The organism is Coriobacteriia bacterium, assembly GCA_013334745.1.
In the GTDB taxonomy this organism is placed as follows: domain Bacteria; phylum Actinomycetota; class Coriobacteriia; order Anaerosomatales; family JAAXUF01; genus JAAXWY01.
Genome location: JAAXWY010000002.1, coordinates 56,886 through 114,556 on the forward strand (window position 1 = coordinate 56,886; position 57,671 = coordinate 114,556).

At 63.9% G+C, this 57,671-nt stretch carries 48 protein-coding genes and 2 tRNA genes (1 of these 50 only partly in view); 22 read left to right on the top strand and 28 right to left on the bottom strand.

Annotation, left to right across the window (positions count from 1 at the left end; all coding sequences use genetic code 11):
* From HGB10_01290 to HGB10_01300, 3 genes are all read right to left on the bottom strand, one after another.
* Positions 1–515, bottom strand: the beginning of a protein-coding gene (locus HGB10_01290) for an HD domain-containing protein (GenBank protein ID NTU70449.1). 1,570 nt of this gene lie to the left of the window's left edge; only the first 515 of its 2,085 coding nucleotides appear in the window; the start codon lies at positions 513–515; its stop codon lies beyond the left edge, outside the window.
* A gap of 135 nt (positions 516–650) precedes the next feature.
* Positions 651–914, bottom strand: coding sequence for a hypothetical protein (locus HGB10_01295; protein ID NTU70450.1), 264 nt, complete (start codon positions 912–914; stop codon positions 651–653).
* Positions 915–1,275: 361 nt separating this feature from the next.
* Positions 1,276–3,987 carry a hypothetical protein gene (locus tag HGB10_01300; GenBank protein ID NTU70451.1) on the bottom strand — a complete coding sequence of 904 codons (2,712 nt, stop codon included), beginning with the start codon at positions 3,985–3,987 and terminating at the stop codon, positions 1,276–1,278.
* Positions 3,988–4,293: 306 nt separating this feature from the next.
* Between HGB10_01300 and HGB10_01305 the strand changes: the two genes are divergently transcribed.
* The 8 genes from HGB10_01305 (at position 4,294) to radC (ending at position 12,564) form a co-directional block, all read left to right on the top strand.
* Complete coding sequence (locus HGB10_01305) at positions 4,294–6,477, top strand: ATP-binding protein (GenBank protein NTU70452.1); 2,184 nt, start codon at positions 4,294–4,296, stop codon at positions 6,475–6,477.
* Positions 6,478–6,538: 61 nt separating this feature from the next.
* The gene (locus HGB10_01310; protein ID NTU70453.1) at positions 6,539–7,129 is read left to right on the top strand and encodes a hypothetical protein; all 591 of its coding nucleotides are present in this window, start codon (positions 6,539–6,541) and stop codon (positions 7,127–7,129) included.
* A gap of 69 nt (positions 7,130–7,198) precedes the next feature.
* Positions 7,199–8,311, top strand: a complete 1,113-nt coding sequence (dcm, locus tag HGB10_01315; protein NTU70454.1) for a DNA (cytosine-5-)-methyltransferase — start codon at positions 7,199–7,201, stop codon at positions 8,309–8,311.
* Between the two features lie 12 nt (positions 8,312–8,323).
* Positions 8,324–9,391, top strand: coding sequence for a restriction endonuclease, SacI family (locus tag HGB10_01320; GenBank protein ID NTU70455.1), 1,068 nt, complete (start codon positions 8,324–8,326; stop codon positions 9,389–9,391).
* 268 nt (positions 9,392–9,659) lie between these two features.
* The gene (locus tag HGB10_01325) at positions 9,660–10,016 is read left to right on the top strand and encodes a YraN family protein (protein ID NTU70456.1); all 357 of its coding nucleotides are present in this window, start codon (positions 9,660–9,662) and stop codon (positions 10,014–10,016) included.
* Between the two features lie 158 nt (positions 10,017–10,174).
* Positions 10,175–10,627: a hypothetical protein gene (locus tag HGB10_01330; GenBank protein ID NTU70457.1), complete on the top strand. Its 453-nt coding sequence runs from the start codon at positions 10,175–10,177 to the stop codon at positions 10,625–10,627.
* A 261-nt stretch (positions 10,628–10,888) separates the two neighbouring features.
* On the top strand, positions 10,889–11,797 hold the full coding sequence (locus HGB10_01335) for a tyrosine-type recombinase/integrase (protein NTU70458.1): 909 nt from the start codon (positions 10,889–10,891) through the stop codon (positions 11,795–11,797).
* A gap of 143 nt (positions 11,798–11,940) precedes the next feature.
* Positions 11,941–12,564: a DNA repair protein RadC gene (gene radC / locus HGB10_01340; protein NTU70459.1), complete on the top strand. Its 624-nt coding sequence runs from the start codon at positions 11,941–11,943 to the stop codon at positions 12,562–12,564.
* Here the strand turns inward: radC and HGB10_01345 are convergent.
* Complete coding sequence (locus tag HGB10_01345; GenBank protein NTU70460.1) at positions 12,557–12,757, bottom strand: hypothetical protein; 201 nt, start codon at positions 12,755–12,757, stop codon at positions 12,557–12,559. The two genes, radC and HGB10_01345, sit on opposite strands and share 8 nt — an antisense overlap.
* A 103-nt stretch (positions 12,758–12,860) precedes the next feature.
* Here HGB10_01345 and HGB10_01350 point away from each other — a divergent pair, with 103 nt between their 5' ends.
* Positions 12,861–13,271 (top strand): hypothetical protein, encoded by a 411-nt coding sequence (locus HGB10_01350; GenBank protein ID NTU70461.1) that lies wholly within the window; start codon positions 12,861–12,863, stop codon positions 13,269–13,271.
* A 28-nt stretch (positions 13,272–13,299) separates the two neighbouring features.
* Here HGB10_01350 and HGB10_01355 read toward each other — a convergent pair whose 3' ends face one another.
* The gene (locus HGB10_01355; protein ID NTU70462.1) at positions 13,300–13,542 is read right to left on the bottom strand and encodes a helix-turn-helix transcriptional regulator; all 243 of its coding nucleotides are present in this window, start codon (positions 13,540–13,542) and stop codon (positions 13,300–13,302) included.
* Positions 13,543–13,688: 146 nt separating this feature from the next.
* On the opposite strand from HGB10_01355, the gene HGB10_01360 reads away from it, so the two are divergent.
* Together HGB10_01360 and HGB10_01365 are read left to right on the top strand one after the other, a co-directional pair.
* Positions 13,689–13,832 carry a hypothetical protein gene (locus tag HGB10_01360; GenBank protein ID NTU70463.1) on the top strand — a complete coding sequence of 48 codons (144 nt, stop codon included), beginning with the start codon at positions 13,689–13,691 and terminating at the stop codon, positions 13,830–13,832.
* Between the two features lie 46 nt (positions 13,833–13,878).
* A complete protein-coding gene (locus HGB10_01365) occupies positions 13,879–14,919 on the top strand; it encodes a hypothetical protein (GenBank protein ID NTU70464.1) in 1,041 nt (346 codons plus the stop codon).
* A gap of 51 nt (positions 14,920–14,970) precedes the next feature.
* Here the strand turns inward: HGB10_01365 and HGB10_01370 are convergent, their stop codons facing one another.
* The 4 genes from HGB10_01370 to HGB10_01385 all read right to left on the bottom strand — a co-directional run bounded on the left by HGB10_01370 (position 14,971) and on the right by HGB10_01385 (position 16,608).
* Complete coding sequence (locus tag HGB10_01370; protein NTU70465.1) at positions 14,971–15,111, bottom strand: hypothetical protein; 141 nt, start codon at positions 15,109–15,111, stop codon at positions 14,971–14,973.
* A 535-nt stretch (positions 15,112–15,646) separates the two neighbouring features.
* Positions 15,647–15,844 (bottom strand): hypothetical protein, encoded by a 198-nt coding sequence (locus HGB10_01375; protein NTU70466.1) that lies wholly within the window; start codon positions 15,842–15,844, stop codon positions 15,647–15,649.
* A gap of 47 nt (positions 15,845–15,891) precedes the next feature.
* Positions 15,892–16,047 (bottom strand): hypothetical protein, encoded by a 156-nt coding sequence (locus HGB10_01380; GenBank protein NTU70467.1) that lies wholly within the window; start codon positions 16,045–16,047, stop codon positions 15,892–15,894.
* A 27-nt stretch (positions 16,048–16,074) separates the two neighbouring features.
* The gene (locus HGB10_01385) at positions 16,075–16,608 is read right to left on the bottom strand and encodes a hypothetical protein (protein NTU70468.1); all 534 of its coding nucleotides are present in this window, start codon (positions 16,606–16,608) and stop codon (positions 16,075–16,077) included.
* 379 nt (positions 16,609–16,987) lie between these two features.
* Between HGB10_01385 and HGB10_01390 the strand changes: the two genes are divergently transcribed.
* The 3 genes from HGB10_01390 (at position 16,988) to HGB10_01400 (ending at position 19,412) form a co-directional block, all read left to right on the top strand.
* Positions 16,988–17,716: a phage Gp37/Gp68 family protein gene (locus HGB10_01390; GenBank protein ID NTU70469.1), complete on the top strand. Its 729-nt coding sequence runs from the start codon at positions 16,988–16,990 to the stop codon at positions 17,714–17,716.
* Between the two features lie 277 nt (positions 17,717–17,993).
* The gene (locus tag HGB10_01395; protein ID NTU70470.1) at positions 17,994–18,203 is read left to right on the top strand and encodes a helix-turn-helix domain-containing protein; all 210 of its coding nucleotides are present in this window, start codon (positions 17,994–17,996) and stop codon (positions 18,201–18,203) included.
* Positions 18,204–18,221: 18 nt separating this feature from the next.
* Positions 18,222–19,412 carry a site-specific integrase gene (locus HGB10_01400; protein NTU70471.1) on the top strand — a complete coding sequence of 397 codons (1,191 nt, stop codon included), beginning with the start codon at positions 18,222–18,224 and terminating at the stop codon, positions 19,410–19,412.
* Between the two features lie 49 nt (positions 19,413–19,461).
* Here the strand turns inward: HGB10_01400 and HGB10_01405 are convergent.
* Positions 19,462–19,537, bottom strand: a tRNA-Ala gene (locus tag HGB10_01405).
* 36 nt (positions 19,538–19,573) lie between these two features.
* Positions 19,574–20,797, bottom strand: coding sequence for a cation:proton antiporter (locus tag HGB10_01410; protein ID NTU70472.1), 1,224 nt, complete (start codon positions 20,795–20,797; stop codon positions 19,574–19,576).
* 347 nt (positions 20,798–21,144) lie between these two features.
* Here HGB10_01410 and HGB10_01415 point away from each other — a divergent pair, with 347 nt between their 5' ends.
* On the top strand, positions 21,145–22,701 hold the full coding sequence (locus HGB10_01415) for an ammonium transporter (protein ID NTU70473.1): 1,557 nt from the start codon (positions 21,145–21,147) through the stop codon (positions 22,699–22,701).
* The gene (locus tag HGB10_01420; GenBank protein NTU70474.1) at positions 22,701–23,039 is read left to right on the top strand and encodes a P-II family nitrogen regulator; all 339 of its coding nucleotides are present in this window, start codon (positions 22,701–22,703) and stop codon (positions 23,037–23,039) included. The genes HGB10_01415 and HGB10_01420 overlap by 1 nt, the downstream gene beginning before the upstream one ends.
* Before the next feature lie 492 nt (positions 23,040–23,531).
* Here HGB10_01420 and HGB10_01425 read toward each other — a convergent pair whose 3' ends face one another.
* Complete coding sequence (locus tag HGB10_01425) at positions 23,532–23,756, bottom strand: thioredoxin family protein (GenBank protein NTU70475.1); 225 nt, start codon at positions 23,754–23,756, stop codon at positions 23,532–23,534.
* A gap of 15 nt (positions 23,757–23,771) precedes the next feature.
* The gene (locus HGB10_01430; protein ID NTU70476.1) at positions 23,772–24,227 is read right to left on the bottom strand and encodes a rhodanese-like domain-containing protein; all 456 of its coding nucleotides are present in this window, start codon (positions 24,225–24,227) and stop codon (positions 23,772–23,774) included.
* 173 nt (positions 24,228–24,400) lie between these two features.
* Here HGB10_01430 and HGB10_01435 point away from each other — a divergent pair, with 173 nt between their 5' ends.
* Positions 24,401–33,244: a hypothetical protein gene (locus HGB10_01435; GenBank protein ID NTU70477.1), complete on the top strand. Its 8,844-nt coding sequence runs from the start codon at positions 24,401–24,403 to the stop codon at positions 33,242–33,244.
* On the opposite strand, the gene HGB10_01440 is transcribed toward HGB10_01435, so the two are convergent.
* The gene (locus HGB10_01440; GenBank protein ID NTU70478.1) at positions 33,241–34,053 is read right to left on the bottom strand and encodes a hypothetical protein; all 813 of its coding nucleotides are present in this window, start codon (positions 34,051–34,053) and stop codon (positions 33,241–33,243) included. The two genes, HGB10_01435 and HGB10_01440, sit on opposite strands and share 4 nt — an antisense overlap.
* Before the next feature lie 157 nt (positions 34,054–34,210).
* On the opposite strand from HGB10_01440, the gene HGB10_01445 reads away from it, so the two are divergent.
* From HGB10_01445 to HGB10_01460, 4 genes are all read left to right on the top strand, one after another.
* The gene (locus tag HGB10_01445) at positions 34,211–35,539 is read left to right on the top strand and encodes an NAD(P)-binding protein (protein ID NTU70479.1); all 1,329 of its coding nucleotides are present in this window, start codon (positions 34,211–34,213) and stop codon (positions 35,537–35,539) included.
* The gene (locus HGB10_01450) at positions 35,536–36,294 is read left to right on the top strand and encodes a DUF1365 domain-containing protein (protein ID NTU70480.1); all 759 of its coding nucleotides are present in this window, start codon (positions 35,536–35,538) and stop codon (positions 36,292–36,294) included. The genes HGB10_01445 and HGB10_01450 overlap by 4 nt, the downstream gene beginning before the upstream one ends.
* 1 nt (position 36,295) lies before the next feature.
* Entirely contained in the window at positions 36,296–37,495 is a 1,200-nt protein-coding gene (locus HGB10_01455; GenBank protein NTU70481.1) for a class I SAM-dependent methyltransferase, read from the top strand.
* A 193-nt stretch (positions 37,496–37,688) separates the two neighbouring features.
* Positions 37,689–38,975 (top strand): DEAD/DEAH box helicase, encoded by a 1,287-nt coding sequence (locus HGB10_01460; GenBank protein ID NTU70482.1) that lies wholly within the window; start codon positions 37,689–37,691, stop codon positions 38,973–38,975.
* A gap of 80 nt (positions 38,976–39,055) precedes the next feature.
* Here HGB10_01460 and HGB10_01465 read toward each other — a convergent pair whose 3' ends face one another.
* The 5 genes from HGB10_01465 to HGB10_01485 form a co-directional block, all read right to left on the bottom strand.
* Positions 39,056–41,662 carry a PAS domain S-box protein gene (locus HGB10_01465; protein ID NTU70483.1) on the bottom strand — a complete coding sequence of 869 codons (2,607 nt, stop codon included), beginning with the start codon at positions 41,660–41,662 and terminating at the stop codon, positions 39,056–39,058.
* A gap of 167 nt (positions 41,663–41,829) precedes the next feature.
* Positions 41,830–43,485, bottom strand: a complete 1,656-nt coding sequence (locus HGB10_01470; protein NTU70484.1) for a PAS domain S-box protein — start codon at positions 43,483–43,485, stop codon at positions 41,830–41,832.
* 197 nt (positions 43,486–43,682) lie between these two features.
* A complete protein-coding gene (locus HGB10_01475; protein NTU70485.1) occupies positions 43,683–44,972 on the bottom strand; it encodes a hypothetical protein in 1,290 nt (429 codons plus the stop codon).
* A 266-nt stretch (positions 44,973–45,238) separates the two neighbouring features.
* Positions 45,239–45,315: transfer RNA gene (locus HGB10_01480), tRNA-Ile, on the bottom strand.
* 62 nt (positions 45,316–45,377) lie between these two features.
* The gene (locus tag HGB10_01485; protein NTU70486.1) at positions 45,378–45,788 is read right to left on the bottom strand and encodes a YjbQ family protein; all 411 of its coding nucleotides are present in this window, start codon (positions 45,786–45,788) and stop codon (positions 45,378–45,380) included.
* 82 nt (positions 45,789–45,870) lie between these two features.
* Between HGB10_01485 and HGB10_01490 the strand changes: the two genes are divergently transcribed.
* Positions 45,871–46,368 (top strand): bifunctional nuclease family protein, encoded by a 498-nt coding sequence (locus HGB10_01490; protein ID NTU70487.1) that lies wholly within the window; start codon positions 45,871–45,873, stop codon positions 46,366–46,368.
* A 54-nt stretch (positions 46,369–46,422) separates the two neighbouring features.
* Here HGB10_01490 and HGB10_01495 read toward each other — a convergent pair whose 3' ends face one another.
* The 9 genes from HGB10_01495 to recF all read right to left on the bottom strand — a co-directional run bounded on the left by HGB10_01495 (position 46,423) and on the right by recF (position 57,668).
* Positions 46,423–47,628, bottom strand: a complete 1,206-nt coding sequence (locus tag HGB10_01495) for an FtsX-like permease family protein (protein NTU70488.1) — start codon at positions 47,626–47,628, stop codon at positions 46,423–46,425.
* Positions 47,625–48,410 (bottom strand): ABC transporter ATP-binding protein, encoded by a 786-nt coding sequence (locus HGB10_01500; protein NTU70489.1) that lies wholly within the window; start codon positions 48,408–48,410, stop codon positions 47,625–47,627. The genes HGB10_01495 and HGB10_01500 overlap by 4 nt, the downstream gene beginning before the upstream one ends.
* A gap of 96 nt (positions 48,411–48,506) precedes the next feature.
* A complete protein-coding gene (locus tag HGB10_01505) occupies positions 48,507–49,973 on the bottom strand; it encodes an efflux RND transporter periplasmic adaptor subunit (GenBank protein NTU70490.1) in 1,467 nt (488 codons plus the stop codon).
* Between the two features lie 126 nt (positions 49,974–50,099).
* Positions 50,100–50,804: an HAD family hydrolase gene (locus tag HGB10_01510; protein NTU70491.1), complete on the bottom strand. Its 705-nt coding sequence runs from the start codon at positions 50,802–50,804 to the stop codon at positions 50,100–50,102.
* An 11-nt stretch (positions 50,805–50,815) separates the two neighbouring features.
* Positions 50,816–53,440 (bottom strand): DNA gyrase subunit A, encoded by a 2,625-nt coding sequence (gene gyrA, locus HGB10_01515; GenBank protein ID NTU70492.1) that lies wholly within the window; start codon positions 53,438–53,440, stop codon positions 50,816–50,818.
* On the bottom strand, positions 53,441–53,959 hold the full coding sequence (locus HGB10_01520; GenBank protein NTU70493.1) for a hypothetical protein: 519 nt from the start codon (positions 53,957–53,959) through the stop codon (positions 53,441–53,443).
* Between the two features lie 30 nt (positions 53,960–53,989).
* Positions 53,990–55,951, bottom strand: a complete 1,962-nt coding sequence (gyrB, locus tag HGB10_01525; GenBank protein ID NTU70494.1) for a DNA topoisomerase (ATP-hydrolyzing) subunit B — start codon at positions 55,949–55,951, stop codon at positions 53,990–53,992.
* 77 nt (positions 55,952–56,028) lie between these two features.
* Positions 56,029–56,580 carry a DUF721 domain-containing protein gene (locus HGB10_01530; GenBank protein NTU70495.1) on the bottom strand — a complete coding sequence of 184 codons (552 nt, stop codon included), beginning with the start codon at positions 56,578–56,580 and terminating at the stop codon, positions 56,029–56,031.
* A complete protein-coding gene (gene recF, locus HGB10_01535; protein ID NTU70496.1) occupies positions 56,577–57,668 on the bottom strand; it encodes a DNA replication/repair protein RecF in 1,092 nt (363 codons plus the stop codon). The genes HGB10_01530 and recF overlap by 4 nt, the downstream gene beginning before the upstream one ends.
* Between the last annotated feature and the right edge of the window lie 3 nt (positions 57,669–57,671).

The window sequence follows — 57,671 nt, forward strand, 5'->3', positions numbered from 1 at the left end:
CCGTGCGTGGTCTTCACCACGAGAACCATGGTGAGGAACGTGTTCACGAGGAGCAGGAGTCCCAAGTCCAGCCCGTCGCTCCACTTGCGCAGGGTGGTCACTCCCTCTCCTCGAACCGACCACAGGGCCACGGGGATGAAGAGTAGGTACGCGACCAGTTCCATTTCCAGCAAGAAGCTGCCGTCCGGCGGTCCCACTGGGTCGATGAACGCGGCGTAGATGGACCAGTTGAACTCGACAGCCGTGAGTATGAGCACGGCGATGAGCGTCAGCGTCCACTCCCTGCGCAGGTGACCCGTTGTGCGTCGGGCCGCTACTGTGGCTGCGACCAGGGCGATCAGCACGGGCACGAGGTACAGGATGCTTTCCAGCGCCGAACGCAGCTGATCCCCCACTGGAAGAAGATGGACGCCAGAGTAGACCAGGCCGAACGCGACGACCAAGCCCGCAGTTGAAAGCGCCCGTCGATGAGCCACGGGTGCGCCTGATGACGCTTGCGCGATGCTTGCGTCCATTGCTGCCTCCCCGCAGCCGAGATGAGAGCGCGCCAACGGCGTCGTTCCAGCCGCCGATCAGACGCGACTACCACCCCGCACTCTCTCCTCGCGATAACGCGACCCCCGAGAGAGGAACGGCCCCTAGTGGTGTAGTTACCCCTTCTGCTCCCGCTCTCCCTGCTCTTCTCGCCATTCGGCCAAAGTCCGCAGGAAGCGAGTCATGCGGTGCTGCATCACATCGCGCTTCACCGTGGGAGCGGCGATCTCAGCGGCAGCGACGCAGACGCGCTCTGCGGCCTCCAGCCGGGCCTGGACGCTTTCGAGGTGGGCAGCGATGCGCTGCGCTGCCTCCGGATTGTGTTCGGCGCGCAGGAGGGCAAGGTCCTCACGCGCGTCTTCGCTGGTGTAGTCCGACATGTGGAATCCTCCGACGGTGCCATCGGCGTTTGTCGCCATCGTCGCGCTGCGACCCACCGCCGTCCAGCGCCAGACAGATGCGCAACGCAACAGGCCGGGAACTCAGTGAGTTCCCGGCCTGCATATTCGTTGGTGGAGACGAAGGGGCTCGAACCCTCGACCCTCGGCTTGCAAAGCGAACCGGGCGGTAGGACGTGATGGGACGTCATAGACCCTGAACTGCAGTTTCTCGGTTTCGCGTTGTACGTGATAGGACGCCGTAGGGCGGCCTCACTAAAGAGAAACTACAGAAACCACGTCCCGGCGTTCTGCCTGTCTGTGTCTCGGTAATGCCTCTCGAATGATAGCCCCCAGAGCGACCCTAATGCAGGTTGGGACTGCCTCGATCACACCATTGAATCTCGGCCAGGTCCTTCATCAGCCATTCGTAGCAGAGCTCCGTGATAGGGCGCTTCCCGTATACGTCCAGAAGCGTATGGACAACCGATGACGAGGACCTCTCGATCAGATCCGTTCGTGTACGTCGGGCGTCCGCTTGGATGGCCCAAAGCTCTTCGGGCGAGGGCTCCTCATCGACAAGGCTAACGCTGACTCGCGAGTCCTCCCCCTCGGGCAGGGGGACGAGGTGCCATATGCCGACAGGTTGCGATTCCCATCCTGTGCCCTCCCGAAAGTGCAAGTAGAACACCAGTTCAACCGGTGAGAGGGCCCAGGTCCTAAGATGTCGTGCGAGTGGCTGGAACAGTCCCTGTGCGAGGCGCTCGTAGGATCTCAATGCACCCTCGTAGACTCCCTCGACTCGTCGTCTAAGTTGCTCGGGTGAGTAGAAGTCCCAGACCCAAGCGCTACTACCAGACCCACGGAGGGAGAGGTCGACGTCAGGAAGGGGCCACGGCGGAACGAAGTTCTCTTCGCCAATAGCACGAAGTCGCTCGATTTCGGGCAGTACCAAGGCGAGTGGGTGCTCTAGTCCCTTCGGAGCGCCCGCGAAGACTATCTCTTCCAAGGGGCAGCCGGTGATGTCACCAAATCGTGCCTGAATGAGTTCTTCGAGTGCCTGCACCCCGATTGCGTCACGCGGTGCACCTCTCCCGAGTACGACGTTCGCACTGTTCCAGATGGCCTCATGCATGACCTCGTCGGCTTCGGGGAATGGGGCCCCGCTTCTGAGAAGCGCCGTCATCTGCTTGCGAACGTGCTGCTGCGCCGTACGCCAAGGCCAGGCCGGGGCTGGCCCCGGGTACAGGAATCCCGACTGTGTCCAGCGGTATCGACTCGGTCCATCCCAACGAATGTCGCCGGGCTTAGTCTCTATGACGTCACCGCTCTCGGGCCTTTCAGCCAGCCACGCGAAGTCCAATCGCGGCCCGTCGGTACTCACGCCCAAAGCTTGCACTTCGCCATCCGATGCGACAGGAACGAGCATGTCCCCCAGAGGACCGAGACCCTTGTGAAATCCGATCATTGCATGGCGCAACAGCGTTCCTGCCTTGTCGGCGTCAGGCATTGGAGTCGCCCGGTCTCTGTCGGCGAGGGGAGATGCACTCTCGCCGAGCAGCTCACCCACTAGGCCAGGATCGACCCGCACGAGCACTGACAGGAGGTTGTCCACAAACTCGGTGGGGGCGAGCTCCAAGAGCACTCTGAGGGCGCCCCTCCACCTGGAGAGCTGCTCTGGGGCCGATGCCAGTTCATCGGCATCGACTGCGCCCTTGAGGATCGCTCTCGCGGCGAACCATTCTTGGAGAAGCGCTAGCGGAAACGAAACCTGGCCGTCTCTTTGTTCAACGAGTCCAGAGTCGGTCAGTGAGGCAAGGTTTCCCGTGTGCGGCAGGTCTCTCGGAGCAACGGCCCGTGCGGAGGCAGTGGTGCTTACCGCGAGATGCATGAGCCATTCGTCAGCCTCAGAGTACCGACGCTCGCTGCCGGGAAGGCCTCGACGAACCAGATGCTGCACGAGTTCGCCGGTTGTTGCCGGCACCGCCGGATTCTCTCTGAGCCACAGACCCATCAGCAGAGCGAACAGCGGGAGCTTGGTTGCTTCGCGAATGCTCGGAGGCCATCGATTGACCTCCCAAGACCTCACCTCGCGATTCGCCGCCTTGGAGACCAAGGCTGAGGTTTCGCTCGGCTCCAGCGTTTCGATTGTGGTCCGCTCATCGTCGCCGAGATTCAGAGGCAGCGGCCGAGTTGTCAGCAGGCATGTGCTGCCGGTGATAGCGTTGAACGCACGTGCTTCGTTCAGAAGCCGCTCAGCATGCGACAGGTCGAGTTCGTCGAGACCGTCGACGATGACCACGGTTCCACCCGTTCCTCCGCCTCCGAGGCGCTTCTCGCGTTCTCCGACTTGCGTGTGGAGTGGTTCGTCGGTGAGCGTGTGTGAGTCGAGCCACACAGGCGCTAGGTCAACATCTGATGAAGCCAGTTGGATTGTGTACTGCAGCACGCTCTCTGCGAACGTGCTCTTTCCTGCGCCGACGGGAGCCACGACCACCTTCAGTGAACCCGAGCGGACCAGCCGCTCTGCCGCTTTCACGTGGAGTGACAGTAGTAGCGAGGCGAACGCTGGGGCTTGGGCTGATTCGACGCCGGCAGCAATACACCGTGTCGTCATGCGCTGATTGGAGCCATGAACTAGCTCCTGCAGTACTTCCTCGCGTGGAGTCGTATGCAGAGTGACCAGTGCCTCGGACGCTTGAGCAGCCTTGGTTGCCTCCCTCAGGGTGCTGAGCTGAAGGTCATACCGCTGTGCAACCCGGAACGCAGCTAGGTAGGCTTCCGCGAGTTCCGGAGAGTCATCCGGTCGGTTGTCGAACCGTGAGAGGTTGAGATCACCTGTAGTGAGTGCATCTGTGCGCAGGCTGAGGGCCTCCTCGACGATGAGAACCCAGTTTTCCTCCCAGGCAAGGAAGCTCTCGTCGACTGGCTGAATCGCGGACCATGACTCGCCTGCAGCCAACTCCGCGACGGCAGCATCATGAGCAGCGATAATCCTGGCCTGCGCCTCATCTCGGGGCGTCTTTCCCGGCAGCATGATCGGGAGAAGCGAGACTGCGAGTCCTATGGCTTCCATGATTGGCATGTCTCGCCCGTCATCCTCTGGGTTGGGCCCGCGACTCTGTGCATGAGGCGGGAGGGTACGCCTTACACAGAGTAGCGTCTCAACGGCCATGATCGCTTGTGAGGTTGGCTCGAATGCTGCCGACGAGGGCAGCCAGCCGGACAGGTGGAGGTCTTCATCCCACTGGTCCTCGCTTGCTGATCAACCAAAGCTGAGTCACGCACATGCTGATGTCGCAGCGAACCTGCATAATCCTAGGGGCCGCATATCCGAGTCCGCTCGGGTGTCGTATCTGCCGGGTGAGTCTGGGGGGTCTCCTTGGGACGCAAGACAAGAGTTATCACGTTCGTCGTGCTGGTCATTGCGCTGACCGCAGCGTTCTACATCGTCGCCGGGCAAGACTTCCTGTTGGACGTGCCGACCCTGGTCGTGTACACGTCGCTAGTGACCATGACGCTGGTCGTCTTCCTTGTAGAGCACTACTTCGGCACACCGTCCGGTGCGCTGGCGACCTCAATCTCCGGAGTGTTACTACTGATTCCCGCGTACGAGGGCTTGAGCGATTTGGGCCCGGTGTACTGGCTCATCCTTGTCTGGTGCGTTGGACTCGTTGCGTGCTCGAGCGCTGCCCTCATGATCCTGCCTGACAGGGAGGCGCACGGGGCGAAGGCCGAGAGGGCGAGGTCGACTTCGGCCCGCCTCAAGGGGCTGAGCGTTCAGTACGGCAGCGCCCGACTCGTCTTCGGCTCGATTGCGGTGACCACAGCGCTTGTATACATGATGGACGACCCGTACTTGGTGGGCCTGGTCTTCTTGTACGTCGTAGTGATCTTCGGGCTGGACACTCGAAGGCTGGGAGCCTCACGACCGCTGGAGACAACCGTGGTCGGCACAATCGTCAGGATTGAACCGAACAACGTGCTCCGCGTGACGGTCGGTAAGTACTCGGATCTAGTTGCTGGATCGAAGGTCGCCTACATTCTGCCGGGAGACGACGCGTCGGCTCGTCGCCAAGGGACGGTTGCGAAGGTCTATCGGACGATCGGTGGTCCGGAGGCCGTTGTCATTGAGGATGTCGGAGTCCTTGCACCAGCCGGGCCGGCGTTTGAGCATGGGGACGTCGCCGTCCTGCCCGAAGCGGCTACTGCCAGCGGTGTCGGTCTTGTGTCAGACAACTCAAGGATTTCATCAATCAAGGTGCAGACGTTGTCGCTCTCTGGTCTTCAGGAGGGCTCGTTACTAGCGGCGAACGTGGCCGCAGATGGCGACCAGACCGAGGTCATCTATCAGGTCTTTGACGCCGCAGTCCGGCATGAGGACGCACAGGCGCTGACAATCGCAGAAGCCGTCCAGTTGGGCGTGTGGAGCACAGCGGAATGCGGGCTTGTCAGATACGGCTGGGTTCCGCCAGTGAACACACTCATCACCCCCGTTGATGGCTCATGCAGCACGAGCGTTCCTGACGAGTCCATTCTTCTTGGCCACCTGCCGGGAACTGAGTACCCCGTCGCACTCAATCGTGACGCACTGCGGGGGACACACATCGCCATCCTTGGCGTCACCGGATGCGGCAAGTCCGTCACCTCACGCTACCTTCTGAAGGAACTCGCGACCGATCACTCTCGCGTCGTGGTCGTCGATCTAACCGGCGAGTACGGACGTCTGCTACGCGATCCGGCGCCGAACGCGATAGTGACCCAGGAGGTCCAGGGCAAGCTCATCGCGTCAATCGAGAAGCTCATGCTGCAGATGGCTGAGTTCCCCAACAAGCGAGACCAGAACCTCATTCGCGACTGCGAGGCCAATCTGGACAAGGGTTTCCGGCAGTCTCTAGGGGACTGGATCACTGCTGACGACGGGACCTATGCACTGCTGGAGCTGCCGAGCTTTGAGAACACTGCTACTAGTCTGGAGTACACGCGTTGGTTCTTGCGGACGCTCTTTGATATCGCACGGACTGACGGGCTTGCGGGCAAGAACGTCACCGTGGTCCTGGAAGAGGCTCACACGGTGGTTCCAGAGTGGAACTTCGCCGGCGCCAGAGGGGACAGGTCGGCAGAGGGCCTGCTGAACTCGATAGCCCAAATAGCATTGCAGGGCCGGAAGTACGGGATCGGGTTCGTCGTCATCGCTCAACGCACCGCCAACGTCTCCAAGACCGTCCTGACGCAGTGCTCCTCCGTGATTGCGTTTAGAAGCTACGACAACACCAGTGCCGACTTCCTGTCGAACTACTTGGGTGACGAACTGGTCAAGGCACTACCAAACCTCCCTGACCGACACGCGATTGTGGTAGGGAGTGCCTTCCGCTCGCAGGTACCGCTGATATGTCAGGTGCTGGACATCGACGAGGGCAACGCCGAGGACGGTACTGTCGGGACGGGGCTTGAGGCGCAGGAGTCCGCAGACCCCCTGCCGGATACGTTGGTTGGCGCCCCGTCGATTGGCGAGTCGAGTCACCCATCAGTTCCTTCAGGGCTCGACGACGACATCCCGTTCTGAGCCCATCCGGTTGCCTCCGCCGTCGTGTGATGTGATCCTGGCGTGACGGGGAGGTCAACCATTGGATCGCATACTTGTTCACCTTGAAGCGGGGCAGCTCGACGACATCATCTCGATCGGCGTCGACGGTTCTGTCGACGTGGATACCGAGGCTCTCGCACGCGTGCTCTCGAAGCCGTTGGGCCTCGTCGGTGTTCGCGTAGCGGTCGCCAATGCGGACTACCTGCAGCATGAGGACGGAAGCCCGGAGCCCGATACCCGGACAGTGAGTGGTATCTGGTGGCACCCGAAGGGTGATGACACTGCGCTCACCGGCGGATTCATTGTTGAGGGACACGTGCTCTCGATCACGACTGAGGGTGAGGGCGAGTCGCCGCTGGCTGAGGGTACCGAGGTTATCGAGCGAGCGACCAAGGCGATCGCTTCGCAGCACGAGGGTTCTGAGGTGCTGGAGCGGGGGCTGTTTCAAGTGCCGAGCCTGACAGGTGAGAAGCCGGTCCGTGTGGTCGTCACACGTGACTATCGGATACGTCGTCCGCAGGACCTCTTGGACGCGGACGAGCTGGTGACGTTCGACGCTGGTCGGCTGGCGCTGGCCATCGTTCAGATGATCGGCGGCGGAAAGGCACTGGTCATCAAGCACGGGATCTAGCCCCGCTGTGAGTGTCACTCCGTTACTCTATGGTGCGAACATCGACGCACACTCGAGGACGGATACTGCGTGTCGCAACTCCCTGTCATAAGCCTGTTCGCGGGCGCTGGTGGCCTTGACCTTGCCGTGCATAGATGCGCTGAGGCTCCGCTCGTGCAGGATGGGGCGGACGGCCCTCTGGAGACGGTTGTTGCAACGGACTGGGACAAAGCTGCACTTGCGTCATTTGAGCGCAACTTCCCGGGGGTGCCAACGCTCCAAGGCGACATCAGACAGATGACGTCCTCAGGCATCATGAAGGCGGCCGGCCTCAGAAAGGGTGACGCATTCCTAGTCGTTGGGGGCCCTCCGTGTACGCCGTTCTCCAAGTCGGGCTTCTGGCTCGAGGAGAAGCGCACGAGTACTGACCCCGACGCCTCGCTGCTCGACGAGTACGTGCGTGTCGTGCGTGACACTCAGCCCGCCGGGTTCGTGCTAGAGAACGTGCAGGGGCTAACCTACCGTACCCACGCGAGCCAGTTCGCGAGACTACTTGGGCAGTTCTCCGAGCTTGGCTACAACCCCCAGTGGAAGGTTCTTCTGGCCGCTGACTACGGTGTGCCTCAGCTGCGGCGCCGGGTATTCGTTGTTGGTCGACGTGATGGCGTGCCGTTCGAGTTCCCGACTCCCACTCACGGGGGTATCAGCGAACGTCACGACAGCAGCGATGAGAACCTGAGACCCTATGTGACTGCACGCACTGCGTTCAAGGGCCTTCGCACGAAGGCGGAGCCAGGCGAGATTGCTGACGGTGCGTACGGCGAGCTTCTGGCGAGTGTTCCACCCGGCCACAACTACTTGTGGCACACAGACCGTGGTGGCGGATCGCCAGTGTTCGGCTGGCGCAAGCGGTACTGGACGTTCTTGCTGAGGCTGGAGCCCGGTAGGCCGTCGACGACGGTGCAAGCGCAACCGGGCCCGTGGGTCGGTCCATTCCACTGGCAGAATGTGAGGAATGGGCAAGGTGAACTGCGGGCTCGGCGACTTCGGGTGCCGGAACTGCTAAGGCTTATGACCTTTCCTCCTACCTTCTATGCAGGCGAAGATCGCAGCACGGTCCAACGGCAAATAGGGAATGCGGTGCCCCTTGAGCTCGGGAAGGTCGTCATTCGCTCGCTATTGGAGCAGATGGGCGAACTCTAGTCGGGAGACAGCGTGAGAGTCGACAAGGTTCAGGCACGAGAGACCCTGATGAAGGCAGTGGCTCTTGCGAAGTCAGACACCGCACTCCCAACTGAGTGGGAGGCCCATTCAGTAGCGCTTCGTGCCGACGCCATGCCAACTACGTACACGCCGTTCGTCTTCACGGCATTGTTAGCGAAGGCCACCAACCCAGCTGTTGATGCTCTGTCGATCAAGGCGGCAGCGGGACCTCGTGGCTACTCCGCACGTTCGCTCGCGAAGGACGTTGTGGTGCCAGTGGCCCAAGAGGTCGGCATCGATCTGCGCACGAAGGGGCCGGAGCCGCTCAACAACCAGCCGTTCTTCGCCTACTCGAGGGTCGACGCGATTGACCGCTCCAAGGACTCGGGCGCACTCGACTACTTGCTCTCCGCACTTCGCCGCGTAGAGTGTCTGGACGCACCTCAGGCGCTGCTTGCCCTGGCCGCTTTCGTGCGAACTGGCATCAAGCACTTCGATGGAGAGCGGATCCCGTATGTGGTGGCCGCCCGAGGTCTTGCGCAACTTCTACCAGCGGTTGAGGAGTTCCTCGCGGAGAATCCCGAGGGCGGTCAACGGGCGCAGGCCGTGGTTGCAGCGGCCATGTCGTGCGTGTTCACTGATGTGCGCACAGGACTAGTGAACGACCCGTCGCGACACCTGCCCGGCGACGTGGTGGTCTACGGCCGTCGCGACAACCCGATACTGTCAATCGAAGTTCGAGCGAAGCTGGTAACGCCGGCTGACGCTGAGCGTTTCCGATCCCGTCTGATGGGTGCTGGCGTCCTCAAGGCACTCGTAGTCGCCTTGGCTGCACAGCAGGCACCCTTCGACTATGACTCGATTGTGGACCTCGGCACAGGGGAGACGGCCCCTACTCTGCAGGTTGTGGTTGGGCCCGTCGACCTTCTCGCAACAGCAGCTACCTGGAGCCCCACGTCGGTTGACCAGTTCGCCAGCAACTTCCCCAAGCATCTCGCGGAGCGGCTTCTGCAGGTTGGTGCTCCGAGATCCACCGTGTCGCGGTGGGCTCGCTTGACCTACGACTTTCGGGAGGGATAGGTCGCGTCTAGTGCCGGAGCGCAGCGACGGCCTCCTCGAATGGGGTTCGGGGTTCTGAAATCGGTCTACGGCTATAAGCGGGTCATAGTGTTAATGGATTTCGGTTTCGTCAGATAAGTGCCCCCTACCCCTCGAGGGTAGTGGTCTTGAGGCCCGTTACTTCGGTGGCGGGCTTCTTTGCGTTCTGGCGTCGGTAGATCTGACGACAGGAAAGGAGGTGGTGCCGCGTCCGTCTGCGTTGAGTCCATATAGGAAGGAGGTGATCTCTATGTCCAAGAAGTCGCTGAAGTCGAGAGGTGAGGATGCCGCCGCCGCGTACTTGGAGCGTTGTGGCATCTGCGTTGTCGAGCGTAGCTGGCACTGTGATGCCGGGGTGATCGACATCATCGCGTTCGACGTTGACACGCTGGTCGTCGTCGACGTGAAGACGAGAAGGGCGGCCCAGCAGGTAGGAAGCCAGGCCGTCACACCGGCAGTCACTCGTCGTGTCATTAAGCTCGCGGAGGCGTACCTCGAGTACGCCGAACTGCAGGACAAAGCGTGGCGCTACGACCGCATCGAGCTGCTCGTGATCTCCGAGGACCGGGCACTCCTACGTCACCATCGCGACGCACTGAACGCCTAGCACCACCACCGACGGGAGCCGATCTCCCATAGGTGCGCACCACCGAGGCCGTACAGGATCCCCTGTGCGGCTCTTCTTGTACTTTCAGTCCGAATAGCGAAGGGCCCTTGGTGCTCGTTGCCAGGGGCCTCTTCGCGTTCACGAGAAGGAGTCATGACATGACACCCGCCGAAGTGAAGTCCACCGCCAGCGCCGACCTCGTCGACATGCTCACCCACCTGCGCCCGTCAGGCGATGCGGTGGCATGGCTTGCCGCTGTCATCTCCGATCCTGCCGCTGTCGAAGGCGTGGCCGAGCTGCGCCGTCGCTATGCCCCTGAGCCGAGTTTCCCGGTCACCGGTTCCGGTCGCATGTCAGGTGCCACCACCGTCTTCATCGACCGTGGTCGCTGGAACGCGTTCTTCTTCCAGCGCCGCATCCCGCTCATGCACGTGGGTGCGCTCATGGAGCCTGAACTCTCGGAAGGCTGGGCCTCGGTCGTCGGTCACAAAGGACGTGCGGGCTTCGCGTCGATGGACAGCCTCGCCTGTGCACTCGACATGCACGTCGACGACTTGATCTGGCAGGTCGGCACTGACGCTGAACGTGAGCGTCTTGCCGCGTGCGTGTAGTTGTACTTGGTGCCCGTGAGTCGCTGGCGTCCAAGGTTCGCGTCTAGCGAGTACGGCTCTCCATGGATATTGAGATCTCGAGCCGTCGAGCTGCGTTCCTTGGTGCCAGCGTGTCCGCCGATGTGTCGAGCTTGGTCCGCTCCGTCGGGTCAAGCGTTCTCATCGGCAGGTAGGGCACCTCCCTCACGCACCACGCTCACATCTTCCATCCACTCGTAGGCATCCCATCCGGGGTGCCTTCTCTCCTTCAAGGAGGTAGTCATGCCGACAGGAGCAAAGCCGCCCCTGTTCTCCGAGTTCGCACTGCAGTGGCTTGCCACGCGTGCCGTCGTCGAGCTCAAAGCGTCAGCGTTTCGTGAGTACGAGACGATCGTGCGCCGGCACTTGATCCCCGAGTTCGGGTCCACTCCACTGCCGGAGCTTGCCCCTCAGCGCATCCAGGAATGGATCGCCGCTTCCATCGCCAACGGGGCTTCCCCTCGCACCGTGCGGAACCGCGTCATCGTGCTACGCCGGATACTCGACACGGCCGTCGACTACGGGGTCTTGTCTCGCAACGTCGCCCGGCTCGTGGGCTCCATCCACATCGAGCCTCGCGACAAGAAGTACCTCGATCCCGGACAGATCCGCCTGTTGCTGGACGCCACGCCCTCGTCCTGGCGCTTGTTGCTGGCACTCCCCGCACTCTGCGGACTGCGCAAGTCCGAGTGCCTCGCCCTCGAGTTCGATGACATCAGCCCGGGCAGCATGAACATCCGGATCACCAAGTCCCTTCGTGGCGGTGTCGTGACGTCCACTAAGACGACGTCTTCGGTCTCTTCGGTCCCGCTGCCGGAGTCTTTGCTCCCTTTGATAGAGCAAAGGCGTAGGCAGGCACGCGGCCACAAGCTCGTGTTCTGCAGGTCAGACGGCTCCCCGCTCTCGGACTCCACTCCGAACCGGGTGCTTTCCACCGCACTCGATCGGGCGGGGCTGCCACACATCCGTTTCCACGACCTGCGATCCAGCTGGACGATCGCCCATCTGCAGGCCGGCACCGACATCAAGACCCTCACGGCACTCGGCAGATGGTCCTCCCCGACCACGCTGCTCGAGACCTACGCCGCCTTCATCCCATCTGTCGGCACCGACGCAGTCCGGAAGGTGGATGCCATGATCAACGACCGATAGAGCCGGGTGATGGCGCCCCGAGGGGTGGGGCGTCCACCGCCAACCAGAGTCGCACTCGCGGCTTACCCAGTTCTTACTACCAAGCCAAAGAAGGCCGGTCTCCCGATGCGGAGGCTGGCTTTCGCTATTCCTGGAGGTACCTCATGAAGTACGCAACAACCGACCGGCTCTCGGACGTGGAGCTCGTTGCCACGATCCTGGGACGGCAGTCACACGACGAGGCCGTCACCCGTCTCGCGACCGTGCTCGCGGTCGATGGCTGGATAGGCGGAGCACCCCTGGTCGAGATCGCCCGTGAGTACGGCACCATCGGACCGAAGAGCGTCGCCAAGCTCGAGGCTGCCGTGGAGCTCGGTCGCAGGACGCTTGCCGCTCGTGCCGCTCGGAAGGCCGATGTTATCTCGACCCCCGAAGATGTCGTCGCCCTCATCAAGCCGCTCGTGATCGGACTCGACAGAGAGATCTTCTGGTGCGCCTGCTTGGACACAAAGAACCGTGTCCTCAAGGTCGTGGAGGTCAGCGTCGGCAGCCTGAATGCATCGATCGTGCATCCACGCGAACTGTTCAAGGAGGCCGTCATGGCTTCGGCCGCGTCCGTGGTGGTGTGCCACCAGCACCCCAGCGGAGATCCGACTCCGAGCGGTGCCGACATCCAACTCACCCGCAGGCTAGTCAAGGCCGGAGACGTGCTCGGCATCGAGGTCTTGGATCACGTCGTCATTGGGGGTGATGAGCATGCGTCGCTCAGAGATCTGGGACTCATGTAGCTGAGTCGCCAGGCAGCTTCACTTCGTTGCCATCCGCGTCGTAGAAGACGAGGGCTCCGAGCTCGAAGAGCCTCAACAGCGACTTCGCGAACTCCTGGCTCTCCGCCAGCGTGAGCTCATGGCCTTTGGCTGCCATGGCCGCTTGTATCGCTTCACCGAAGACGGGTGATTTCTGCTCGTCGTCTAGTTCCATGCAGGTTCTATTCGTGTCAGTGACCCCGATCGCCTACATGGGTGGTCGGGGTCTTTGTCGTTTCGGCAGGGATGCCGGAACAGAGGAAAGGAGGTCGGTCCTGATGACCGATCACTTCAAGACGCTTGGTCTCGAGCCAGGTGCGAAGCGGGTTGAGATCGAAGCTGCGTTCGAGGAGCAGCTCGCTGCCCGCAAGGCTCGTCGGCGCCGTACGTCAGATCTGCACGCCGCATTCGCAGTGCTCTCTGACCCGACGCTTCGTAGGGCGTATGAGTTGGCCCGGTTCGGGGAGGCCGCCAGCATCCGTGTCGCAGACGCCAAGGCCGTCACCATCGGTCGTGCCAGAGAGGTCGTCGCCCAGGTCGATGTGCAGGAGATCGTTCACGACGCACGTCGACTCGGTCTCAAGAGTCTGGTGTTTGTCAGCAGGTGTACTGCTCGCGTGGCTGACGTGACTGCGGATGTGTCCCGCTCGATCCAGGTTGCTGCAAGTAGGGCGCTCGAGAACGAGTAGAAGGACGGCCGGACAGGGAGCTGTGGGGTCAGTCCTGATCCACTTCTCCGGTCGGCGGCATCAGCAGTTCGGTGATGTCGACCTCGAGAGCAGTTGCCAACTTCTGCAGCGTGAGGATCGTCGTGTTTCTGCGACCTTGCTCCGCTTGCGAGATGTAGGTGCGCTCCAGACCGGCGAGGTGGGCGAGCTTCTCCTGAGTCAGGGAACGCTCGTCCCGCAGCTCCCTGAGCCGTTTACCGAAGTCCATGAGCTCTGCCTTCTGTTCTCGCATGGAGCGAGCATTGAGGCACTCGGTTCAGGGGTCTACGGTTCACAGGCAACGTGGTACACAGGCAACATATACTGATGCAACATCATTTCGCGTTCGTGCTGGTGAGATGTGGCATCTGCAACATCGTTGCGACGAGGGGAAGCAACGTGAAAGTTCTTCTCGGGACCCTGTTCATCGGCTTCGGGATCTTCTTGCTGTTCACGATCCCGCTATCGCCAATCAGCCTGCTGCCGGCGGTCTTCTGTATCGGCGGCGGCTTTCGAGTAATCACCGGGAGCGGGTCGCTTTAGGGCGGGTCGCTCCTCATCCCTTTCAGCTCTTGCGACAGGAGCGACTATGGATCTCTACTGGATTGACGCTGAGTGTGGCCAGCCCGAGCGCAGAGTGCGTGTGGGCGGCGAGTGGATGGGCGCCTATTCTTCGCTTACGGAGGCACTAGATGCCTGCTTGAACTGGTGGCGTCCGATGCATGAGAGTCGGTTGGGATGGTTCCAGTTGCGTGAGCGACACGGTGGCGACGTCGCCCTCGTCTGCGACATCAGCCCAGCAAATCAAGCCGCCCGCTGCGTCGTGGACGAAGGCGGCAGTTTCCTGGACTCCGGTCTGAGATTTCGAGAGACGAAACAGAGGTTCTGGGTTGTCCAGTTCTCGGAGGCATGGGCCACGGCGAATCATGACCGCTTCACCGCCTGGCTTAGACAAGGCTCCCCGTTCCCGCACAACGAAATCGACTTTGAGCGCACAAGAGTCCGTGCAGCCGAAGCCGCGAAGGCATTGGCATCAAGCGTTGCCGATCGCGACCAACGTATAGGCCAGGCGCTCGAGGCCTGGAGTAGCGCTGAGCCTGAGGACTCGGATGTGCTGTTCTGCGATGAGCTGCAACCATCGCTGACCTTTGCGACGAGGTCGGCGACAAGGACCGGCGATTGGAGCGTTGACGCTGTCACGCTCTCCGACTGGCACCTCGTGATCACCACGGCATGGCTTGCACTTGAGGACATCGACGCCGATTCACCCGAGCTCCGCACGGATGTCCGAGCTGTCGGAGAAGCCCTGCTCTGCATGTTTGCGCTATCGGGCGATTCGGCTGCAGCAGCAAGAGCCGCGTGCTCACTGGAGGCGCTTTGCTCGCTCAAGTGGATGAATCCGCATGTGCGTGATTCCCTCAGTGCGATCTTGCCGCACTTGAAGGCCAGTGATCTTCCAGGATGCCGGCAGCACGCAATCGAAGCACTGGGCCACTCGATAGCGGTGAACGACTCCGGGGATTGGTTGTGGTGCAGCAACTGCGAAGGCGATTGGGAGGGTGGCGGCTGGCCAAAGTGGCCGCGATCCTGTCCACTTTGTGGCGTCAGCTTCTACGACCCACGGACATGAAGCGGATTGCAGTCGGGGTGCAACCGTTCGCCCAACGAACAGGAAGGCCAATCAGGCGGTGCCGCCGATGAACGGATCACTCATCGGGTCGAAAGGCGCATCACTCTCGCCGGCTGCATGCTGCTTGCCGAGCAGGTACATCTCGATGGCACGGAGCTTCCCGCCCGACAGATATTCTGCTCGTTTCCGCATCCGGTCGACTCCTGCTACCAACTCGTCTTCAAGTCGCCTCTGACGGCCTCTCAGGCGGTCTAGATACAGGTTCGCGAGGCGGCTCTCCCGCGTTGCTTTCGCCCACGAATCGCGTCCTTGCATCATCAGCAGCATCGAGTGGTTCAGCCGAGTGATGCACCTCGTTCTCTGCAGATCGATGTTGAGCGCTTCGGTGGCGAGTGCATCGAAGTCCTCCACGTCCGGCCATATCTTGAGGGCGGCCCACGTCTCGTGGAACTGAGCCAGGAATCGGCGGCTGAACTCCTGTTCCCAAGGACAAGGATCGCCGACAGTTGTGGAAGGGTAGCCGGCATCGCAGTAGCGGTAGTGGCAGCGACCGGTCCCTGGGCATGGGATAGGCCCTTCGAGGTGCGTTGCGTAGTTGACACTGTTGAACCTGCTGAGGCCGTAGTTGCCGGCCGGTTCGTGTCCAGATCCGCTATTTCGCTCCGATACATTCAGTGTCCCCGCACACGGGGAGGTGTTGTCCTGATGTGTGGCTGCGCCCATCGACCTACTCCTCGGCCGAGTCTTGATGGCACATCGTGCTGTAGCCCGGGCACGTCGGCGCTCTTCGACAACGTAGGTCGGTCGCCGAATCGCGACTCGGTTCGGAGGCTGAACCGTACGCCATCTCCACGATCTCGTCGGCGATCGCCAGAAGGAAGCTCCTTGGCTCGGACTCGGTGCTCGCGTTCTTGGTGCCGCACATTGGCTGCTCCCTTCGGTCGGCGGTCGGCCAGGCCATCTCCGACGCCTCTACTGCAGCACCGCCAATGCGAGTACGAGCAGGTTCAACGCGATCAGGAATGCGATCAGCTCGATGGTCAGCCGAGCGGTCCTGTCGGCCATCTCGATTGCGAGCTCGAATCGTGCGTCGGCTTCTTCCATCGACTGTCGATGCGTGTCAGTCACGGAGTCTCCTTCACTTGGCGCCGTCACCTAACGAGCACCGACCTGAGCCACAGACAGAGTGCGGTCAAGCACCGAAGTCCGCACCGACGGATCTGAGGCCCGCGTCGCTACATAGAAGTAGGCGCCGGGATCGGCCGGGCCACCCTTCCAGATGCCATGCGCAGAACCCCACGCTTTGCCGATCGCTCCTATGTTCTCGTCCCAGTCGCAGATGGCGTGGACGTGGATGCCCCCGTCGTCGTGGTTCTGGTGCGCTGTGGCGAAGAAGTTGCCCGTGTATCCGGCATCTCGGATGCACTTCTCGAAGTCGTCGAGTACGACGTCGGCTGCGGCCTTCCCCTTTGGTGCTTTGCGATACGTACCGCTGAAGAAAAGAGCCGCCGGCATTCGGGCCATCAGATGATCCTCGGCCAATCGCACGATCCTCGTGTCGGTGATGAAGTAGCGGTCGGCGTCCACCCTGTCGGGGATCTCCTGCGACTCATACGGATACAGCCGCGATATCTCCCGGTGGCGTCGCTTGATCTCCGAGCGTCGAACCCTAGGTACTTGGTTACTCATCTTCCTTCTTCAGCCTCTCCATCTTCCCGGTATCTCCCTCTGGACATACCTATCCATCAAGTCCGGGGTTCCGGGCTCTACCTAAGTAGTACGGCTTCGATCTGAAAAAGTGCACAACTCGCGAAGTACCGAGCGTCCTCCGATGCGAGCGCTCGATCAGCCACGTGCTGTCTCTCGCGTAGGAGGAGCTCGACTGGATGCACGGCACGGTCGACTTCCACCGACGACCCTGCAGGCGACCTCGCGTTCGTCGGGAAACGCCCGCCGCCGGGCTGTCCGCAGCGAATCCCGAGGCCGGCTCCGTGCCAGTATTTGGTCAGGTCTAGAACGACCGATCGTCGAGAAGGCGGGTGAAATCCGCCGAGGAAGGATAGCCCGTATGAGCAAGAGCAAGATCGCGTGGACCGAGTCCACGTGGAACCCAGTGACCGGTTGCACCAAGACCAGCGCCGGCTGCAAGAACTGCTATGCGGAGCGTCTGGCAGTACGTCTTCGGGCCATGGGCCAGGACAAGTACGCGAACGGCTTTCAGGTCACCACTCACCCCGAGTGCCTTGATGAGCCTAGGGGGTGGATCAAGCGCCGTCTGGTGTTCGTCTGCAGCATGGCTGACCTCTTCCACGACGACGTGCCGGACGAGTTCATCAAATCCGTGTTCGCCGTCATGGCGGAGACACCACAGCACACGTATCAGGTGCTCACCAGGCGCTCGGGTCGGCTAGCGTCGTTGGCGCCAGAGCTCACCTTCGCACCGAACATCTGGGTGGGCGTCACGGTCGAGAATAACGACTACGTGCACCGTGTGGATGATCTCCGGCAGGTGCCGGCAGCGGTCCGGTTCATCAGCGCAGAGCCGCTTCTCGGTCCGCTGACCGACCTCGACCTGACAGGCATCGACCAGGTCATCGTCGGCGGTGAGTCCGGCAAGGGCTGGCGTCCGATGGACCCAGACTGGACTCGTGACCTCCGCGACCGCTGTGTGGGCGAGGGCGTGAGCTTCTTCCTGAAACAGTTCGCCGGGTTTCGGCCCAGGAAGCTCGGTCGTGAGCTCGATGGCGTGATCTGGGACGAGATGCCGAAGCGGGCAGCCGATGAGGATGCCGCGTAAACCATGACGATCCAGCTGACAGCCCGGTTCTCGTGGCCGGGATCTTCGACAGGACCCGAGAGGATGAACACAGAGCAACCTGGTCCAAGTTGGCGGGACACCGCAGGTCCCGAGCGCTACCCAAAGCCGTAGGTCCTCCCCCTAACGCACCACCCGACTCACACGAGCCATTTCTGCATCATCCGGCTGGGAGGCCATCCCCTTAGTTGAGCGCCACAACGGCGCAACTTCTCGGGGCAATCGCTCCGGTGAGGATGGCTTCGCTATGCCTGAGAACATGAACATCACGCAGGATCCGCTCATGACCGTTGCCGAGTTGGCCCGCTTCCTCCGCAAGTCGGAGGCATGGGTGTATCGCAACTCCCGCTCGGGAGTGCTGCCGACCATCATGGTTGGCCGTTCCCGTCGCTTTTCCCGCCGGGCAATCACCGGATGGCTTTCGCGTCGCTCGAGCTCCCAGCTCCACGACGACATGCACAACAACTAGAGAAAGGGCGGCATCGCCATGCCTGTATACAAGTACGAGCTCGACAGCAAGCGATCGGGAGGCAAGCCTAGTGTGCGTTGGCAGGCCTACCGCTACGACAAGAACGCGGGCCGGAATCGCTACCTCGGAACCTTTGCCACCAAGGCCGCTGCGAATGAGGCCATCCGACAGGAGGAGGAGCGTATTCGTCTCGGACGGCCACTCGTTCGGCGAAGAGTGATCGGCTTCTCCGACCTTGTAGACGAGTGGATGTCCGTGCACGTGTCGAACCTGAGGCCCAATACCATCAACGACTACGAGGCGGCCGCGAAGCGTATGCGCCACTACTTCAAGAATGTACCGGTGGACTCGGTTGAACGCCGTGATGTCGCCTTGTACGTGTCTTGGCTGTGCAAACAACCTCTAGGGGTGCATACCGTCCGCAAGTTCGCGACGAGGCTAACCCAGGTGTTCAACTTCGCCATCGAGTTCGGATACATCGATGCTTCGCCGACTGCCAGCGGGATCAAGAACCTGCCCAAGCTGCCACGCAAGCGCATCCAGCCACTGACGCCGGCGGAGCTTCGCAGTCTGCTCGACGTATTTCCCGAGCTCTACAGACCCATGGCCCTGATCATGGCAACGGCAGGGCTCCGTCGTTCAGAGGCCTTCGGCCTCACGACTGACAGCATCGACCTTGAGCGTGGCGAGCTCCGCGTGACCCATCAGCTAGTGAACGGTCGCCTAGTGGAGCCGAAGACCGAGAACGCCGTAAGGGTCATACCGCTTGCGCCCAGCGTGGTGGAGGCGTTGCGTCGACACCTCGAGCACCGTCCCGCCAACGAGCTCGACCTGCTGTTCCCTACTGAATCCGGCACGCCGATCATGGCTAGCAACTTCGTTCGCAGGGTGTGGGCGCCAGCCGTCGAGGCATCTGGTATCGGGCGCCACATCACGATGCACGACCTGAGACGTACGTACGGGTCGATGACGGCTAGGCACGGGCGGAGCGCAGCCTATCTGCAAGCGACCATGGGCCACAGCAACGCCCGAACGAGCCTCACGTATTACGTAGGAATCTACGGCGACGAGCAGCAAGAGGCGGTGGCCGATGTGGAGAAGTGGCTGGGTTCGGAACCCGCCAACCGCCATCCTGTCGGCCAGTTCATTGCCCTCGAGTCTGCGCCGGACTACAGAAATACTGAAGAAGAGGCGCAGTCAGCTGCCTGAGAGACAAACAGGCCAGGGAGCAAACACACTCCCTGACCTGCATATTCTTTGGTGGAGACGAAGGGGCTCGAACCCTCGACCCTCGGCTTGCAAAGCCGATGCTCTCCCAGCTGAGCTACGTCCCCGTGCGCGGGAGAGTATATCACCGCTTGCTCTGTCCGCTACTCCTCGTTCACGAGCGCGAGCACGGGCGCCTCGGCGAGGAGCTCGGCCACGGGGTCGATTGGCTCGGTCATCGCCCATGGGAACACGACTGCGAGCAGCGGCGGCACGGCAACGGTGGATGCCACGACCACCATGATGATCATCGCGTAGCTCGTCGAACCGATGACGCCCATCGCCAGGCCGGTCGATGCCACGATCAGCCCGACCTCACCACGCGGAACCATGCCGATGCCGATCGCAAGCATCTTGCGATAGCCCATTCCTGCCGCCCCGAGCCCGCAACCGATGACCTTGGTCGCCAGCGCGATGGCAACGAGCACCAGACCGGGCACGAGCACCTTTGAGTCTGCGAACAGAGACGGCTGCACCTGCATGCCCGTCACGACGAAGAAGTACGGCACGAGCCACTCGTACAGTGGCCGAGTCTGTCTGGTGAGTTCCCAGCGGTCTTCGGTCTCGGCGAACATCATGCCTGCAAAGAACGCACCCACGATGCCGGCCAGCCCGATCGCCTCGGAAAGTGCCGCCATTCCCAGCATCACGATGAGAGCCACCACGAACCCGGCATTGGGGATCTTGAGCTTGTCGAGCCAGTGCGCGTGACGCGAGACCAGTTTGGGCGCGATGAGCAGCTCGAAGCCGACGAACACCACGACCTGACCGATGAGCACCGCCATGTGCGCGATGTCCACACCGCCGCGACTCGACCCCACCACGAGCGACAGCACGAGCATTCCGAGCACGTCGTCGATGACGGCGGCGGCCAGGATGATGCGCGATTCAGTCGCGCTGAGGAACCCACGGTCCGCGAGCACGCGCGCGGTGATACCCACGGAGGTCGCGACGAGCGCGGTGCCGATGAACAACGCCTCGGGCCGTCCGTTGCCCATCGTCATTCCGAACCAGTACCCGCACGCGAGTGGCAGTACGATCCCGACGCTGCCCACCACGAGTGCGCGCCCACCCACCTTGAACAGCTCGCTGGGCCGCGTCTCGAGCCCCACGACGAACATGAGCACGATCACGCCCATCGTCGCGACGGTCGACAGAACCGCTCCCGGCTCCACCCATCCGAGCAGCCCGGGTCCGATGATGATGCCCGCAAGCAGTTCGCCGATGACCGCCGGCTGACGGAGTCGCTCGAACACCTCGCCCATGAGCTTTCCGGCGCCGAAGACGATCAACAGGCTTATAAGGACGCGTGAGGTTTCGGTTTCCATGACTGCCTCCGAGTAGTTCGCGTACGCGTAAGGCTAGTCCCGCCGGGTTTCCCGTCTGTTTCGTAACGCGTACCGGCAGCTTTCGGCGTGTCGAAATCGCGAAACGCATGTTTCACGGCTCGTTGTTCGTACGGAAACTCCCCCGAAATATGGACACCGTAGGGTTGCTCCACGACCGCAATCGGTCTGCTCGGAGAAGCGCAACTCCGAGGTCGCCGTCCAACGACGTACGGCGCTTGTACCCCCCGAGGCGTTCCGCAACCCGCGGATCGTCGCCACCTAAGGAGGTGTGGGCGTTGAAGTCGCTTATGACGCGTCTCTTCGACCCTTCCGCAGTAAAAGGGAGAATGCCTGACATTTTCAGGCGAGCTGCCGTGCGTACGGTGCTTCTTTCGATCGTCGCATTCGTACTTCTGACTGGCCTGGCTCTCGCGGGCGACCCCACCGGTGCTGCCACCGGTGACATCAACGCGATCACCGCTGCCACTCCCGGCGCCCCGACACTCGAAGAAGTCGGTGCGAGTCTCGGCCACCTGACCATCAGCACCAACATGTTCTTCGTTATGGTCGGTGTGTTCTTGATCTTCTTCATGCAGGCGGGCTTCATGCTCGTTGAGACCGGCTTCTGTCGCTCCAAGAACGCGGCGCATGTGGCCATGACGAACTTCATCGTCTTCGGCATCGGTGCCCTTGCGTACTGGGCCGCAGGATTCGCAATCCAGTTCGGGGGCTTCGGCTCCATCGCTCTTCTCGGCGGCGTCGAGCCGCTCGACAAGGTAGTCGCCGCGGCGCCCGGTTGGGGCCTGTTCGCCTACAAGGGCTTCTTCCTCGGCTCGCTGGGTGACGGCACGCTCGACGTCGGCATCTTCGCGTTCTTCCTCTTCCAGCTCGTCTTCATGGACACGGCCGCCACGATCGTCACCGGCGCGATGGCCGAGCGCTGGAAGTTCTCCGCGTTCATCCCGATGGGCGTCTTCATGGCCGTTGTGGTCTACCCGGTCTACGGCATGTGGGTGTGGGGCGGCGGCTGGCTGTCGCAGCTCGGCAACAACCTCGGCCTCGGCCACGGCGCGCTCGACTTCGCCGGCTCATCCGTCGTGCACATGATCGGTGGCTTCTCCGCCCTCGCAGGCGCGATCGTCATCGGCCCTCGTATCGGCAAGTTCAAGAAGGACGGCACCCCCGTCGCCATCCCGGGTCACCACATCCCGATGGCAGTCCTCGGTACCATCATCCTGTTCTTCGGTTGGTTCGGCTTCAACGGCATGTCCACCCTGGCCGCCGGTGACATGCGCTTCTCCGTCATCATCGCCAACACGCTGCTTGCAGGCGCCGCAGGCATGATGACCGCGATGTTCCTGGTGTGGAAGATGTGGGGCAAGCCCGACCCGTCGATGGCTATCAACGGTTCGCTCGCCGGCCTCGTCGCCATCACCGCTCCCTGTGCGTTCGTCGGTCCGTGGGCGTCGGTCGTCATCGGTGGTATCGCCGGTATCTTGGTCGTCTACTCCGTCATCTTCATCGAGCGCAAGCTCAAGATCGATGACCCGGTGGGTGCGTCTTCGGTCCACGGCGTCAACGGCGCGTGGGGCATGATCGCCCTCGGTCTGTTCGCCGATGGCAGCTACGGCGCCGGCTTCAACGGCGTGGCCGAGAACGTGACCGGCCTGTTCTACGGTGACCCGGGCCAGCTCTTCGCCCAGCTCATCGCAGTGGTCGTCGCCGCATCGTGGGCATTCGGCCTGTTCTACCTGTTCTTCAAGGTCCAGAAGGCCGTCATGGGTCTGCGCTCCTCCGAGGCCGATGAGATCTCCGGTCTGGACGCGACCGAGATGGGCGTGCTGGCCTACCCGGACTTCGTGAGCACCAGCCCCGTGACTGATGGCGTCGGAGGTGAGTCGTAATGAAGCGTGTCGAAGCTATCGTTCGCCCGGAGAAGCTCGATGCCGTGAAGGAAGCGGTCGTTGCTCTCGGCCACAAGGGTCTGACGATCACGGAGGTGAAGGGCCACGGAACGCAGGGCGGCATCTCGCAGCACTGGCGTGGCGCCGAGTACGTGATCGACCTGCTCCCCAAGGTCTCGCTCGTCGCGGTCGTCAACGACCACGAGGTCACCGACCTGGTGGCGGCGATCTCCAAGGCCGCGAAGACCGACCGTATCGGAGACGGCAAGATCTTCGTCTCGACGGTCGAAGAGGTCTACCGAGTTCGTACCGGTGAGAGCGGACCGGAGGCACTCTAGCCCTCACGCCTCACCATAGGCACAACGCAAAGGAGCGGGTCCCTTCCAGGGGCCCGCTCCTCGTGTACCGGTGAGGCTCGTATCTGCAGCCTAGCCGGGAAACGTCTTGACCGGGATGGCCTTCGCACCGCCTGAAGCGCCCCTGTGTGGGCTACTCTCGGGGACCTCTTGGCCGATCCTACGTGCTCTTCGGCCTCATCCCCGGCGAATCAACGGCTTATGCCTGATCCCGCTTCGCGTCCGATCTCTACGGTCGCTTCCCCGGAACCTTCATCTGCCATCCCGGTCGTACTGCTCTGTGGTGCTTTCCGTCTGCAGTTTGACCTCCTGACCGGACGGGTGCGGACGCCGAGCAAAGCGTCCTCTCCTAGGAATATACGCCCGCTCGTTACGACTCACACCCCTATTGACCGTCGAAACGACGAACGGCTCCGCATGGGAGCCGTTCGGTATTCATTCGGCGATGAACGCTATGGACTTCCCGATAAGCGTCTAGTTCAGTGCCTCGATCGAGGTCTTCATGTTCTCCTGAGTCATCGCACCGACGATGTTCTTCGACACGATGCCGTTGGAGTTCGCGAACACGAAGGTGGGGACGTACTGCACGCCCATCTTGTTCGCAAGTTCGATCGCGGCCTGATCGGTCTCGACGTTGAGCCTCCGGAACTCCACCTTATCGCTGTACTGCTTCTCTAGCCCCTCGACCAGGGGCTTCATCTCTGCGCAGGTGGGTCAAGAGTTGGTGTAGAACTCGATGAACACGGGCTTGCCAGCGGTCTCGATCGTCTGACTCGAGCTCTCTCCACCGGTCGTGAGCTCACCGGTGTAGGCCTGAATGCCCTCCGCGAAGTGGAGGATGTTGCCAAAGCCCATCGATGTCATCGTATTCACGGCATCCGTGGACCTCGCACCCGTCGCGCAGTACACGACGTAGGTAGCGTTCTTGTCCCAGCTCGCGGCTGCGGTCTGCACCGTCTCGACCGGGACGTTCACCGCTCCGGGGATGTGACCGAGCTGATACTCGCCCGCCGAGCGCACATCGATGACCTGAGCGCCCTTGTCGACCGCGGCAGTCACGCCCGCGGAGTCGACGTTCTTCACACCGCCGCCGCTCGCAGGCTTAAACGCGAGGAACCCGATCCCCACGACCACGGCAGCGACGATTATCCACACAACAGACTTCTTCAACCCGTAACACCTCCAGGGTGGCCAACACGCAATACTATACCCCACGGGGTATCCTGACCGCAACCTCCGACGCTCAAGTCGCAGGTCGGGGATAATCAGAGCAGCCCATCCTCACTACCACTGAGCAAACCACCGACCAAGACGGTGTTTTCCGAGCACCGCAGGAAGCTCACATGCCCGACACCAGCGTCACATCGGCCAATCGCGTGACCAACGACAACGCGCCGCTGCGCGCGGAACTGCTCTCGGCCGAGCGGCTGATGGGTGAGGCTCGGGCCCTCGCCACCGAGCAGGACTCGACCACGGCCGGGCGCATCAAGGCCACGCCACTCATCACTCTGGCCGAAAGCGCGGCTTCATCCCTTTCAGCCGACAATCGGGAACTGTCCCTCGCCGCACGCGATCGGGGCGCCACCCCCCCGGCCGGCGAGTGGCTGCTCGACAACTACTACCTCATCGAAGAGCAGGTTCTGCTGGTTCGCGCGGACCTGCCGTCGCACTACGGCCTGGAACTCCCCCGTCTTGTCGGCGGACGGTTCGCCGACTTCCCGCGCATCTACGAGGCGGTCCTCTCACTAGTAGCGCATACCGACTCCCGCCTCGACGAGGAGTTTCTCACCGGTTTCGTCCATGGCTACCAAGAGGTCGCGCCGCTGACCATCGGCGAAGTGTGGGCGGTACCGATCATGCTGCGAATCGCACTCGTCGAGAACCTCTCTCGGCTTTCGCGCGCAGTCGTTGCGTCGCAGCGTGCCGAGATCGCTGCCGATGAGTGGGCCGAGCGTCTCGTGCTCACCGGGCAGGACGCTCCGGATGAGCTGGGCGCACTGCTCGGACAGCTCGACGCCGCGACTCGGAAGGTGGCGGCGCCGTTCTTCGTGCGGCTCTCACAGCGCCTCGGCGACCTCGAACACGGGGGCGACGCCATCAACGCATGGCTCGAGAGACGGCTCCTTGCCGAGGGGATCGTGCTGGAAGCCGCGTCGGCGCTCGCGCAGCAAGAGCAGGCCGCGAACCAGGTGTCGATCGCGAACTCCATCACCAGCATCCGGCTACTGGATGCGCTCGACTGGCGCGAGTTCTTCGAGAGCGTGTCGCTGGTCGAGGCCGCGCTGCGGCACGATCCGGCTCGCACGTACTCGGCGATGGACTTCGAAAGTCGCGACCGGTATCGACACGCCGTCGAGGAGATCGCTCGTCGCTCCGAATACACCGAGCTGGGCGTCACCGAGGCCCTCATGGAGCTTTCCCGCGCCGCGCTTGCCGTCGACGCGTCTGACGGGCTGCGCGGTCACGTGGGCTGGTGGCTCGTAGACGACGGTCGCCTTGAGCTTGAATCCCAGGTTGGCTATCGCCCTCGCAAGCGCGAGCGGTTCTACCGCAATGCCCTGGTGCGGCAACACGGCCTCTTCTATTGGGGCAACATCATCGTCCTCACGGGCGTGCTGCTCGGGATGCTGACGCTCTACGCCCGAAGTGAGGGTGCGGCGACGTGGCAGGTGGTGGTGCTTGCCGTGCTCGGGGTGGTGCCGTCGGTCGAGATCGCGCTCGTCGTGGTCAATCGGCTCGCGTCGTTGGTGTTCCCCCCGAAGCGTCTGGCGAAGTTGGACTTCCGTAAGCCGGTCGACGAGTCGCATCGCACGCTCGTGGTGGTGCCCGCGTTGTTGTCCTCGGTCGGCTCGACGCGCGAGGTCATCGGGCATCTTGAGATCACGTACCTGTCGAATCGCGACGAGAACCTTGGATTCGCGCTGCTCGGCGACGTGCGGGCGCACTCCGAAGAGGTTCGCGACGACGATGCCGAGATACTTGACGCCGCTCGCAGCGAGATCGAGGCGCTCAATGAGCGCTACGCCGCCGAGCACGGCGTCCGCCCGTTCCACCTGCTCGTGCGCGCGCGGCGCTACAACGCATCCGAGGGTAGCTGGATGGGCTGGGAGCGAAAGCGCGGGGCCCTGCTCGAACTCGTGCGCGACCTGCGCGGCCGACCGGACGTCTCGTTCTCGGTGCGCCTCGGCGACGCCGCATTCCGGCGCTCGTGCGCGTTCGTATTGACGCTCGACGCCGACACGGTGCTGCCGCGCGACGGCGGCAGGCGGCTTGTCTCGGCGATCGCACACCCGCTCAACCGCGCGCGCTGGCGCCCGGGCGACCCACACGTGCGTGAGGGCTACGGGCTCGTGCAGCCGCGCGTGGGGATGACGCTCGAGGGCGCTCACCGCAGCCGCTTCGCAACGCTCTACAGCGGCCCGACCGGCATCGACCCGTACGCGGGTGCCGTCTCCGACACGTATCAGGACGTGTTTGGCGAGGGCTCGTTCACCGGCAAGGGCATCTTCGAGGTCGACGTGTTCGAGGGTGTGCTTGAGGGCAGGTTCGAGGAGAACTCGCTGCTCTCCCACGACCTCGTCGAGGGCTCGTTCCTGCGCACCGCGCTCGCGAGCGACATCGAGGTACTCGACGACTACCCCGCGAACTACCTCGCAGCCGCCTCGCGACTGCATCGTTGGGTGCGCGGCGACTGGCAGACGATTCCGTGGTTGCTCGGCAAGGTGAAGGATGCGCACGGTGCACGGGTCCACAACCCGCTGACCCGGCTGCACCGCTGGAAGATCACCGACAACCTGCGCCGCTCACTGTTCGCGCCGGCAATGCTCGTGCTCGCGGTCGCTGGCTGGTGGCTGCTGCCCGAGGCGAGTCTCTCGTGGCCGCTCATCGTCGCGGCGGTGCTGCTGTTCCCCGCGTACTTCTCGCTGGCCGACTCGATGATCTTCCGGCCCAAGTCGGTCGGGTTCGTGACGACGGCTCCCTCGGTGCTGCGCGACTTCGCGACCGACACGTGGCGCGCAGTGCTGACCGTCGCCGCACTTCCGTACCAGGCATGGCTCATGCTCGACGCGATCGTGCGCGCGCTCTGGCGCATGGGCGTGAGCCACAAGTTGTTGCTCGAGTGGGAGACGGCGGCCGATGCCGAGAAGCGCGCCGGGCGCACGAAGTCGGCGTTCTTCCGAGCGATGGGACCCGCCAACGCTGCAGCGGCGCTCGTCCTCGCCAGCGGTGTGGCCGCACCGATGTTGGCCGTCGCGGACAAGGGCCACGCAGTGCTGATCGCGTGGGAGCGGGCGGGGCTTGCAATCCCGTTCCTCGCCGCATGGCTTGGCGGTCCGCTGCTGACCTGGTGGCTTTCTCAGCCCGAGATCGACGCGTCCCCGGAGGCGCTTCCCGATGGTGGCCGTGGGGCACTGCGGCGCATCGCCCGCAAGACGTGGCGGTTCTTCGACACCTTCGTCGTCGATCGCGGTCACTCGCTCGCGCCCGACAACTATCAGGAGGACCCGGGCGGCGTGGTCGCCTGGCGCACCTCGCCGACGAACATCGGCCTGCAGCTGCTCTCCTTCGTCAACGCCCACGACCTGGGATACGTGACAATCGCCGAGCTTGAGTCGCGCGTTGCATCCACGCTCGCGGCGATGGCCGGACTCGAGCGCTATCGCGGGCACTTCTATAACTGGTACGACATCGAGACCCTCGCGCCCCTTCGCCCGACCTACATCAGCACGGTCGACTCCGGCAACCTCGCGGGGCATCTTCTCGTGCTTCGCGTGGCGTTGCTCGAGGCCACAGAGGCTCCGTTGCTCGGGCCGCAGGTCATCGACGGCGCGCGCGATGCGGTGCTGCTCGCGCTTGAGGACCTCGTCGCCGAGCAGGCCGAGCTGCCCTCCACTCTCGATGCGCACCGCCTGCGCGAGGCGCTCGACTCTCTGTTGCGCACACTCGACGTCGCCGAGCCACCCGGCGACCTCTCCGAGTGGTGGGCGCTCCTCGAGCGTCTCGGCTCTCTCGCCGACGGCGTCGCCGCAGCGCTTGGCCCGATACAGCCGCCACTGCTCGCCGACGGCGAGCCGCACGTCCCCGCGACGCCTGTCGAGCGCCTCGCCGCGTCCGTCGGCGATGCGCTCGACGCAGTGCGCGCCCCGCGCACACTGCTCGGCGCGTACGCGCCGTGGGCGCCGCTCCTCGCGAGCGCACCGGAGTCGCTGCGCAGCGAGCCGGCGCTCGAGCCGCTTGCGGCGCGAGTGCCCAGCCTGGCCGGGCTCGCCGAGGGACTCGACGGCGCGCTTGCGGCCCTCGATGTAGCTGCCGGCGCGCCAGCGCCCGATGTGGCCGAGTGGGCCGCGAGCGTCGCGGCAGGGATTCGCGAGGCCCGGCCAGTCGCCGGCGAGCTGCTCGCGCGGATGCGGCTGTCGACGGAGATCGCGCGCGAGATGTGGGAACACACGGACTTCGGGATGCTCTACGACCCGCATCGGCAGCTGTTCTCGATCGGCTTCAACCTCAACGAAGGCCGCCTCGATGCAAGCTACTACGACCTGCTTGCGAGCGAATGCCGACTCGCGAGCTTCCTCGCGATCGCGAAGGGCGACGTGAGTCAGGAGCACTGGTTCCGTCTCGGCAGGTCGCTCACGAAGGTGCGCGGAGGTCGCGCGCTCGTCTCATGGAGCGCATCGATGTTCGAATACCTGATGCCGTTGCTCGTGATGCGCGATTGGCCGCAGACGCTGCTATCCGAGACCTACGACACCGTTGTCGCCGCGCAGATCGCGTACGGTGACGCGCGTGGCGTGCCGTGGGGGGTCAGCGAGTCGGCGTTCAACGCCAAGGACGCCGAGCTCACCTACCAGTACCAGGCGTTCGGCGTGCCCGGACTTGGCCTGAAGCGAGGCCTTTCAGATGACGTCGTCGTCGCACCGTACGCGTCGATCATCGCGCTGCCCATCGATCCTTCGAGCGTCATCGCGAACTTGAGCGCGTTCTCCTCGGAGGGCGCCGAGGGCCGATTCGGCTACTACGAGGCGCTCGACTACACGCCGGGCCGCGTTCCCGCCGGTCAGCGCCGCGCGGTGGTCGCGAGCTACTTCGCGCACCATCAGGGCATGGCGTTCCTCGCGCTGGGCAACGCGCTGTGCGGCGGCAGGATGCGCGACCGCTTCCACGAGGATCCCGTGGTCGGCTCGGCCGAGCTGCTGCTGCAGGAGCGCGTGCCGCGCCACATCGAGCTCGTCACCCCGCATGCCGAGGAGGTCGAGAACCTGCGCTCGGTCCGAGACCTGCCGCCTCCGGTAGCGCGCACGTACACGACCGCCGACACGATGGTGCCCGCGACGCACTTCCTTTCCAACGGCCGCTACTCGGTCATGGTCACCAACGGCGGTGGCGGCTACTCGCGCTGGAACGGCGTCGCCGTCACCCGCTACCGTGAAGACGTCACTCGCGACTGCTGGGGCACCTTCTTCTACGTACGCGACGTCGAGAGCGGCGAGGTCTTCTCGGCACCGCACAACCCGCACCCCACACGGCCAAAGCGCTACAGCTGCGTGTTCTCGCCCGACAAGGCCGAGTTCAGCCGCCACGACGGCGACCTGGAGACGCACGTCGAAGTGTCGGTCTCTCCCGAGGACGACGTCGAGGTCCGACGACTGACGATCACCAATCACGGCCTCTCCGAGCGCACGCTGGAAGTCACCAGCTACTTCGAGATCGCGCTTGCGCTGCAAGGGTCCGACCAGGCGCACAAGTCGTTCAGCAACCTCTTTGTGGAGACCGACTGGCTGCCCGAGACCAACGCCGTGCTCTTCACCCGTCGCCCACGCAGCGCCCACGAGCAGCGGTTCTGGGGCCTTCACGTGCTCGCCTGCGAGCAGGGCTCGGAGTGCACCGTCACCTACGAGACCGACCGCGCCGCATTCCTCGGCCGCCTCCACGGCGCCGATTCACCGGTTGCAGTCACGCGCGGAGGCGACCTTTCGTGCGGCAGCGGCTCGGTGCTCGACCCGTGCTGCGCGCTGCGCCGCCCGGTCACCGTTCCAGCCGGCGAGAGCGTGCGGCTGACCTTCGCGACGGGGGTCGCGGACTCGCGTGAGATCGCGCTGCGCCTCACCGAGAAGTACGCCGATCCGCGTGGCGCTCAGCGAGCCATCGACCTCGCGTGGACGGCCGCCCAACTCGAACTGCGCGATCTCGGCATCAGCCCGCAAGAGGCGGTCACGCTCGAGCGCCTCGGCTCGCGACTTCTGCTCACCGACCCGTATTCGCCGCTCAAGATCAAGACACCGGTCGAGAACGGGCTGCAGATGTCGGGACTGTGGTCGATCGGCATCAGTGGAGACCTGCCGATCCTCCTCGTACGCGTGGAAGAGATCGAGCACGCTCCCCTCGTGCGACAGGCGATCCTCGCCCACCAGTACTGGCGGCACAAGGGACTCGTCGCCGACCTCGTGGTGCTCAACACCCGGCCCACCGGCTACTCGGACGAACTCGACGACCGGCTGCGCGTGCTCGTGCGCACCGGCCATGCGCTGCAGCTTCTCGACAAGCCCGGCGGCGTCTACCTGCGGCGCATCGACCAGATGCACCCGGACGTCGCGAACCTGCTCGCATCGGTGGCGCGCGCGACACTCGAAGGCGAAGGCGGCTCCATCGAGCTGCAGCTCAACCGCCGCGGAACTGCGCGGCCAGCCCCTGGCGCGCTGCGCTCGGTCCCGCGTAGCGGCAAGGATGGCGTGGCCGACGCCACGTCGGCAACCGACTTCGCGCGGCCCGCGCTCGACTTCGACAATGGCATCGGCGGCTTCGACCCCGCGACCGGCGACTACGTGATCGTGCTCGAAGGCGACGACGTGACGCCGGCTCCGTGGATCGACGTGCTCGCCTCCCCTGGGTTCGGCTGCATGGTGAGCGAGGCCGGCGTGGGCTGCACGTGGGCTCTCAACAGCCACGAGAACCGCATCACCACGTGGAACAACGATCCGGTGAGCGACGGTTCGGGCGAGGCGATCTACATCCGCGATGAGGAGACCGGCGAGTTCTGGAGTCCCACCCCACTTCCCGTCAGAACCCCCGAGCCCTACGTGGTGCGTCACGGCAAAGGTCGCGTGCGCTTCGAGCATGAGACGCACGGCATCGCCCACGAGCTCGACTGGTTCGTGCCCGCCGAGGACCCGGTGCGCGTCTGCCGGCTGCGCCTGACCAACACCGGCGACCGTGCGCGGCAGCTCTCGGCGACGCAGTTCGTTGAGTGGGTGCTCGGCGACTCGCGTTCGCGCGCACAGCAGCTCGCGGTGACGTGGTTCGATGCCGAGACCGACATCCTCACCGCGCACAACCACTTCAACCTCGACTTCCCCGGCCGCTGCGGCTTCCTCGCGACCGATCGGCCGTTGGCTGACTGGACGGCGAGCCGTGGAGAGTTCGTGGGCCGTAACGGTCGGCCGAGCGACCCGGCTGCGATGCACCGCGAGGGGCTCGGCGAAGTGTCGGGGCGCTATCACGACACCTGCGGCGCGCTCCGCTGCCTCATCGACCTCGAGCCGGGACAGACCCGCGAGGTCAGCTTCCTGCTCGGCCAGGCGGCGACGCTCGACGAAGCGCGCACGCTCGTCGCACGCTACCGCGCTCCCGGTGCGATCGAGGGCGCCCTGGACGACGCGCTCGCGTTCTGGCGCGACCTGCTCGGCACCGTACAGGTATCGACGCCCGACCCCAAGCTCGACCTGTTGGTCAACGGCCAGCTGCTCTACCAGGCGACCGCGTGTCGGCTCTGGGGCCGCACCGCCACCTACCAGAGCAGCGGCGCGTACGGCTTCCGCGACCAGTTGCAGGACTCGATGGCGCTCCTGCTCGCACGGCCGGAGCTCGTGCGCGAGCAGATCGTCGAGGCGAGCCGTCACCAGTTCCCCGAGGGTGACGTGTTGCACTGGTGGCAGCCGTTCTCGGGCCGAGGCGTGCGCACGCACATCTCCGATGACCGGCACTGGCTGCCGCTCGTGGTCGCCGAGTACCTCGCGGCCACCGGCGATCACTCCGTACTCGACGAGCGGACCGCCTTCCTCGACGCGCCCCTTCTGGCGCCGGAGGCCGAGGACGCCTACGTCCAGCCCCAAGCGAGCGAGCAGGCTGCGAGCGTCTACGAGCACTGCCTCGCCGCCATCGAGACCGGCCGGCGCGTCGGGCACCACGGGCTGCCGCTTATCGGCGGAGGCGACTGGAACGACGGCATGAACCGCGTCGGACACGGCGGCGCGGGCGAGAGCGTGTGGCTCGCGTGGTTCATCGGCTACGTGATCAGCCGCTTCGCTCCCATCTGCGAGCAGCGCGGCGACACCGATCTGGCGACCGACTACCGCGAGTGGGCGACGCGACTCGCTGCGGCGGCCGAAGAGTCATGGGATGGCGCGTGGTATCGCCGCGCGTACTTCGACGACGGCTCGGCGCTGGGCACCCATACCGACGACGAGTGCCGCATCGACGCCATCGCGCAGGCCTGGGCGACGATCAGCGGACTCGGGGACGCCGACCGCGCTGCCGCGGCGCTCGACAGCGTCGAGGAGAAGCTCATCCGCCGAGAAGACGGGCTGATCGCCCTGCTCGCACCGCCGTTCGATACCACCGAGCGCGACCCCGGCTACATCAAGGGCTACCTGCCGGGGGTGCGCGAGAACGGCGGGCAGTACACGCACGCAGCGCTCTGGGTGGTGCTGGCGTATCTGATGCGGGGTGACGGCGACGAGGCGCACTCCCTGCTGCAACTCATCAATCCGATCGAGCACGCGCTGACGCGCGAGGCCGCCGAGCACTACGTCGTCGAGCCGTACGTGGTCGCCGCCGATGTCTACGGCGCCCCTCCACACACCGGCCGTGGCGGCTGGAGCTGGTACACGGGCTCGGCGAGCTGGTTCTATCGGGTCGCACTCAACTCGCTGCTTGGAATCCGCGTCGAAGCGCAGAACGGCGAGCGCTATCTGGCCATCGACCCGTGCATCCCCAAGCGCTGGCCGGGATTCACGGCTGCTGTACGTGAAGGCTCGACGCTGTACCGGGTGTCCGTCGAGAATCCGCGCGGCGTGAACCGGGGAGTCGAGCGCGTCACAGTGGACGGGACACCGGCCGAGGGCGGACGCTGCCGGCTCGTCGACGACGGCGGCGTGCACGAGGTCACGGTGACTCTGCTCGGCGGCTAACTCGCCTGCCCGGGCGAATGCAGCTCGGCCATGCGTGCGACCCGCTGTTCCTCGGCCAGCGCGGCGGCCGCGCCGGACGCGAACAGGACCACGGCAACCATGAAGCCAAACGTCGGGAGCGAGCCGGGCAGACGCCCACCGTAGGTGGACTCCCGGAACCAGGCGAGGTTCGACAGGACGAACAGCACTACTCCAGCGGCGACTGCGAGCCGCGGGCCCGCAACGTACTCATCGCCCAAGCGAATAGCGACGGCGATCACACACACGGTGGGCGCGAGCATAAGCACGAAGTCGGCCGCCAGATAGGTCAGATGGGTCAGCACCGGCTCGCTCATGCCGCCGAGGTCCGTGATCGCCGGCGACAGGTAGAGCACCCACAGCAGCGCCGCCAACAGCGTGCAGGCCACAAACGCCTCGGTCGCGACCCAGGCGAAATCGACACGATCCATGTATCGCAGAATGCTCACCAGAAGACCCGCCGTGAAGAGCATTGCGGCCAGGCCGTAGAGAGCGTCGCTGAACTGAAGCCCGAACATCCCTGTTGTCGATGACAAGCCTGTGTGCTGAGCAGCATCGCCTGCTGCGGTGAACATGACGCTCGCGCCGATGCATGCCCACGCCACCTGCGCAGGCCCATCGACAATCCTGCGGGCGGCTGCGAGGATAATGAACCCGCACGCCACGCCCATCGCAGTCTCGCCGAATCCGGAGATGGTCGCCGCACCCGACTCGCCGCCCACTTGGAGGAGCGCCGCGGTGTTCACGAGCGCGGCGAATCCAAGTCCGATCACTGCGATCAGGACCGGCATCGCGGAATCTCGCGTTCGAATGGTCCGTGTGCTGTCCAGAACAACCCCAACCCAACCGTCACGACGGTACGCTGCTCGGGTACTACAGTTGGTAGCGTCATTGAGTAGAGTGATTATCTCCATCCAGCCGGAAACAACACACAGGTCGGAGGACTTCTTGAAGATCGCCGTTGTAGGAGCCGGAGTCGCCGGAGTGGGCGCGGCGTGGCTCCTGTCGCCCTCACACACCGTGGACGTCTATGAAGCCGAGGCACGGCTCGGCGGTCATGCCGCCACGCTCGACGTCACCGTGGGCGGCGTGACGTTTCCCGCCGACACAGGCTTTCAGGTCTACAACACGCGCACGTACCCCAACCTGATCCGCTTCTTCGAGGCCCTCGGCATCGAATGGATCGAGACCGACATGTCCTTCTCGGTGCGCGTCGGCTCGGAGAACGTTGAGTGGTCGGGCACCAGCCTCAACACGGTGTTCGCCCAGCGCGGCAACATCGTCAATCCGAAGTTCTTGGCGATGCTCGCCGACATCGTCCGCTTCAGTCACGACGCCGACAGGCTGCTTGCCGACCCCGCCATCGACGACATCACGCTCGCCGAGATGGTCGAGCGCGAGGGCTACTCGGCGACGTTCACCGACTGGTACCTCATCCCCATGGGCTCGGCGATCTGGTCGACGCCGCCGGACCTGCTGCGCGACTACCCCGCAGGCACATTCCTGCGGTTTTGCGACAACCACGGACTGCTCCACATCACAGGCAAGCCGATGTGGCGCAGTGTCGTCGGCGGAAGCCGCACATACGTCGAGGCGGCAGCGAAGTCGTTCTCGGGCTCGGTGTTCGCGGGCGAGCCGGTGCGCTGCGTCGAGCGACTCGCCGGTGGCGGCGCTCGCGTCTCGACCGACGCGGGCTCGCTCGACTACGACGCCGTGATCCTTGCCGCGCACGCTCCCGACTCGCTCGCGATGCTCGGCGACGCATCACCTCTCGAGCGCGAGATTCTTGGCGCGTTTGGGTTCCAGCCCAACGAGATCGCGTTGCACACCGACGAGGCGTTCATGCCCAACTCAACGCGGGCGTGGGCGTCGTGGAACTGGTTCGCCGAGACGACCGAGTGCTCCAAAGACCTGCTCACGCTCACCTACTGGCTCAACAACCTGCAGCAGATGCCCGACGAGGCACCTCAGGTCTTCGAGACGCTCAATCCGCATCAGGAGTACGCGGAGGGCTCGGTGCTCGAGCGCGTGACGTTCGATCACCCCCTGTTCTCGGCAGAAGCGGTCGCGGCCCAGAAGCGACTGCCCGAGATCCAAGGTGAGGGCGGCGTGTGGTACGCGGGCGCCTGGCAGCGCTACGGCTTCCACGAAGATGGGCTCCTCTCGGCGGTCCGTGTCGCCGAGGCGCTCGGCGCGACACTGCCGTGGGGCGATGAACTCGACGAGACCCGCACGAAGGTGCTCGGCGAGCCGGCTCGAAAGTCGCCCCTCCTGTGAACAGCCGACTGTATACCGGCATCGTCGCCCACTCGCGGACGCGCCCCAAAGAGAACGCGTTCGCGTACCGGGCGTACTTCGTCTACGTCGACCTCGATGAGCTCGATGCACTCGACGCCTCGCTCTCCAAGTTCTCGCACAACGGGCGCGCGCTCGTGCGCTTCCGCGACGCCGATCACGGGCCGCGAGACGGATCCCCTCTTCGTCCGTGGATCGACGCGCTGCTCGCCGGGCGCGGCATCGACCTGACCGGTGGAAGCGTGCGCATCCTCGCCTTCCCGCGCGTGCTGGGGTTCGGCTTCTACCCCGTGTCGTTCTGGTACTGCTTCGCAGCCGATGGCACGCCTCGAGCGGTCCTCGCCGAGGTGCAGAACACCTTCGGGGGACACCACAACTACCTGCTCCACAACGACGGAGACGTCTTCGACTGGGACAGCCGCCCCACGGTGGACAAGGTGTTCTCGGTCTCGCCGTTCATCGCGATGGACGCTCGTTACGAGTTCGCAATCTCCAAGCCCGATAATGAGCTCTCGGTCACCATCTCCGATTTCGTGGCCGGTCCCCTGCTGCTGACCGCGAGTCTGCAGCTCAACGCCGAGCCTCTGACCGACGAGGCGCTCAGCCGTGTCGTCCGAAAGTACGGTCCGATGTCGCTGCGGGCGTGGCTGCTGATCCACTGGCAGGCGCTGCACATCGTGGGCAAGGGAATCGCTTACATACCGCCACGACCCGACCCCGAGGAGGAGACGACGTAAGGTGGGAGCCGGCTCGAACAACACGTTGCCCGGAATCGCGCAGTCGGCGCTTGGCCTGGCGCTGTCGCGTCTACGCTACGGTCGCCTGACACTGGTCGCTCCCGGAGGTGCTGAGCGCGTCTTCGAAGGCGCGAAGCCGGGCCCCGACGCGCGGATCGATGTAAGCCGCGATCGCGCTGCATGGCGTGCGATCGTCGACGGCTCGATGGGCCTCGCCGAGGGCTACCTTGCCGGCGACTGGGACACCCCCGATCTCGATGCGGTGCTCTCGCTCGGCGTCGCGAACCTCACGCACAAGCCCGCAGGGGCCCATTCCGCATTCGCCCCGCTGCACCGCGCGTATCACGCGCTACGCGACAACTCGCTTTCCGGCAGCAAGCGCAACATCGAGAGCCACTACGACCTGGGTAACGACTTCTATCGGCTGTGGCTCGATGAGACGATGACATACTCGTCGGCGCTGTTCGAAGCCGACGAAACCTCGTCGAATGCTCTCGTCACGGCGCAGAGGCGCAAGTGGGACCGCATGCTCGAGCTGCTCCAGCCCTCATCGGGCGATCACATCCTCGAGATCGGCTGCGGGTGGGGCGGCTTCGCGATGCACGCCGCGCGCGAAGCCGGCTGCAAGGTCACCGGCGTCACGCTCTCCAACGAGCAGCACGCGTGGGCGACCTCCGCCGCCGAGCAGGCCGGCCTCGACGATCGCGTCGCATTCCGGCTGCAGGACTACCGCGACATCGGCGAGCAGTTCTCGGCGGTCGCATCGATCGAGATGTTCGAGGCCGTCGGCGAGAAGTGGTGGCCCGTGTTCTTCAGCCGACTCGCCGAGCTGACCGGGCCGGGCCGCCCGGTTGCGCTACAGACGATCACCATCGAGGACCACCGCTTCGAGGACTACCGCGACAAGCCCGACTTCGTGCAGCGCTACGTCTTCCCCGGCGGCATGCTCCCCAGCCCCGAGCGCTTCGTCGCCGCAGCCGGTGCCGCCGGGCTTCGTGCGGATGAGCCGCTGTTCTTCGGAGCGAGCTACGCGGCCACACTGGCGGCCTGGCAGGAGCGCTTCGAGGCGGCCGTCCCGGCGGTGCTCGCGCTCGGTTTCGATGAGCGCTTCTTGCGGCTCTGGCGCTACTACCTCGCCTACTGCAGGGCCGGCTTCTCGGGCAAGACCATCGACGTCATGCAGGTCCGACTCGAGGGCTGAGGTAATCCCCGCAGTTCCGTGTGATTTCCCTTTCGGCCCGGATGCGCGTACACTACGCCGGCACGACCGCGCCACGGAGATGTGGCGCGCAATCCCAGACTCGGTTGTCCCTCGCTCCTTTCCTGGCCGTCGGATCAGCTGCGTCTACACACGCAGTGCTGCCGCATCGGCGCACGGAAGAGGAGTTTCACACTTGAGTTTTGACAACCTGGGTCTCGACGCACGCATCCTTGATGCGGTGCGCTCCATGGGCTATGACGCCCCGACCCCCATCCAAGCGCAGGCCATCCCTGCAATCGTTGCCGGCAAAGACATCGTCGGTTGCGCCCAGACCGGTACCGGCAAGACCGCGGCGTTCACGTTGCCGCTGCTTCAGCGCATCCAGGGCGGCGGTAAGTCGCCCCGCGCGCTCATCGTCACCCCCACGCGCGAGCTGTGTGCCCAGATCGAGGACGTCGCACGTCAGGCGTCCAAGTACACCAAGCACCGCGTCATCTCGGTCTATGGTGGCGTCGGCTACCAGCCGCAGGCCAAGGCGCTTCGCCGAGGAGTCGACGTACTCGTCGCGACCCCCGGTCGCCTGCTCGACCTGTGCAACAACCGCGACTGTGACCTTTCGCGCGTCGAGGTCCTCGTGCTCGATGAGGCCGACCGCATGCTCGACATGGGCTTCCTGCCCGACGTGAAGCGCATCCTGGCGTTGCTTCCCAAGAACCGCCAGAACCTGCTGTTCTCGGCGACGATGACTCCTGAAGTCATGCGCGTCGCGGGTGATACGCTGCACGACCCCGTGCACATCGACGTCTCCCCGCCGAGCAAGCCCATCGACAAGATCGCGCAGTCGATCTACCCGGTTGGCCAGCAGCAGAAGATGGACCTGCTCGTCCGACTGATCAGCGACCACCGCCTCGAGCGCGTGCTGGTCTTCACCCGCACCAAGCATCGCGCCGATCGCGTCGCCAAGGTGCTCGATCGCAGCGGCATCTCGGGTGCGGCGATTCACGGCAACCGCTCGCAGGGTCAGCGTCAGCAGGCGCTCGACGGCTTCAAGCGCGGCCGCCATCGCGTGCTCGTCGCCACCGACATCGTCGCCCGCGGCATCGACGTCGACAACATCACGCACGTCATCAACTTCGACCTCCCTAACGTGCCCGAGGACTACGTCCACCGCATCGGCCGCACCGCTCGTGCGGGCAAGAGCGGCACGGCGTTCTCGCTGTTCGCGCCGGAAGAGCACGATCAGCTTCGCGACATCGAGAAGACCATCGACGCGGTCATCGACTCCGAGGACCACGAGGGCTTCCACTACTCGGACGCCCGCATGGTGCCCGACCCCAACCGCAGCGCACAGCCGCAGCGCAAGCAGCCGCAGCAGCGTCAGACTCCCGGCCAGGGCCGCAAGGGCCGTCCGGGCGGTGGCGCACGTCGCCGTCGCATGAACGGTGGCGGCGGAGGCGGCGGGAACACCGCGAGCTCGTAGAGCTCTCGCGCCCGCCTTCACGCTGAAACGATCGATCAACCGAGCGGCCCCTCTCGCATCTGCGGAGGGGCCGCTTCGTGTCAGTTGTCGCCGAGGGTGAACCCCTTGTTGCGGACCACGTCCAAGCAGGCGTCCACGACACCGGCATCGTATCGCGACCCCGAGCCGTCCTCGAGTTCTGCAAGTGCCGCCTCGAGCGTGTGCGCGATCCGGTAGGGCCGGTGCGACGTCATCGCCTCGAGCACGTCAGCGACCATGAGTATCCTGCTTCCGGTCAACAGTTCGTGGGCCAGCAACCCGGAGGGGTAGCCCGTACCATCGCACCGCTCATGATGCTGCAGCACGTACTCCGCGATGGACCCGTTCATGTGAGCCGATGCGATCAGGGAACTACCCGCAGCAGCGTGTCCCTTCACCAACCCGAACTCCAACGCAGTCAGGGGGCCTGGCTTGGCGAGAATCTCGGCGGGGACCGCGACCTTCCCGATGTCGAGCATGAGTGCCGCCATCCGGATATCGGCGATCTCCCTATCGGGCAGCCCGAGCTCATCGGCGATGCGGGTTGCGAGTTCGGCCACCCGTCGCTGATGGCCGGCAGTGTAGGGGTCTCGCATCTCCGATACCCCGCCCACGACGCCGATCATCGAGTTCAGGCTGTTGATCTCTTCCTGCGCGATCTTGAGCTGAGTGATATCGGTCATGACCGACAGGATGTGCGTTGAGTCTTGATCGTGGATCAGTTCCGCCGAGAACAGGCCATCGAGCACCTGGCCGTCCTTTCGCCTCACGTGCGTCTCCAGATCGTTCACGCGCTCGTGCTGGAGGAGTTCGGCGACGGCGCCGTCACGAACGCGCTGGTCGACGAACAGCCCAATCTCGGCGCTGGTCTTCCCGCGAACGTCCTCGTGGCTGTAGCCCAACGTCGTCACAAACGCTTCGTTGACGTCGAGAATCATCCCGTCGCGCGCATCGCTGACCATCATGGGCGCCGGGTTGCTCCGGAACAGTCTGTCGAATCTCTGCAACGCAGCCTGTTCTCGGGATAAGTCCTTCGAGACGCCGAAGATACACCGCTGCCCGTTCCAGCTCCCGAACCAGATGCGTGTCTCGACCGGAACCAGGCGGCCGCGCTTGGTTGCGAGCGGCAACGGACACGCGTCCCGCTCCCCTTTCAACATGTCGCCGAGTATGACCTCCGCCTCGGAACGTCGATCCGGCGGATGCATGTCGAGCACATTGAGCGAACCGAGGTCTGCCTCGGCGTATCCCAACTTGTCGTAGAACGCGGCGTTTGCGTGCAGCAGCGTGCCGTCCTGCGCGCCGACCACGACGATGTCACCGATTGCGCTGAAGAAGTCGCTGAAGTTTCGCTCGCTCTCGCGCACGCTGGCGTCAGCACGCATGCGCTCGATGGTGACCGAGAGGCTGCTCGCCGTCGACCGCAGGAGCCCCACCTCCGCGTCCGCCCACGTGCGTTCCCTGCGACAGGAGTCGAAGCCGATGAACCCCCACAGTCTCCCGTTGGCCTCGATTGGCAGCGCAAGAAGCGAAACGATACCCTGCGGCTCGAGCGCTTCACGCTCCGATGCGGGGAAATCCCTGACGTGACCGGCTACGTAGCCGCCTTCGACGAACGTGTCGTACCACCGCGGCGCCGCCTCATCCCACGGGACGTCCTGCAGGTCCGGGTTGTCGATCTGCGGCGTGACGTCATCGACCGACCACTCGTAGCGCTGGGAGATCGTGCCCCGCACGCTGCCCTCCCCGGGCGTGTGCTCGAAGACGTACACGCGGTCGACGCCGGTCACCACGCCCAGTTCCCGCAGAGCAGCGCCGACATTGGCCGGGGTCAGCTCGGTGTCCGCACTGAGGTGCGAGGTGACCTTCGAGAGGCCGACGAGCAATGCATCCCGAGACCCCAGGGCCTCCTCGGCCAGCTTGCGATCACTGATGTCCCGTGCGAACCCGACCGTGCCGAGCAGTTCGCCAGAGTCATCGAACACGGGGGCCTTGAACGTCTCGTGCCAACGACGCTCCCCGTCTTGAACGACCGGCTCCTCCACGTGCTTCGGCTGTCGGCTGTCGAGGACGACGCGGTCGTCGGCGCGATAGGCCTCGGCTAGATCGGCCGGCCACACGTCGAGGTCGGTCTTGCCGGCGACATCGATGGCCGCCCCGCCCTGGCAGGCGGCTGCGAACGCGCTGTTGACGGTCAGGAATCGGCTATCCGTGTCCTTCAGCCACACAAGAAAGGGGAAGTTGTCGATGAGCGCGCGTAGATACCCCTCGCGCTCCCCCAGAGCGTCTTGCGCCTGACGCAGCTCGGTCACCTCTCGGGCAACGCCCACGATGCCAACGATTCGTCCATTTGCCTCCACCACAGGCGTCTTGACCGTCTCCACGAGTGCGCGGCGGCCGTCGGATGAGTAGGTGATCCACTCCTCGTTCGCGGTGGGACCCCCGGCCGCCATGGCAGCGAGATCGTTGGCTCGGAAGGAGTCGGCTATCTCGGTGTCGACGAAGTCGTAGTCGGTCTTGCCGAACAGCTGCTCGGAGGGAACTCCGAAGAAGTCCGCGAACGCGGGATTACAGCCGAGATACGTGCCTTCGGTGTCCTTGAAGAACACCAGATCCGGAATCGTGTTTAGCATTCGCGTCAGCACGGACTCGGCAGCCTGTGGTTCCATACTCGCCCCTCGCATAGTGAACGGACCGCCCGTTAGGCGGCCTCAAGTCCGAGCGAGAGCGAAGTACCCCAATTACCCCTAACACCTTATGCGAATGAGCGTACGGATGTCTGTGACAGATGCCCGTCGGCCCATCTCGGCGCAAACGGCGCGATTGACTCGTGCCGCTAGTACACGTCCTCCTCGGCGGACACACCGAAGACGCACTCCACGCCATTCCACTTTCCGAACCATATGCGCGTCTGAACCGGCACTATCTCGCCGTCCTTGGTGATGAGCGGCAGCGTACAACTGTCGCGATCGCCCCTGAGAATCGCGTCGAACACAGCCTCGGCATCCTCTCGGGCCTCGGCGGGATGAAGATCGAGGATGTGCATACCGTCGAGATCCGACTCGTCGTAGCCGAGCCTCTCGCGAAGCGCGGAGTTGCTCCGGATGATTCGCCCATCGACGGTGGCGACCGAAACCATGTCGTCGATCGCCTCGAAGAAGGCGCTGAAGTTCTCTTCGCTTTCGCGGAGGGCGACGTCGGCCCGCATACGCTCAACCGTCACCGCGAAACTCTTCGCGGTCGCCTTCAGCAAGCTCGCCTCGGTCTCGGTCCACGCCCGCTCGCCCTTACACACGTCAAAGCCGATGAAGCCCCAGATCTTGCCGTTGGCCTCGATTGGGAGGGCGAGCAGAGACACGATGTCCTGTGGCTCGAGTGCATCACGTTCATCCTGCGGGAAGTCCACTACGTTCCCGGCGATGTAGCCTCCAGCGACGAACGTGTCGTACCACCTCGGTGCAACGTCATCCCACGGAATGTCCTGCAGGTCGGGGTTGTCGATCTGTGCGTCGACGTCATCGACGGACCACTCATAACGCTGCGACAGTAGGCCTCTCGTTCCAGGCTCGCCGGGGATGTTTTCGAAGATGTAGACGCGGTCGACACCGGTAGCCTGGCCCAACTCGCACAGGGCGTCAGCGATGTTGGCGCCCGTGAGTTCCTTCTCGGAGAGCATGCAGTCGGTCACCCGCGCGAGACCGGAGAGCAGCGCATCACGCGAGCGTAGGGCCTCCTCCGCCTGCTTGCGCTTACTGATGTCGCGCGCGAACCCCACCGTGCCGAGCAGCTGTCCGGAGCCGTCGATGACCGGCGCCTTGAACGTCTCGAACCAACGACGCTCCCCGCCCTCGGAGATCTCCTCTTCGACGTTCTTGGACTGTCGACTCTCGAGCACCGTCTTGTCGTCTGCGCGGTACGCATCTGCGAGATCTCTGGGCCACACGTCCAGGTCGGTGCGTCCTTCGACATCCGCAGGCGTTCCGCCCACGGAAGCCTGCGCGAACGCGCTGTTCACCGTGAGAAAGCGGCTCTCGGTGTCTTTGAGCCATACCAGGAACGGGAAGTTGTCGACCAGCGCCCGCAGATAGCCCTCGCGCTCGCCGATCGTGTTCTGGGCCTCGCGCAGCTCAGTCACTTCACGGGCGATGCCGAGAATGCCGATGGGATTGCCGGCCTCATCGAATGCGGGCGTCTTGACCGTCTCCACCAAGGCGCGACGACCATCCGATGCGTACGTGATCCATTCCTCATTGACCGTTGGCGCGCCGGCGGCGGCAGCGTTGCGGTCATGCTCACGGAAGGAGTCGGCGATCTCGGCGTCGACGAAATCGTAGTCGGTCTTCCCAATGATCTCGGCCTCCGTCACCCCGAAGAAGCGGGCGAAGGACGGATTGCAGCTCAGGTATACACCCTCGTTGTCCTTGAGCCACACTAAATCGGGGATCGTCTCAAGAATCAGACCGAGCAGTCGATCAGCCTTGTTGGGGCACATAATTCTTCCTCACCCAAGTATGTGCTTCAGTTTCATAAGCCGGCACGTATGCCGGGGAGGCGCCCCAACGCCTGCACCATAGTACCGATTCAGCACAGACTATGCTCGGGTTGCCCATCCCGCAAGAACGGCCGTTCCCCCACAGAGAGTCTCTACCCGAGAACCGCGACCCTGACTCTCGTTACTGGCGTGTCCTATCAGTACACCGAAATCGACTTGGGTGAGGTGTAGAGCGTGACCCCTGGGCCGTTGAGCCGAACACGCCAGTACGCCTTGCGGGTGAGCGCTGGCGTGCTGATCGAGTAAGTTCCGGTCGAGGTGGTCTTGCCGGACTTGATGTTCGTCCAGGACTTCTTCGTGTAGGAGCGCTGGAGGGTGATCGAGGTCGACGCGAACCTTGCCCCGGCGTACCCGCTTGCGATTCCCGTCAGCTTCGCCGTCTTGCGCTTGCGAACCTTCGTGGGCGCCTTGACGCTCACGGTGCGTGATCCGAGCGACTTGTAGTAGACCTGCGAGCCTGACTGCTCCCAGACGAGCCGATTCCCCGATATCGCCGGGTGTCGCTGTTCCACGTCCTCCGTTGTCACGCGAGTAGTCTGCCCGGTCACGAGATCGCGGGCGTAGATGTCGCCATTGCCCGTGCGATAGTCGGTCCAGACCACGAGCGGCCACGAGACGTCGGCGGATCGCTGATTCGATGCGTAGGGGGCGATGGCGCGTCCCGTATTCGTCGCCATGTTCCAGGCGTAGATGTCCTCGGTGCCGTTCCGGTCGTCGGTCCACACAACCCAATCGCCCTCGGCAGCCGGATCGTACTGGTTGCCGGCTGGTTCGGTCGGGTCGATGTTGCCCCAGCCGCTCGTGCCCAGTTCTAGGGAGAGGATGTCGGCGTTGCCGTTCACGCGACTATCGGACCAGAACGCGTACTTGTTGGTCAACGCGACCGGGGACAGCCCGTACTGGGGGTGGATCAGCGTACCGGTGGAAAGCTGCCACTCGTCGTTGGTGGTCGTGTCCACGAGGTAGGCCCAGTTGCCGCTGCTGGTGTACGTGACCCACTTACCGTTCACGTCGGGGGCGAAGGCTCCCGTGTTGGGGGCGGCGAAGAACAACCCTGAGTTCAGTGCGATCCCGAAGACGAGCGACATCGAGACGGGCGTGGCGAACTGGAACTCGTCGAACACGACCCGGTCGCCCTGAATCCGGGGGATTCCCGACTGGTACTGTCCGCTGGTCAAAGGCGCGGTCTGTCCCGTCGAGAGGTTGCGTGTGTAGATGTAGTACTTGAGGCCGCCCGTAGTGGTCACTTGGTTCCATACGACTTGCGACCCCGAGATATCCGGTGCTCCAGCCCCATTGGCGAGCAGTGTGCCGGTCGCGTGGGCGGACTGTGGAACGAGTGTGGCGGCCAGTATTGCCATGAGCATCGCTACGACGAGGATACTGGTGTCCCGCCGAGCGGTTGCGGTGAGCGCTGCGTTGTTCATGGTCGATCCCCTCGTTTCGCAAGACGTACCTCGGTGAATCGGGATGGCTGGCCAGCGCCGCCGGTCCGGATGTCAACCAAATGCTACTTATACCGTAGCAATTACGATGCCCGGTTGTCCGCTGGGGTGCGCAGTGAGCTCTCGAGATCGCGGTGTTTTGGGGTTCTGGCTTCATGTAGGCCCGCTTTGCCACCAGCGCGGCACGCACGGTCTCCGGCCCAACATGAAGACAGACGGCCCGCTGGGCCGTCTGAATGATGCGTTCATGGTGGGCCCGGGAGGACTCGAACCTCCGACCTCACGGTTATCAGCCGTGCGCTCTAACCAGCTGAGCTACGGGCCCGTTTCCGAGCGAAATGCTCGCATACCTTATACCAGCCCTCTTCGGACGGTCAAGGAAGCGTCTCAGACGGCGTCGCCAAGCGCTGTGACCAGCACCTTTCTGGTCCGCGGCCCGTCGAACTCGCCGAGGTAGATGCCCTGCCATGTCCCGAGCGCCATGCGCCCACCCGTAAGCGGCACCATCACGCTCGATCCGAGCAACGACGCCTTGATGTGCCCGTCGCTGTTTCCTTCGCGGTGCAGATACCCCGCGCCTCGCGGAGCGATTCGCTCGAGCCCCGCGAGCAGGTCGGTCACGACATCGGGGTCCGCGTTCTCGTTGATGGTCAGTCCCGCGGTGGTGTGTGGGCAATAGACCACCACGACGCCCGTCGAGATACCACACGCAGCAACGGCGTCTGCGACCTGCGCCGTGATGTCGACGAGTTGTTCTCGGCGTCCGGTTTGGACCTCGAACTGCATCTCGGCCTCCATGGTCGTCGGTCCGCTGGCGTATGATTGGAGCAGGCGGATTCCCGCCCTCAGCCATTCTCTCACTCTCGCGGAGGCTCGTTCGATGATTCAGGTTCGTATCGCTAGCCTTGCGCTCGACGCTCGGTCCAACCAGCCGGTCGTCATCCTGAAGCGCGTCGATGAGGGCCCGGGCGAGGGACTCGTGCTCCCCATCTGGATCGGGCACCCCGAGGCGACGGCGATTCTACTCGCACTCGAAGGCGCCGAGCCCCCGCGTCCCATGACCCACGACCTCATGCGCAACATGCTGGAGTCGCTCGACACCTACGTGGAGCGCATCGAGATCACGCGGGTCGAAGAGAGCACCTTCTTCGCGTCGATCATGCTGCGCGGCGAGGAGCGCACCCGCGTCGTCGACGCGCGGCCGTCCGACTCGATCGCGCTCGCAATCCGCATGCAGGCGCCGATTTACGTCGCCGACGAGGTCTTCGCGAAGGCGGGGGTTCCCGATGAGTCGCACCCAGACATCGACGAGGAGGCCGAACTCGCTGCGTTTCGTGAGTTCCTGGACTCGGTCGACCCCGAGGACTTCCAGAGCTAGTCGCGACATCCGGTCAGCGGGCCGCTCGAAGTCGCGGCCCCGCGTTCCAGCACGCTATTCGTAGCGCAGTGCCTCGATCGGGTCGAGACGAGACGCCCTAAACGCCGGGTACACCCCGAAGAACACGCCCACCGCCGCCGAGAACACGAACGCCAGCACGACCGCCCACGGCGTGACAACCGCAGGCACGATCGGCTTGAGCAGAAGCGCACCACCAGCGCCCACGAGAATGCCGGTTGCGCCGCCCAGCACGGAAAGCACGATCGCCTCGATCACGAACTGGCTCAAGATGTCGTACGTGCGTGCGCCGACGGCCTTGCGGATGCCGATCTCTCGGGTACGCTCCGACACGCTCACCAGCATGATGTTCATAATCCCGATGCCGCCCACCAAGAGCGAGATACTGGCCAGCCCCGCGAGCATCGCCGTCAGCGTTCCCAGCAGTGTCGAGAGCAGCCCGAGCGTCTGCTGCTGCGTGAACACGGTGAACTGGTCCTTGAACTTGGGTTTGAGAATCTGCTGCATGCGCACCTTGAGCAGTTCGACGTCGTCAGCGTTGATCGCCTTGACGATGATCGAGCTGATGTCCTTGCTGCTCAACAACTGCTGCGCGGTGGTCACCGGCATGTAGACGGTGTTGTCCTGGTCGCCCGAGAACGACCCGCCCATCGCCTCGAAGTGGCCGATGACCGTGAACGGCTGCCCATCGACGGATACCGTGCGCCCTACGGGGTCTTGCCCCGGGAACAGCTGGTCTCGCACGGTGGCCCCGATCAGGATGACGCGCCTGGCCGACACCACCTCGGCCCGGTTGTAGAAGCGCCCTCCCGAGAGCGTAGCGGTAAACACCTCCATGGCGAACTCGTTGCCCGCCGATATGGACGTCCGCCAGTCCTTGTTGCCAACCTTGAGCGCGGTCGCGCCCTGGATGACCGGCACGACGATGCCGTCCGCACCGAGGCGCACCTGCAGTGACTGCGCGTCGTCGAGCGTGAACTGCTTGCGAATCGACATGCCCGGTCCTCCGGGTCCGCCTCCCCCGCCGCCACTCTCGCTGTAGTCGCCCGGGAACACGAACAGCAGGTTTGATCCGAGCCCCTCGATCGAGCCGGTCACCTGCTCTTGAACGCCGGTGCCTATGGACACCAGCAGAATGACCGCTGCCACGCCGATGATGACGCCGAGCATGGTGAGCGCACTTCGCACCTTGTTCGCGGCAAGCGCCCGTATGGCGATGCGGAACGACTCGACGAGGTTCACTGATGCACCCCCGTGTTCACGGAGAGTCCTCCGAGATCGCCCTCGGTGAGTGCATCGGCATCTAGGGTCGCAACCTCACTGCTTGCGATGATTCGCTGCTCAACGCACTCGTTGAGCACGACGCGCCCGTCTCGGATGTGTACGACGCGCTGCGCATGCCTGGCGACTCGGGCGTCGTGCGTGACGAGCACGACGGTGATGCCTTGATCGTTGAGGTCCTGAAGGATCGACATGACCTCGACGCCGCTACGCGAGTCCAAGTTGCCGGTCGGTTCGTCGGCGAGCACGATACTCGGCTCGGTGACCAATGCGCGGGCGATCGCCACGCGCTGCTGCTGGCCACCGGAGAGCTGGTTGGGCATGTGGCCGAGCCGGTTGCCGAGACCCACGCGCTCCAGCGCCTCCTTCGCTCGCCGTGCCCGCTCCCCCGCCGAGACTCCGGCGTAGATCAGCGGCAGCTCGACATTGGCCTGCGCCGTGGTGCGCGCGAGCAGGTTGAACGACTGGAAGACGAAGCCGATCCGCTTGTTGCGAACCGAGGCCAGCTGGTTGGGCTCCATCCCCGAGACGTCCTCGCCATCAACGGACACGGTGCCCGTCGTGGGGTGATCGAGCAGCCCCACGATGTGCATGAGCGTGGACTTGCCCGAGCCCGACGGACCCATGATCGCGAGCATCTCACCGCGACAAACCTCGAGATCGACCGCGCGCAAGGCGTTGACCTCGACCTCGTCGAGGACATAGCACTTCGAGACGCCCTGGGCGCTGAGTACGGCATCGATCGCGCATGCCGGACCATGCACCGCATCGCGTGCGCCGTGTGCGCCCGCTTCAGGCCGTTCGACATACCCGGGGTCGGGCTCGGTCACCGCCGGCTGCTAGTTCTTCACGGTGACGGCCATGCCGTCGGTGTAGGTGGTCGGGCTCGCGAGTGCGACCACGTCGTCTTTCTTCAGGCCATCGAGTATCTCGACGTCGGTATCGGTCTGCGCTCCGATAGTGATAGTGGTCTTGGCGAGCTTGCCATCGACGACCTTGTACACGAAGTTGGTGCCGTTCTCATTGAACAGCGCCTCGAGCGGAATCGTCAGCGCACTCGGAATCGAGGACACCTTGATGGTGGTGTCGCCCTTCATTCCGATCAGGATGGTCTTGCCGGTGTCCTGCATCACGAGCTCAACCGGGAAGATCGTGCCCCCCGTAGCCGTGGGCTGCGCCGCCGAGCTGATGTGAGTGACCTTTGTCTTGAACGACTGTCCGGGGAACGAGTCGAGGGTGATTTCGGACTCCATGCCCACGCGAACGCGATCGATGTCCGCCTCGTCGACTTCGGCGACGAAGGTCGATCCGCCCAGGTCGACCACGGAGAACGGTGCCGACTGCGGTGCAACGGCGGCCTTCTCGGCGGCCTTCGGCGTCTCGCCGTCAGAGCCCGGCGTACCTACCGCGTTGAAGAACACGGTTCCGTCGATCGGCGCAACCAGCGTGGCGTCGCCCAGGTTGTTCTCGGCGAGTTCAAGCGCCTTCTTCGCCTGCGTAACAGCCGCGGCAGCCGCGGACTTCTGGCTTGCGGGATCGGCCGCCTGCGCCTTCTTGAGAGAGGACTGCGCGGCCTTGTATGCGGCGTACGCCGAAGCGACACCGGCATTCGCCGATGAGTGCGCCGAGCCGAGGTCGGTCGCCACGAGTCCGTCGTAGGTGGCCTTCGCGCTCAGGTATCCGGCGTACGCCGACTTCTTGGCCGTCAGCGCGGCGGTGGTCGTCGGCGATGTCGAACCGTATGCGATGAGGGCCGCATCGTAGGCGTCGGTCGCGTTGTCGTACGCGGAGTCGGCGGCGTCCTTGGCAGCCTCGGCTGCATCGAGCTGCCCCTGAGTCGGGGCCTTGGATGACACGTCACCCGCGGCATCCTTCGCGGCCAGCCACGCCTTCTTCGTCGCAGTGACATTAGCCTTGGCAGCGGTCACGTCTCCCGACGAGACGGCCTGTGCGTCAACGTTGTCGTAGGCGGACTGCGCCTGTGCAAGACCCGCCTTCGCCTGCTTGACCGCGTACTCGAGCGGACCGGTATCCATCTTTGCGATGCGGTCGCCCGCCGTGACGGTCTCGCCGTCACTCACATATACGAACGCAAGGGTTCCTGCGGTAGGCGGATAGACGTCGGCGCGCACGCCGGCCTGCACCTTGCCCGATGCGGAAACGGTGACCCCAAGGTCGGCCTGTGACACCGTGGCCGACTTGATCTGAGTGCCCCCACCCCCCGCCTTCAGAGCGAACGAGGCGGCAACTCCCCCCACGACCAGCAGGGCAACCACGGCGATGATGAGCTTCGTTCTCTTTGACACGCCATCCTCCTCGAGACCCGCTCCGTTCGCCTCGCGCCACCCCACTACCGGCGCTCATCGGCGTTCCCGCCATTGTTCCACATCGCGGCTCCGAGTACTCACCCTGAGCCGTGAATCTTCACACTGTTACACTGCCCCCTCGCGCGCCTGTCGTGCAGCCGCGAGCGCATCCGCCAGGTCACCGAGACACCCGAGTGCTAGTGTCGGCCCCGGCTCGAGCACGCGTTCAGCGAACGGGCCCCACAGCGCGGCCACTCCAACCGCACCAGCCGCACGGGCGGCATTCATGTCGTGAGGGCTATCGCCCACATACGCGCAGCGAGAGATGTCGACCCCGAGCCTGCGTGCGGCCTCGAACAGTGGCTCGGGCTCGGGCTTGTGGATCGTCGTGTCCTCGTATGCAACGACCTCATCGAAGTAGCCTTCGAGGTCGAACGCCGCCATCCCCCGCTGCGCGACCGGCCCGCTCTTGGACGTGACCACCGCCAAGCGGTAGCCGGCCTCCTTGAGCTGGGCAAGCGCCTCTGCTGTACCGGGGTATCCGCACACGAGTTCGTCGTGCACGACCGCGTTGTGGGCCCTGTACGAAGCGAGCAGTTCCTCTGCCCGCTCCGGTGCGAACTCACGCATCTGTACGATCAGCGGAACGCCGACGTTGTGCATCAGCACCTCATCCGGCAGCGCCTCGCCGAGAACCGTGGTCGTGGCGTGCCTCATCGACGCGAGGATGAGATCCATCGTGTCGATGAGCGTACCGTCAAGATCGAACAGCACGACCTCTACTTCTGCGAGTCTACGCTCCGACCCGCCCGACCCATTTGCCTCAGGCATGCGGCGTTTCGCTACTCCTCGAGCTCTGCGGCTTCTGCGTCCTCGGCGTCCTCGAACTCCTCGGCCATGAGGTCTTCGGTTTCATCATCGATGTCCGTGCTGTCAGCCGTCACGGCGTCCGACTCGGCTCCGGGCTCCAGCAGCGAACCCTGACCCTCGCCGATCCCGCGGGCCTTCGGCGGCTTCTTCTTGCCTCCGCTGACTCGGGCGATGGCGCACACGCGGTCCGTCTCGGCGACGTTCATGACCTTGACGCCCTGCGTCGAGCGGCCGAGCTTGGAGATGTCGTCGGCCTTGACCCGGATGACGACGCCTTCCTCGGAGATCAGCATGAGTTCGTGCTGCGGTAGGACTATCTTCATGCCCGTGAGCGGGCCCTTCTTCGGTGTGACCTGGATCGTCTTGACGCCCTGACCGCCTCGGTGGTGTTCGGGGTACTCGCCAACCGTGGTGCGCTTGCCGTAGCCGCGCTCGGTGACTACGAACAGTTCGGCGTTGTCGGGGGCGATCTCCATGCCGAGAATCGCATCGCCCGGCTTGACCTTCATGCCGTGCACGCCCATCGTGTCGCGGCCCATCGGGCGAGCTTCAGCCTCATCCCACTTGATGGCCTTGCCCGACGTCGACACCATCATCACGCGCTCGCCCGTCTTCACGCGGCGAACCGAGATCAGCTCATCGTCGTCACGCAGGTTGATTGCAATGATGCCGTCACGACGCGAGCGGTCGTACGCTTGGATGGCGGTCTTCTTCACCATGCCGTGCTTGGTTGCGAACATGAGGAACTCGTCCGCCGAGAACAGCTTGGTGTTGATGACCGCAGCGATACGCTCGGTCTGCTCGAACGGAAGCAGGTTCACGACCGCGGTCCCGCGTGCGTGACGCGAGCCCACGGGGAGCTCGTGCACCTTCATGCGATAGACCTTGCCACGCGTCGAGAAGATGAGCACGTAGTCGTGAGTACTGGCGATGAACAGGTGCTCGACGAAGTCGCTGTCCTTGAGGTTGACGCCCTGGAGGCCCTTGCCGCCGCGCTTCTGCTGACGATACGTCGCCACAGGCAGGCGCTTCACGTATCCGGCCTTGGTGATGGTGACGACCATGTCCTCCTCGGCGATGAGGTCTTCGACATCGAGGTCCTTGGCTGCGTTTGAGATGTCGGTACGACGCTTGTCCGCGAACTTGTGGCGGATCTCGCCGAGCTCGTCCTTCACGATCTGGAGTACGAGCTTCACGTCGCCCAGCACCTGCTGGAACCAAGCGATCTTCTTGCGAAGCTCCTCAAGCTCCGCCTCGATCTTGTGCCGCTCGAGGCCGGTGAGGCGACGCAGTCGCATCTCGAGGATCGCGTCGGTCTGAATCTCCGAGAGACCAAAACGCGCAATAAGGCTTGCCTTCGCTTCGGCGTCATCCGCGCTGGCGCGAATGATCTTGATGACTTCGTCGATGTTGTCCAGCGCGATGACGTAGCCCTCGAGGATATGGGCGCGCTCCTCGGCCTTACGCAGTTCGTACTTGGTGCGACGGGTGATGACGTCCTTCTGGTGCTCGATGTAGTAGCTCAGCACCTCTTTGAGCGTGAGGGTGCGCGGCACGCCATCGACGAGCGCCAGCATGATCACGCCGAAGCCCTGCTGCAGCTGGGTGTGCTTGTAGAGCTTGTTGAGAACCACCTGCGGGATGCCGGCGTTCGTCTTGAGCTCGATGACGACTCGCATGCCTTTGCGGTCCGACTCGTCGCGCAGGTCCGATATCTCGGTGAGCTTCTTCTCGCGCACGAGATCAGCGATCTTCGTGACGAGCTTGGACTTGTTCACCTGGTACGGAATCTCGGTGATGATGATCCGCGTGCGCCCTGTCGAGGTCTGCTCGATGTGGGCCTTGCCGCGCACGGTGAGCGAGCCGCGACCCGTCTCGTATGCGGACCGGATGCCGTCCCGTCCCATGATCGTGCCGCCGGTTGGGAAGTCCGGTCCCGGGATCTTCTCCATCAACTCATCGAGCGTAGCCTCGGGGTTGTCGATGAGCAGCGTGGTCGCATCGATGACCTCGCCGAGGTTGTGTGGGGGGATGTTGGTCGCCATACCGACTGCGATACCCGCCGAGCCGTTGACCAACAGGTTGGGATAGCGGCTGGGCAGGACCCTCGGCTCGGTGAGCGACTCGTCGTAGTTCGGCCCGAAATCGACCGTCTCCTTGTCGAGATCGCGAAGTAGCTCGATCGCGAGCCGGTGGAGGCGCGACTCCGTGTAGCGCATGGCCGCCGCCGAGTCGCCGTCAACGGAGCCGAAGTTGCCGTGGCCATCGACGAGCGGTGCCCTCATGGCGAAGGGCTGCGCCATACGGACCATGGTGTCGTAGACGGCGGAGTCACCGTGCGGGTGATACTTGCCGATGACTTCGCCGACGGTCCACGCCGACTTCTTGTAAGGGCGGGTCGGCGTCAGGCCCGACTCGTTCATGGCGTAGAGAATGCGTCGATGGACCGGCTTGAGGCCGTCGCGGACGTCCGGTAGGGCTCGGGAGACGATAACGCTCATCGAGTACTCGAGGAATGAGTTCCTGAGCTCCGTCTGGATCTCGACTGGGATCGTGATCGTCCCGCTTGTGTCGATCGTCCCGTTGTCGTCTGTCACTTAGAGCACTCCTTGCCGTCGTAATGAACTGAAGACCACCCACACGCCGCCGGCCAGAAAGCCGATTCCGAACACGAGGGGCACCATCGCTATCAGTGTTGATGCCGAACCCGAGCCCTTCGGTGACGCCAGCGCCACCGCGCCCCATGTCGTCACCACCAGCCCAACAAACGCACTTACGACACCTGCCGCGAGCATGACTTTGTACTGCAGTCCCTCCGAGCTGGGCTCTTCGGCTTTGAGCCCTGCCAGCAATGCCTCGACGTGCTTCGGGTCGAGCTCTGCCGGCTGATCCGAGTCCGCCGGGTCGGCGTCCTCTGGCTCAACCGCTTGTGACGCGGCCGGCTCAGCCTGCACGGAAGGCTGTTCCTCGATCCTTGCGGTCTCGGCCTCCGCCGCCGGTTCTTCTCGGCGCTTCGCAAGCTCTTCGAACTGCTCCCGTTCCCACGGGGGCGGCTCGAACGACGGCTTGTCGCGCCGTTGTCCTGGCGGGAAATGAATGTCGCCGTCGTTTGCCATGTCCCCCTCGGATACCGTCGAACCCCGCGCTTAGATGTCGAGGAACCGGACGTCCCTCGCATGCCGTTGTATGAATTCCTTGCGGGGTTCGACCACATCGCCCATCAGGTCCTCGAAGTTCTTGAGCGCGAGAAGCTCGTTCTCCTGGTCAAGCTGCACCTGGAGCAGAGTGCGCTTCGACGGGTCCATGGTGGTTTCCCACAGCTGCTCGGGGTTCATCTCGCCGAGACCCTTGTAGCGCTGGATGTTGTATTTGGTCCCCTCGGGGAGCTTGCCCACAGCGTCCTGCATCTCCTTGTCGGAGTATGCGTAGGAGTGCTTCTTGCCCACGGATATCTTGTACAGGGGCGGCTGGGCGATGTAGAGGTAACCCTGTTCGATCAGCGATCGCATGAAGTTGAAGAAGAACGTCAGGATGAGGCAGCGGATGTGAGCTCCATCAACATCGGCGTCGGTCATGATGATGACCTTGTGGTACCGCGCCGTGCTCAGGTCGAAATCGGCCTCGATGTTGGTTCCCATGGCGGTGATGATCGCCTGGATCTCCTCGCTGGAAAGCGCCCTTGTGAGCCCGGCGCGCTGCACGTTGAGTATCTTGCCCCGCAGCGGCAGAATCGCCTGGAAACTCCTGTCGCGTGCCTGCTTCGCCGAGCCTCCGGCCGAGTCGCCCTCAACCAAGTAGATCTCGGCGAACGCGGCGTCGCGAATCGAGCAGTCGGCGAGCTTGCCGGGCAGCGTGGATGACTCAAGAAGACCCTTGCGGCGGGTCAACTCACGCGCCTTGCGCGCCGCAGCTCTTGCTTTTGCGGCCTGAGCCGACTTCGTGACGATGGCGCGTGCCGGCTTGGGGTGCTCCTCGAGGTACTCGGCGAGCCCCTGTGCGACGACCTGCTGCACGAGACCGCGCATCTCGGTGTTGCCGAGCTTCGTCTTTGTCTGGCCCTCGAACTGCGGGTCGCGCAGCTTGACCGAGATGATGGCTGCCAGGCCTTCGCGGATGTCCTCGCCGGAGAGGTTCTCGTCCTTCTCCTTCAGGATCCCCTGCCTGCGCGCGTACTCGTTGATGGTTCTGGTGAGAGCGTTCTTGAAGCCGTCGAGGTGGGTACCGCCCTCGTGGGTGTTGATGTTGTTGGCAAAGGCGAGCACGGAGTCCGAGTAGCTCGTGTTCCATTGCATCGCGATCTCGACAGCGCCCTCAGGCCCTTCAGCCTCGAAGTACACCGGCTTGCTGTGGATCGTCTCTTTGTTCTCGTTCAGGTACTTGACGAAGTCCACAATTCCGCCTGCGTAGCGGAACTCCTCAACCCGCGGCTCGAGTTCACGCTCATCGGTAAGCGTGATCTTGAGATTCTTGTTCAGAAACGCCGTCTCCCTGAAGCGGGTGGCGAGTGTGTCGTAGTCGTAGACGATCGTCTCGAATATCTCAGGGTCGGCCCAGAACGAGATCTTCGTCCCGGTTCCCTTGGCTTTGCCGCTCTTCTCAAGAGGGCCGGTGGCCTTGCCGTGATCGTATGTCTGGGTCCAGAGGGTGTTGTCGCGCTTGACCTCGACCTCGAGCTTCGAGGAGAGCGCGTTGACCACACTGGCGCCAACTCCGTGCAGACCACCGGACACCTTGTAGCCCTGGCCCCCGAACTTACCGCCGGCGTGGAGCACCGTGAGGATGACTTCGACTGTCGGCTTCTTGAGCTTGGGGTGCTTGTCTACCGGAATGCCTCGGCCATTGTCTGTGACACTGATGGCGTTGTCGGGATGAATGACAACCTCGACGGAGGTGCAGTAGCCGGCGAGCGCTTCGTCAACCGAGTTGTCCACGATCTCATAGACGAGATGGTGTAGTCCTTTGGGTCCCGTGGACCCGATATACATACCAGGCCGCTTACGAACGGCCTCAAGTCCTTCGAGTACCTGAATGTCTTTGCCTGAGTACGTGGCGTCCTTGGACACGCCGTCTCCTTTTCTGGCCGCGGACATGGAAGCGAAGGGCCCCATGTCGGGAGCCACGACATCTTGTGGTGACACACCCCATCGTACCACAACAACTTGGGTCAAACCCCCGCAAATGGGCCTTAGAGGCCGTCTCGCGCCCCCTCGCGGGAGGAATGGGAGGAGATACCCTTTTTCCACTCCAAATCCTTGATGGTGGCTCGTATGACCGCCTCGCGGAGTTCGTCGTCTTCGATGACCGATGCTGACTCGACGACTTGGGCACGCTCTATCTCTGTGAGCGGAACAGACTCCACCTTGTCCTCTTGGTCGAACTCCTCGGCCTTGGCGGCGGCCTCCTGCAGCGCTCGATCCTGTGAGACCTTTCTTGAGACACTGAACGACACCTTGTTGACTAGTTCCTTGCCGAGACCTTTGTTGATTTCAATCCGGTAGCGCTCTGAAAAGGCCGCGAGGTCGTTTGCGCGGGCGTGTGAGTCAACGTAGACGACCAAGACGCCATCTCGGATATGAACCCCTGTAGTGTGCGAGCTCACAACCTGTCCTGCTATCTGCTCCCACAACGCCGCCACCTTCGCGGCTGTCCCAGCGCCTGAGCTCTTGCGGTCCAGCCGACCAAGCAGCCCTTCCAGCCCGTCAGTAAGGGCTATGTGCTTGCCTTTCCGGTGCGTCATGGGATCGCCACCACCCTCGCGCGGTCAACGAGCGACTTCTCGAAGTAGCCCAGATTAGTCGTCGTGACCACCGTCTGCGCGATTCCCCCAACCGCCTCCGCGAGGGCGTGCCTCCTCGCCTCGTCGAGTTCAGACATGACGTCGTCGAGAAGCAGTAGTGGGGTCTGACCGGCAATCTCGCTGATCACTCCCACCTCCGCCAGTTTCCAAGCAAGCGCAATCGTCCTGGTTTGTCCTTGCGACGCATAAGCCCGGGCGTCTCTTCCCCCGACCTTGAATTCAACTTCATCTCGGTGTGGCCCTATCAGAGTCAGGCCCCTCGCCGCTTCTTCCTTGACCACGGCCGTGAGAGCGACATTCATAGCCTCTGCCATGTCTCCGGTTTCCGTGTCCGCCCCATTACGCTCCCAGGAGGGTACGTATCGTGCCGTAAGTGGCTCGTTCTCGGTAAGTGTGCCGTAGACCTCTGACATCTTCGAACTGATTCTTTCGAACAGGCGCTTCCTGTGACCGCAGAAGGCCGACCCGCTCGTCACGAGCTTCTCGGCGAGGACGGCGAGGGTGGCCTGATCCCCGTCGATGTCCTTCAGCGCCGCATTGCGCTGACGAACGATTCGCTCGTACTCCATCCTCGCCGCCAGGTAGCTGGCAGATAGCTGGTCTCCAACGCTATCAATTGCGGCGCGGCGTCTATCGGCTGAGTCCTTGACCATCCTCAGGTCGTCGGGAGTGAACACCACAGAGGGGATGATTCCGCTCGCTTCTGAGACCCGCCTACGCGCCTTGCCGTTGACCCTATACGCGCGCCGTCCGGCCTGCGTCACCCGGAGATTGATGTCGAGGCATCTGCCGTCGCCCTCTGCCTCCAGCTCCAGGTGTGCCTCGGGCTCCCCCCACTTGACCACCTCGTGCCATTGCGGCCGCCTGAAGGACTCGCCCGCTGTGAGCATTTGCAGCGCCTCAACGACGTTCGTCTTTCCGGCGGCATTCTCCCCGACCAAGATCGTCAGAGCCGGATCAGGATGAAGCTCGAACTCGCTGTAGCTACGAAAACACCGCAAGGACAGCCGTGTTACCGACAGGGCCAACTA

Bases quoted from the DNA above. Each gene is read 5' to 3' on its own strand.
- HGB10_01400 (NTU70471.1), top strand. From the start codon at position 18,222: ATGCCTGTATACAAGTACGAGCTCGACAGCAAGCGATCGGGAGGCAAG.
- HGB10_01475 (NTU70485.1), bottom strand. From the start codon at position 44,972: ATGAACAACGCAGCGCTCACCGCAACCGCTCGGCGGGACACCAGTATC.
- HGB10_01335 (NTU70458.1), top strand. From the start codon at position 10,889: ATGCCGACAGGAGCAAAGCCGCCCCTGTTCTCCGAGTTCGCACTGCAG.
- HGB10_01375 (NTU70466.1), bottom strand. From the start codon at position 15,844: ATGTGCGGCACCAAGAACGCGAGCACCGAGTCCGAGCCAAGGAGCTTC.
- radC (NTU70459.1), top strand. From the start codon at position 11,941: ATGAAGTACGCAACAACCGACCGGCTCTCGGACGTGGAGCTCGTTGCC.
- gyrB (NTU70494.1), bottom strand. From the start codon at position 55,951: ATGGGGCCCTTCGCTTCCATGTCCGCGGCCAGAAAAGGAGACGGCGTG.
- HGB10_01530 (NTU70495.1), bottom strand. From the start codon at position 56,580: ATGACGCACCGGAAAGGCAAGCACATAGCCCTTACTGACGGGCTGGAA.
- HGB10_01415 (NTU70473.1), top strand. From the start codon at position 21,145: ATGCCTGACATTTTCAGGCGAGCTGCCGTGCGTACGGTGCTTCTTTCG.
- HGB10_01425 (NTU70475.1), bottom strand. From the start codon at position 23,756: ATGAAGCCCCTGGTCGAGGGGCTAGAGAAGCAGTACAGCGATAAGGTG.
- HGB10_01370 (NTU70465.1), bottom strand. From the start codon at position 15,111: ATGCGGAAACGAGCAGAATATCTGTCGGGCGGGAAGCTCCGTGCCATC.
- HGB10_01490 (NTU70487.1), top strand. From the start codon at position 45,871: ATGATTCAGGTTCGTATCGCTAGCCTTGCGCTCGACGCTCGGTCCAAC.
- HGB10_01330 (NTU70457.1), top strand. From the start codon at position 10,175: ATGACACCCGCCGAAGTGAAGTCCACCGCCAGCGCCGACCTCGTCGAC.
- HGB10_01510 (NTU70491.1), bottom strand. From the start codon at position 50,804: ATGCCTGAGGCAAATGGGTCGGGCGGGTCGGAGCGTAGACTCGCAGAA.
- HGB10_01355 (NTU70462.1), bottom strand. From the start codon at position 13,542: ATGCGAGAACAGAAGGCAGAGCTCATGGACTTCGGTAAACGGCTCAGG.
- HGB10_01390 (NTU70469.1), top strand. From the start codon at position 16,988: ATGAGCAAGAGCAAGATCGCGTGGACCGAGTCCACGTGGAACCCAGTG.
- HGB10_01470 (NTU70484.1), bottom strand. From the start codon at position 43,485: ATGTGCCCCAACAAGGCTGATCGACTGCTCGGTCTGATTCTTGAGACG.
- HGB10_01385 (NTU70468.1), bottom strand. From the start codon at position 16,608: ATGAGTAACCAAGTACCTAGGGTTCGACGCTCGGAGATCAAGCGACGC.
- HGB10_01365 (NTU70464.1), top strand. From the start codon at position 13,879: ATGGATCTCTACTGGATTGACGCTGAGTGTGGCCAGCCCGAGCGCAGA.
- HGB10_01435 (NTU70477.1), top strand. From the start codon at position 24,401: ATGCCCGACACCAGCGTCACATCGGCCAATCGCGTGACCAACGACAAC.
- HGB10_01325 (NTU70456.1), top strand. From the start codon at position 9,660: ATGTCCAAGAAGTCGCTGAAGTCGAGAGGTGAGGATGCCGCCGCCGCG.
- HGB10_01520 (NTU70493.1), bottom strand. From the start codon at position 53,959: ATGGCAAACGACGGCGACATTCATTTCCCGCCAGGACAACGGCGCGAC.
- HGB10_01440 (NTU70478.1), bottom strand. From the start codon at position 34,053: ATGCCGGTCCTGATCGCAGTGATCGGACTTGGATTCGCCGCGCTCGTG.
- HGB10_01395 (NTU70470.1), top strand. From the start codon at position 17,994: ATGAACATCACGCAGGATCCGCTCATGACCGTTGCCGAGTTGGCCCGC.
- HGB10_01465 (NTU70483.1), bottom strand. From the start codon at position 41,662: ATGGAACCACAGGCTGCCGAGTCCGTGCTGACGCGAATGCTAAACACG.
- HGB10_01420 (NTU70474.1), top strand. From the start codon at position 22,701: ATGAAGCGTGTCGAAGCTATCGTTCGCCCGGAGAAGCTCGATGCCGTG.
- HGB10_01350 (NTU70461.1), top strand. From the start codon at position 12,861: ATGACCGATCACTTCAAGACGCTTGGTCTCGAGCCAGGTGCGAAGCGG.
- HGB10_01345 (NTU70460.1), bottom strand. From the start codon at position 12,757: ATGGAACTAGACGACGAGCAGAAATCACCCGTCTTCGGTGAAGCGATA.
- HGB10_01410 (NTU70472.1), bottom strand. From the start codon at position 20,797: ATGGAAACCGAAACCTCACGCGTCCTTATAAGCCTGTTGATCGTCTTC.
- HGB10_01295 (NTU70450.1), bottom strand. From the start codon at position 914: ATGTCGGACTACACCAGCGAAGACGCGCGTGAGGACCTTGCCCTCCTG.
- HGB10_01300 (NTU70451.1), bottom strand. From the start codon at position 3,987: ATGGAAGCCATAGGACTCGCAGTCTCGCTTCTCCCGATCATGCTGCCG.
- HGB10_01485 (NTU70486.1), bottom strand. From the start codon at position 45,788: ATGGAGGCCGAGATGCAGTTCGAGGTCCAAACCGGACGCCGAGAACAA.